The sequence below is a fragment of the Streptomyces sp. CA-106110 genome (genome assembly GCF_050936285.1).
GTDB lineage: Bacteria > Actinomycetota > Actinomycetes > Streptomycetales > Streptomycetaceae > Streptomyces.
In genome coordinates this window covers 5060787-5117597 of record NZ_JBNJNB010000001.1, presented here as the reverse complement: position 1 = coordinate 5117597, position 56811 = coordinate 5060787, and the positions used below count along the sequence as shown (strand labels likewise).

Sequence of the window (56811 nt, the reverse complement as noted above, 5' to 3'; positions counted from 1 at the left end):
CCGTCGTCGGCGCTGGAGGGGCGAACTGCTCGCCCAGAGCGGCCCGCAGCTGTCCCGCCCCGGGATACCCGGACACCTCTGCGTCGAGGGCAAGGCCTACCGGCAGCGCCAAGTCCGGCGAGCGCCCGGCCGCCCCATAAGAGAGGAGCAGCGCGGTGCGGCCGGACTCCGATCCGTACAGCCAGATCCGGCGTGTGGTGAGCCGGCCGTCCGAGGTGTCGTACTGCGCCAGGACCAGCCAGCGGTCGCGGGCGGGCGGACCGTCGGGCGAGCCCGGCAGCCCGACTCTCGAACGGACCGTCGCCGCGAGGCCGTCCGGCAGCCGCTCGCGGCGCAGCCAGCCCCGGTCCAGCAGGTGCAGCAGCGCGCACTCCTCCAGCAGCCGCACCGGCCAGCCCGGTCCCGACGACGGAAGCGCCCCCAACTCCCGTACGCGCGCGGCCAGTCCCGGAGCCTGGGCGTCGACCATCCGGGCGGCCGTCTCCTCCCACAGCCCGTAACCCGCCTGCTCGGCCGCGGCGATGCCACCCCGCAGCAGATCGGCCAGCCGCTGCTCCAGCTCCGCCGCCCCCGCCGTGATCCGCTCCGCCCGCTGCTCCGACCTGCGCCGCGCCGCCTGCGGATCAGCGGGCGCGGCCGCTTTCGACCCGGTCGTCGGCCGCTTCTCAAGCGCCCGCTGCCGACGCCCCTCGATCCACTGCTCCGCCCAGTCCGGCGCCTGCCCCCGGGGCATCGTCGCGTCGCCGCCCGCCCAGAGCAGCAGCAGTCCCAGCGCGTGCTTGCACGGGAACTTGCGGCTCGGGCAACTGCACTTGTAGGCCGGGCCGGCCGCGTCCGCGATGTCGACGACCGTCTGGTACGGCTTGCTGCCGCTGCCCTTGCACAGTCCCCACACCGTCCCCTCCTCGGAACTGCCCGCGTCCGACCACGGCCCGGCCGCGCCGAGTTTGCTTCCCGCTTTGCGTGACGCCGCGTCAGGTGCCAGTGCAAGCACCTGCTCCGCGGTCCAGCGCACCCCCTGCTGAGTCATGTCGTCGAAGGTAGGTCCCGGCACTGACAATCGATCACCGCGAAGGCGTTTACGCAGCTCACGACGCGTTGTCAGTGGTGTGGTGCACGGTTGGTGACAGATCCGAACCAGCCGACGCCGAGGGGGAAGTGGCCATGCGTGTGTCCGTTGATCCGATGTCCGTCCAGCCGGGCCCGAGCGAGTCCGCGCCCGCGAACGGGGGCGGGGGAGCGGGCCCGGACGGGCGGGCGTCCGCGCCCGTGCGCACACCCGCGCGACAGAGCGGGGAAGGGCAGGCGGACGGCGGGACGAGGGAAGCGGTGACGGCGCCGGCCGAGGCGTTGCGGCCGCACGCCGAGGCCGCCTTCGCGAGTGAACTCGCCGCGCTGGCCGAGCACGACGACCGGCCGCGCCCGGCCCGCTGGCGACTGTCGCCGTGGGCGGTGGCCACCTACCTCCTCGGTGGCACGCTGCCGGACGGCACGGTGATCACACCGAAGTACGTCGGTCCGCGCCGCATCGTCGAGGTCGCCGTCACCACGCTCGCCACCGACCGCGCCCTGCTCCTTCTCGGGGTGCCCGGCACGGCCAAGACCTGGGTGTCCGAGCACCTGGCGGCGGCCATCAGCGGCGACTCGACGCTGCTCGTCCAGGGCACGGCAGGGACCCCGGAGGAGGCGATCCGCTACGGCTGGAACTACGCGCAGCTGCTGGCGCACGGCCCGAGCCGCGAGGCGCTGGTGCCCGGCCCCGTCATGCGGGCCATGGGGGAGGGCATGATCGCGCGGGTCGAGGAGCTGACCCGTATCCCGGCCGACGTACAGGACACGCTGATCACCATCCTGTCCGAGAAGACCCTGCCGATACCGGAGTTGGGGCAGGAGGTGCAGGCCGTCCGCGGCTTCAACCTGATCGCGACGGCCAACGACCGCGACCGCGGGGTCAACGACCTGTCGAGCGCGCTGCGCCGCCGCTTCAACACGGTGGTGCTGCCCCTTCCGGAGAGCGCTGACGCCGAGGTCGACATCGTCTCCCGCCGGGTCGAGCAGATCGGCCGCTCGCTCGACCTGCCGGCCGTGCCCGACGGCATCGACGAGATCCGCCGCGTGGTCACGGTCTTCCGCGAGCTGCGGAGCGGCGTCACGGCGGACGGCCGCACGAAGCTCAAGTCGCCCAGCGGCACGCTGTCCACGGCCGAGGCGATCTCCGTCGTCACCGGGGGCCTCGCGCTGGCCGCCCATTTCGGCGACGGCGAACTACGGGCGAGCGACGTCGCCGCGGGCATTCTCGGCGCCGTCGTCCGCGATCCCGCCGCCGACCGGGTCATCTGGCAGGAGTACCTGGAGGCGGTGGTCCGCGAACGCGACGGCTGGACGGACTTCTACCGCGCGTGCCGGGAGGTGACCGCATGAGCCACTCCGAAGCCGAGCCCTCATGGAACTTCCCGACCGGGGAGGGCACGGCCGGGGCCATGGACACATGTGGCGGCGCGGGAGTGAGGCGGCAGGGCGGCCCGGGGCGGCGCCGCCGGGGAGGGGGACGGCGTGACAGGCGTTGACAAGCCGTCGGGCGGGCCGGCGGCCGGAGCAGCGGACGGGGGGCCGCTGCTGCTCGGGGTGCGGCACCACGGCCCGGGGTCCGCGCACGCCGTGCGGGCCGCGTTGGAGGCGGCTCGGCCCCGGGCCGTGCTGATCGAGGGGCCACCGGAGGCGGACGCCCTGATCCCGCTGGCCGCGGACGCCGGGATGCGGCCGCCGGTGGCGCTGCTCGCGCACGCCGTGGACGAGCCCGGACGGTTCGCGTTCTGGCCGCTGGCGGAGTTCTCCCCGGAGTGGGTGGCGATCCGCTGGGCCCTGGAACACGACGTTCCGGCCCGGTTCATCGATCTGCCGGCGACGCACACCTTGGCGTGGGACAGGGTGGAGGACCCGGCGTCGTCGGACGGCGACTCCAGTGCCGCCGCCCAGCCGGCGCCGGAGTCCGGCACGCCGGTGCCGCCTGGAGAGGCCCCCGCGCACCCGCAGCCGGGGGCACCGGGAGAGGGGTCCGGGGGCGCGGAGCTGCCGACGGAGGCGCAGCGGCCCGGGGAGTCGCCTGGTCCCGGTGAGGCCGTGCGCGTCGACCCTCTCGCCGTGCTGGCCGAGACCGCCGGATACGACGATCCGGAGCGGTGGTGGGAGGACGTCGTCGAGCACCGGGGCGCGGGCCGGGGCGACGCCCTCGCACCCTTCGCCGTGCTGGAGGAGGCCATGACCGCCCTGCGGGAGACGTACGGCACCGGAGGGCACGAGCGGGACCTCGTACGGGAGGCGTACATGCGTCTCCAAGTGCGAGCCGCGCAGCGCGAGTTCGATGGCGAGGTGGCCGTGGTGTGCGGGGCGTGGCACGTGCCCGCGCTCCGGGCGAGGGCGTCCGTCGCCGCGGACCGCGCCCTGCTGAAAGGGCTGCCCAAGGTGAAGACGGACATGACCTGGGTGCCCTGGACCCATCGGAGGCTGTCCCGGGCCGGCGGATACGGGGCGGGGATCGACTCCCCCGGCTGGTACGGGCATCTGTTCGGCGTGCCCGACCGGCCCGTCGAGCGGTGGCTGACCAAGGTCGCCCGGCTGCTCCGTGAGGAGGGCCGCATTGTGTCGTCCGCGCACGTCATCGAGGCGGTGCGGCTCGCCGGGACGCTCGCCGCGATGCGTGGGCGCCCGCTGCCGGGCCTGTCGGAGACGACCGACGCCGTGCGGGCCGTGATGTGCGACGGCTCGGACATACCGCTGGCGCTGGTGCACGACCGGCTCGTGGTCGGCGACGTGCTGGGGGAGGTGCCCGCCTCGGCGCCCGCCGTGCCGTTGCAGCGGGACCTGATCCGGCTCCAGAAGCGGCTCCGCCTCAAACCGGAGCCGTCGGAGCGCGAGGTGGAACTCGACCTGCGCAAGGAGACGGACGCGGGGCGCAGCCGGCTGCTCCACCGGCTCCGGCTGCTCGGGATCGGCTGGGGCGAGCCCGTGGCCTCGCGGGGCAGTACGGGGACGTTCCGGGAGACATGGCGGCTGCGCTGGGAGCCGGAGCTGGCGGTGCGGGTCGCCGAGGCCGGGGTGTGGGGCACGACCGTGCACGCCGCTGCGACCGCCAAGGCCGAGGCGGACGCGGTCGCCACACGGACGCTCGCCGAGGTCACCGCGCTCGCCGAGCGGTGCCTGCCCGCGGAGTTGCCGGACGCGCTGCCCGTGGTGATGCGGGTCCTCGCCGACCGCGCCGCTCTCGACGCCGACGTCCGGCGCCTCGCCCAGGCCCTGCCCGCACTGGTGCGGTCCCTGCGCTACGGGGACGTGCGCGGTACGGACACCCGGGTGCTGGCCGGCGTCGCGGCGGGCCTCGCCGAGCGTGTGTTCGTCGGGTTGCCACCGGCGTGCGCCGCGCTGGACGCGGACGCGGCGGAGGAGGTGCGGGGCTATGTGGACGCGGTGCACGGGGCGGTGGGCCTGCTCCAGGAGACGATCGCGTCGGCGGAGGGTGACATACGCGGGCGGTGGCGTTCCGTCCTGCGGGTGCTTGCCGGACGGGAGACCGTCGCCGGTGTCGTCCGCGGCCGTGCCGTGCGACTGCTGCTGGACGACGGAGAGCTGTCGCAGGACGAGGCGTCACGGCTCATGGGCCTCGTCCTCTCGCCGGGGACGGCGCCCGCGGACGCGGCCGCGTGGATCGAGGGCTTCGTCGGGGGCGGCTCCGGCGGCGGACTGCTGCTCGTGCACGACGAGCGTCTGCTCGGCCTGGTGGACACATGGCTGTCCGGAGTGCCGGCGGAGGCGTTCGCGGACGTGCTGCCGCTGCTGCGGCGCACGTTCTCGGCGTACGAGCCGGGAGTGCGACGCACGCTGGGGGAGTTGGTGCGGCGGGGACCGGGCGCGCGGGAGACCGGAGCGGCCACCGGTTCGGGTGTTTCCGGGTTCGACCCCGGCATCGACACCGGGCGGGCGGACGCGGTGGTTCCGGTGGTGCGTCTGCTGCTCGGTCTGGACGAGCCGGCCGACAGCGACGCCGACGACCTTGTGGGGGTGGTGTGATGAGCAGGCACATGACCGACCGAACGGAAGCCACGGGTGCGGGAGACCCGACGACCGCCGCCGAGGAACGGCTGCGGCGCTGGCGGCTGGTGCTCGGCCCGGACGCTGCGGACGGCACCGGCTACGGGCTCACCGGGCGGGACGCGGCGATGGACGGGGCGCTGACCGCGTTGTACGGAAAGGGGGACAAGGCCCGGCAGGGACGGGACCGTTCGGCGGGGCTCGGGGCGTCCGCGCCCTCCGTCGCGCGCTGGCTCGGGGACATCCGTACGTACTTCCCCTCGTCGGTCGTCCAGGTCATGCAACGCGACGCCATCGACCGGCTCGGGTTGTCCACACTGCTGCTCGAGCCCGAGATGCTCGAGGCCGTCGAGGCGGACGTGCATCTGGTCGGCACGCTGCTCTCGCTGGACAAAGCCATGCCCGAGGCCACCAAGGAGACGGCGCGCGCGGTGGTCCGCAAGGTCGTCGAGGACCTGGAGAAGCGGTTCGCCGCACGCACCCGGGCCACGCTCACCGGCGCTCTGGACCGCAGCGCCCGTGTCACCCGGCCCCGCCACCACGACATCGACTGGAACCGCACGATCGCCGCCAACCTCAAGCACTACCTGCCCGAACACCGCACCGTCGTGCCGGAACGGCTGATCGGCTACGGGCGGGCGTCCCGGTCCGTGAAGAAGGAAGTCGTCCTCTGTATCGACCAGTCGGGGTCGATGGCTGCATCGGTGGTGTACGCATCCGTGTTCGGGGCGGTCCTGGCCTCCATGCGGTCCATCGCCACGCGGCTCGTCGTCTTCGACACGGTCGTCGTGGACCTCACCGACCAGCTCGACGATCCCGTCGACGTCCTCTTCGGCACCCAGCTCGGCGGCGGCACGGACATCAACCGAGCGCTGGCGTACTGCCAGTCGCAGATAACCCGGCCCTCGGAGACGGTCGTGGTCCTGATCAGCGACCTGTACGAGGGAGGGATCCGGGACGAGATGCTCAAGCGGGTGGCGGCGATGAAGGCGTCGGGGGTGCAGTTCGTCGCGCTGCTCGCGCTCTCGGACGAAGGTGCACCCGCCTACGACCGTGAGCACGCGGCGGCCCTCGCGGCGCTGGGCGCACCGGCGTTCGCGTGTACGCCCGACCTGTTCCCGGAGGTGATGGCGGCGGCGATCGAGAAACGGCCCCTGCCGGTACCGGAGGCGACATGACGATGTGCCGATGTGACGACATGAGGGGCGCAACGGGTACTTGGCGAACCGGACACCGAGAACGACAGGCGACAAAACGGAAATGATTACCCATCGGTAACGGGGGACTTGCGCAACCTCGGGAGTCCCGTGCAAGGATCGACGGCGCTTCGCCATCGGGCGGTGCGCGTGTTCGCTCCGCACCGCCTCGTCCCGCCGCACGGAGGCTCTCCCCGTCTTGACCCTGCCAGCCGCACTGCCCTTCGCCGGTGCCGCACTGCGCGCGATGCGTACGGCGGCCGGTCGGCGTGCGGTGCATCTGGCCCTGGTGATGGGTGGGTTGTTCGCACTGGGGCTCCTGTGCGAGGGGCAGGCGCACGCGGCGGAGGGCACACCGGCAACTTCTGCGGCTCCGGTCGCGGCCGATGCCTCGGCTGATGCCCTCCGGCCGGTCACGAAGGCGGTGCGGCGGCTCGACGAGACCGTCAGCAGCACGCTGGGGCACACGGTGCAGGGTTCTCCCGCGCCCGACGCTCAGCGAGGACACCCCGCGCCGCCTCCGTCCGTGCGTACGCCGGACGGCAAGGACTCCGTGCCGCCCCTCGGCCGGCACACGGCGAGCCCCTCCGGCTCGCACACCGTCCGGCCGGGCACCGCACCCGTCACCCGCCCTGCCACGTCCACCGCGCTTCCCGCGCCCACCGCACCCGGTAAGCCCTCCGCACCCAGCACCGCTACGCCCGTCGCATCCGGTGCGCCCGCCGACGTCATCACCGCCGTGGCCAAGACGGTTCCCGCCGTCGGCGGCACCGTGCGGCAGGTGGTGCGGCCGGTCGGCGAGGCGGTCGTGCGGCCCGTCGGCGGGCTTGTGGAGACCGTGACCGACGGGCTGACGGAGGCTCCCGCGCCGTTGCCGTCGCTTCCGCCGTTGCCGTCGCTCCCCTCGGAGCCGTCGCTTCCGGGGGTTCCCGGCCTGCTGGGGCTGTCCGGTCCGCAGAGTCGGCCGGCACCGCCGGCAGGGGCCCTGCCCGCGCCGTCGGCAGCGCAGCAGGGCGGCGGTACGGATGACGGAAACGCGGTCGAGCAGCGGGAGACCGGCGCGTACGGACCGCGGGTCGTCCTGGCCGACACCACGGCGACGCCGTTCGCTCACCCCACCCCCCACCTCACCCGGTCCCCCTACACGCCCGCGCACCAGGCGCCCGACGGTGAGCCGACGGGCGCGTACGGCGATCGGCAGACCGCCGACGGCGGTGCGCCGTCGCACGGCGACGGGCACGCCGTCGCCTCCCACCACCGGGCACCGCTCACGCTGGTGCGCGGTGCCATCACGGTGGTGACCGCGCACGGGACCCGGGACCGGCACCGGGACATCCCCGAGTTCCCCGGCTAGGACGCCCCTTCCCTCCCCGCGAGACCTGCCGCGCGGGGGGCGGAAGCAGGTCTGCCCGCCGTCCGGACACCTCTCCGATCCCCGGGCGGCAGCCACCGGACCCCGAGCCATAGCGGCCGGAGCACATCCGTGGCCGCCGGTCTTTCCCCCGGACCGCCCACGGATCCGTCGGCTCCACGCCGGCACCGGCTTGCAGGCCTCGGCACCGGTACGTGAAGAACTCCAGAATTCCGGATTCCCGAAGGATCTGACGCACGCATGAACAAGAACATCCGCCGCTCCATCGTCATAGCCGCCGGTGTCACCGGCGCGTGGGCGCTCGGCTCCGCCGTCGCCAGCGCGGACGAACTGCCGGCATCGTCCGTCTCCACCTCTGACGTCGGTATCGACACCGCAGACACCGTCGGCGCGGTCACGGGCACCGTGGACGGCGTCGTCGCCGATGTGCAGAACACCGTGTCAGGCGTCACCCAGGGCGCGGCTGTGCACGGTGCCGCCTCGGCGGTGACGCACACCGCCGCCACGGCGCAGTCCACCGCGAAGGAGGCCACGAGCACCCCCTCCCGGGCCGGAACCCGGGCCGCCTCCCGGGTGGAGAAGGTCCACAAGGCCGCGCAGGCGGCACCCGTCGCCGACCGGGCACGCCGGTACGTCGACCACGAGGTGACCGCCGCGCACCTCCCGTCGCAGTCCAAGGGCGCCGTGCACGCCACCGCGTCCAGGGCCGGAGGAGCGGCCACGGCCGTCGTCACCGACGCGGCCGCCCCGCAGGACGAGATCGACTACCTCTTCGGCCCCCTCTCGGCCTTCGCCCCCGAACTGGAGCAGGCGCTCGCCGCCGCGCAGACCAAGCTCCAGGGCGTCCAGGGCGCCGTGCGCAGCCAGGCGGACGGCGTCGACGGTGTGATCCGCACGAAGGCGCAGAGCACGGGCGCGGGCGCGGGCCGGATCGCGGGCGGCACCAGCGGTGCCGCGCAGCAGGCGGTCACCGGGGCGGAGGGACGGGCCACGGGTGCGGTCGCCGCCGTGCAGGGCCAGGCCGACGAGGCCACGTCCGCCGCGGACGCGAGCGTCTCCGCCGTACCGGGCCACATCACCGGTGCGGTCACCGGTGTGAAGCAGCAGGTCGTCGGCACGGTCGCCGGGGTGCCCGGCACGGTCGCGCCGGTGGTCGCCGACACGGCCGGGGCCGTCCTCCCGCCGGTCGCCGGCACGGTCGTCGACGGGGTGACGCCGCTCGCGGCACACGCCGTCGGCAACGCGACCGGCCTCGCGCAGGGGGTCGTGGCGGACGTCCAGCCGCTCGCGCACGACGTGGCCGGCCATGCGTCCGCGCTGGTGTACGGCGTGGCCGCCGACGCCCAGCCGCCGGTCTACGGTCTGGCCGGTGGGGTGACCGGCGACGTGACCGGGTCCGTGCTGCCCCCGGTCGCGCAGACCGCGGTGCACGGGGTGGTGCCCGTCGCGGGGCAGTCCGTCGAGGACGTCACCCGATTGGCCTACGGCGTGACGGGTGATGTGCGGCCGTTCGCGGGCGGGGTCGCGGGTCAGGTCCCGCCGCTCGCCGGGGGCGTCACCGGAAGCACCACCCAGCTGGCGTACGGCGTGGCGGACGAGGTGCAGCCGTTCGCGTACGGCGTGGCGGGCACGGTGCATCCGGTCGTGCAGACGGTCGACGACACCGTGCGGCCCGTGGTGCACGGCACGGCGGGCAGCGCCACCGACCTGGCGTACGGCGTGAGGGGTGATGTGCGGCCGTTCGCGGGCGGCGTCGTGGGTGCGGCCGATCCGTTCGCGCAGGGAGTCGCGGGCCAGGTCGCGCCGTTCGCCGGTGGCCTGGCCGGGACGGTCCAGGAGTCCGGCGGCTCGCTGGGCGGCCACGCGGTGACCGGCGCCCGGGGTGTCGCCGAATCGGCCGTCCCGAGGCATCTGCGGCCGGGCCACTACGGCACCGACTCCATCTGATCCACGGGTGCCGTGTGGCGCACGTCGCACGGCACCCGGCACCGACTCCGCGGGGTTGAGGAACGGCGGCCGAATTCCGTCGGCCGGCCCGACCGAAGCCCCGCGGGCGGGACGGGTGGCCCCATTGGGGTGGGGTCGACCCGTCCTGCGCCCTCCGGGGCGGCACAAGGGGTCCCACCGGGCCAACCCCAACCCGGTGGGACCCTGCCGCCCTGCTCCGACCGGTCACCGGAGGGTCGCGACCGGTTCCGTCGCGGGGTCACACGTGTGACAGGTATCACCGCTCAGGTGTGATCTGCGATTTAGAGCCCCACCTCAAGCGGCGATAACCTGCGAGACGGACATGCCGCGCGCTCGGACACCGTGTGCGCCTCCCTTGTGACACAGCGGACGTCACGTTGCCCTTCGCGGCACGCCCACGCATCCAACGAACCGCGAGATCACTGATAGGGACGGAAGCGCGTGGACCTGTTCGAGTACCAGGCGAGGGACCTCTTCGCCAAGCACGGTGTACCGGTGCTGGCCGGTGAAGTCATCGAAACGCCTGAGGCGGCGCGCGAGATCACCGAGCGGCTGGGCGGCAAGTCGGTCGTCAAGGCGCAGGTGAAGGTCGGTGGCCGCGGAAAGGCCGGCGGCGTGAAGCTGGCGGCCACCCCGGACGAGGCGGTCGCCCGCGCCACGGACATCCTCGGCATGGACATCAAGGGCCACACGGTCCACAAGGTCATGATCGCCGAGACGGCTCCGGAGATCGTCGAGGAGTACTACGTCTCCTTCCTCCTCGACCGCGCCAACCGGACCTTCCTCTCTATCGCCTCCGTCGAGGGCGGCATGGAGATCGAGGAGGTCGCGGCCACCCGCCCCGACGCCGTCGCCAAGATCGCGATCGACGCCATCGACGGTGTGGACGAGGCCAAGGCCCAGGAGATCGTGGCCGCGGCCAAGTTCCCGGCCGAGGTCGCCGACAAGGTGGCCCACGTCCTGGTCACGCTGTGGGACACCTTCATCAAGTCGGACGCCCTTCTCGTCGAGGTCAACCCGCTGGCCAAGGTCGCCTCCGGTGACGTCATCGCCCTCGATGGCAAGGTCTCCCTGGACGACAACGCCGAGTTCCGCCACCCCGAGTTCGCGGAGTTGCACGACAAGGCGGCGGCCAACCCGCTCGAGGCCGCGGCCAAGGAGAAGAACCTCAACTACGTCAAGCTCGACGGCGAGGTCGGCATCATCGGCAACGGCGCCGGCCTGGTCATGTCGACCCTGGACGTCGTCGCCTACGCGGGCGAGGCCCACAAGGGCGTCAAGCCGGCCAACTTCCTCGACATCGGCGGTGGTGCCTCCGCCGAGGTCATGGCGAACGGCCTGGAGATCATCCTCGGTGACCCGGACGTCAAGTCCGTGTTCGTCAACGTCTTCGGCGGCATCACCGCCTGCGACGCGGTGGCCAACGGCATCGTGCAGGCCCTGGAGCTCCTCGAGTCCAAGGGCGAAGAGGTCAACAAGCCGCTGGTCGTGCGTCTCGACGGCAACAACGCCGAGCTGGGTCGCCAGATCCTGGACGACCGCAACCACCCGCTCGTACAGCGTGTGGACACCATGGACGGCGCGGCCGACAAGGCCGCCGAGCTGGCTGCTGCCGCGAAGTAAGGGACGAGGTCACAGACAACCATGGCTATCTTCCTCACCAAGGAATCCAAGGTCATCGTCCAGGGCATGACCGGCTCCGAGGGCCAGAAGCACACCAAGCGCATGCTGGCTTCGGGCACGAACATCGTCGGTGGCGTGAACCCGCGTAAGGCGGGCCAGGTCGTGGACTTCGACGGCACCGAGGTACCCGTCTTCGGCTCCGTCCAGGACGCCATCGAGAAGACCGGCGCCGACGTCACGGTCATCTTCGTCCCGGAGAAGTTCACCAAGGACGCGGTCATCGAGGCCATCGACGCCGAGATCCCGCTCGCGGTCGTCATCACCGAGGGCATCGCGGTCCACGACTCGGCCTCCTTCTGGGCGTACGCCGGCAAGAAGGGCAACAAGACCCGGATCATCGGTCCGAACTGCCCCGGCCTGATCACCCCCGGCCAGTCGAACGCCGGCATCATCCCGGCCGACATCACCAAGCCGGGCCGCATCGGCCTGGTGTCGAAGTCCGGCACGCTGACGTACCAGATGATGTACGAGCTGCGTGACATCGGCTTCTCGACCTGTGTCGGCATCGGCGGTGACCCGATCATCGGCACCACGCACATCGACGCCCTGAAGGCCTTCCAGGACGACCCCGACACCGACCTGATCGTCATGATCGGTGAGATCGGCGGCGACGCCGAGGAGCGGGCCGCGGCCTTCATCAAGGAGAACGTGACCAAGCCGGTCGTCGGCTACGTCGCGGGCTTCACCGCGCCCGAGGGCAAGACCATGGGTCACGCGGGCGCCATCGTCTCCGGTTCGTCGGGCACCGCCCAGGCGAAGAAGGAGGCGCTCGAGGCCGCCGGCGTCAAGGTCGGCAAGACCCCGACCGAGACGGCGAAGCTGGCGCGCGAGATCCTGGCCGGCTGAATCCTTCCCGGCCGGGGTGCTCCAGGTGAGCATTCCGGCTGAACGTCGGTGGGCCCGTACCCCGTGCAGGGGACGGGCCCACGGGCGTTTTTGGGGCGGTCGGATCAGCGCGCCTCCGGAATCAGGCGCTCCGGCCCCTGGTCGGCCTGCGCCTTCAGCACGTACCACAGCGCCTGTTGCCGGGCGGACAGCGGACCCTGGGCGGCCAGGGCGGGGATGTCTTCGATCGCGGTTCCCCGGGGCACCGGCCGTTCGTAGTGGTCCGCGGCCATCTGCATGGTCAGGGCGGTCGAGCCCGTGAAGGCGGCCGTGAGGACGACCGCCGCGGCGGACCAGCGGCGGACGCGGCGTTCGCCGCCGGAGCGCACCGCGGGCGGTCTGGCCGCGCGGAGGCGTTCCGCCGTGGCCAGCTCGGTCAGTCTGCGGCCCAGGACGTCCGGCGACGCCTGGTCCGGTACGAGCGCGGCGAGGCTCGTGCGTGCCCGCAGCAGCCGGGCGGCCGTGGCGGGAGTGCTGGCCTGCGTCTCGGCGGCGGTCTCCGGCAGACCGAGACCGACGCCGTCGTGCAGCAGCAGCGTGCGCCGCTGGACCGAAGGCAGCGTCAGGAAGGCCTGCAGCAGTTCCCGGTTGGCGGGGTCCGAGGGTGGCTCCTCGGCGCGACGATGGCGCGGGCGGAAGCGGTGCCAGGGGGAGAGCGCCCAGTCGTGCGATGCCGCCCGTACCCATCCCGGTGGGTACCGGTCCATGGCCACCTCCGGCCAGCGCTGCCAGGCCTGTTGGAAGGCGCGTTCGACCGATTCCCGGGCCAGCCCGCGCCGGCCGGTGAGCAGATACGCCTGCCGTACGAGGGCGGGCGTACAGAACCTGTAGAGCTCGTCGAACGCCTGATGGGGAGTCAGAGGAATGGGAAGGCGTTCATCTGGGCTCTCCTGGGCCCCTTCCTGCACCGCCCATTCGGCGAGCAGTCTCGCGTACGCTTTCCGCTTCCGGCCGCGCGGGCTGGTCAGGCCGGTCTCCCAGTCGCGCACCGTTTCGATGGACACATGCAAGTTGGCGGCCATCTGAGCCTGGGTCAGTGACTGGGTCCTGCGCAGGCGTCGGCATTCCTTGGGGTGCGGCAGCGGGACGGAAGGACTCTGCTTCACTGGACGGTCCTCCAATGCGGAAAAGTACATAAGCACATATTTAGCGACACATCGTGGCTTTATCGGTTGCACCGGATTAGCGCGTGTCGTTGGGACCATGGCGGCGTGACCCAATGGACCGACCGCCGAACCCCCATTCCGTCCCTCCTCACCGGGTTGCGGGAGCGCTCGCCCGGGCTGGGTGACGCACTGCTGGGCGGCGCCCTGGCCGCGGTTGCGGGGCTCGGCTCGTTCGCCCTGCTCGCGATCGTGCTGTGGATCAGCTCGCCGTACCCCGCCACCGGCGCGGGTGGTGCGCTGCGTGTGGCGGCCGCGCTGTGGCTGCTGGCCCACGGCGTCACCCTGATGCGCACCGAGACGCTCTCCGGACTGCCCGCGCCCGTCGGGGTGACACCGCTGCTGCTGGCCGTGCTTCCGATGTGGCTGGTGTACCGGGCGGGCCGCGACGCCACCGACCAGGAGAGCGCGGAGGCCGCCGGGGAGGACGCGCCGCCCGTCGGCGCGCGCACGGCGTGGACCGGCGCGGTGGCGGGTTACCTCGGTGTGGGGGCCGTGGCGGCGCTGTACGCCTCCGGAGGGACGCTGCGGCCGTCGTGGGCGGGGGCCGCGTGGTACGTGCCGCTCATGGTCGCCGGGGCGGCGGGTATGGGCGTGTGGACGGCGCACGGGCGCCCCTGTGGGCGCCTGTCACGGAGCGTGCGCCGGGCACTCGAGTGGCTGCCCGAGGGCGTACGGCAGGTGGTGACGCTCGGAGCGGTCGACCGTGACGGACGGCTACGGCTCGGGGACTCCCTCCGAGCGGCCCTGGCGGGGTCGACCGTGCTGGTGGGCGGTGGTGCGCTGCTGGTCGGGGTGTCACTGGTGCGGCACGGCGACACGGCCCAACTGACCTTTCTGCAGCTCGCTCAGGGATGGTCGGGGCGGTGGGCGGTGCTGCTCCTGGCGGCTGCGCTGGTGCCGAACGCCGCCGTGTGGGGCGCGGCGTACGGACTCGGGCCGGGGTTCATGCTGGGAGCGGGGCATGTGGTGGCACCGCTGTCGACCGTGCGGCCACCGGCGTTCCTGCCGCCGTTTCCGCTGCTGGCGGCGGTTCCGGAAGCGGGGGGCGGGCCGCTGCGGTGGGCGGTGGGAGCGGTGCCGGTCGCGGCGGGGGTGACCGTCGGGTGGTTCGTGGCACGCGCGGCGAGCGCGGACCGGGAGCACGGACGGGACGGCGCGTGGTCGGCAGGACGGACGGGGGGAGCGGTCTTGGTGGCGAGCGCGGTGTGCGGGATGGTGCTCGCGGGCCTCGCGGAGGCGGCGGGCGGCCCGCTCGGGGTGAACGCGCTGGCGCGCTTCGGGCCGGTGGGATGGCAGGTGGGCCTCGCGGCGGCAGGCTGGACGGCGGCGGTCGGGCTGCCGGTGGGATGGGCGGTACGGGCAGGGCGGCTGTGGGGGTGCGGGGAGCCGCGGCGGCAACCGAAGCCTCGGAGCGCGGCGCCCGCCGCCGCGGTCCCCCCGCCCGCGGTTGCGCGACCGCCTGTGCTTTCCCTCGGCCGGAGACCGTCGCTTCCCGCGGCTCCGAAACAGCACGATGCGTGGGAGGACCCCGACCTCAAGCCGTACGAGGCACTGCGAACGGAGGACCCGTTCGCGTCGGCCTCCAGGAAGTCCTTTCTGCCGGACCTCCCGAAGTCCGTCCTGCGGGACCCGCCGAAAGCCGCCCTGCCGAACCCTCCGAAGCCCGTCCCGTCGGAACCTTTGAAGGCCGCTGTGCCCGATCCCTCGAAGCCCGTTCCGTCGGATCCCTCGAAGCCCGTACTGTCGGAACCTCCGAAGCCCGTCCTGCCGGATCCCTCCAAGCCCGTCCCGCCGGACGGGTCCGAACCGCGTGCGTGAGGCCGGCCGCTGCCGGTCGGCATCTTCCCGCCGGATGGCGCCTTCCGTCCGAGCCCCGAGCTCAACCAGGGACCAGGCCGGACCGCTGTGACATCACTGGGTGCCGGCCGGCTCCACCTGCGCCGGTTCGCCTCGGCCGATGGTCACGGCCCAGCGAACGGCCGAAGGTGCCTCGACGGACACGGTGCCACTGCGCTCGACCCCATGCACCAGCACCTCGTTGCGGATGGTGTTCACCTCGCCGGGCCGGCACTCCAAGGGGAAGGACACACTGACCGGGCGCACCGCGACCTCGATCTTCCCGGTGCCCTGGCAGCGCACCGCGACGATCAGCGCCTTGCCCTTCTTCCCCGCGCCGAAGGCGAAACTGGCACTGCCGCGGGTCACCTTCTGCTGACCGGCGAGCGTTTCGTCACCGTCCAGTTTCGGCGGTTCCTGCAGGGAAGGGCGTGCCGTGACGTGAACGACGGTGGCCGGCCCGGTGGAGCGAGTGGCCCTGGTGGGCTGCCCGTCGCCGGCGTCGTCCGCGGTGCACGCGCTGACCGAAGCGAGTGCCAGGGCGCAGACGACGCCCACTCCTGCAAGGGATCTCAGCGCGCTCATGACACATCTCCCCCCGTGAATGGTGGGCACGGTGTGGTCAAGTGCCCCTGAAGCTGGCGAGATCATGTCAGCGCCGGTCGGCGGACGACGAGCTTCCACGAGGTTTCTGAGGAGAACATGAGCTTCCCTCAGATGCGCCGACGTCAGACCCGCGCGTCCCAGGGCTCGTCCCGCACCTGGCGTGAACGCCCGGCTCGCGCAGGACCAGCCCCCGGCTCAGCCGCGTGTACCCAGCACCCCTCGCAGATCCTGGGGCAGCAGGTCGTTGCAGGACTGCTTGGCGGAGGTCGTCAGGGCGTCGTTCAGGCAGGTGTAGTAGTCGCGGTACACCAACTGGGCCGCGAACGTGGCCGCCACCATCGCGATCGCCAGGGACGCCGTGACCAGGCCGCTGATCGCCGCGGAGGTCTGCGGGCGGGCCGTGGGGGCGGCGGTGTTCGGGTCGGGGTTGCGGGGCTTGGCACGCAGGGCGCTGGCGCCCCAGTACAGCGCCAGGGCGCCCAGCAGCAATGCGAGGTAGGGCCAGCTGAAGAGAGAGAAGAGGAAGGCCCACATGCCGGCCATCAGCGCGTAGCGAGCGCGGCGCTGGGCCGGGTCCGTGGGGTCCCAGCGCAGGCCTGTGCCGGGGCCGCCCTGACCGCCGGGGCCCTGGGGTCCGCCCTGACCGCCTTGACCGCCCTGGCTTCCGGGACGCTCGCCGAAGCGGCCGCCCGCGGAAGGACCGGGCTGACGATCGCTCCACTGGCTGCCCCACGAGGGACGTCCGCCCTCGTCGGAGCCTTCCGGCCGCCGGCCCTGTTTTTGTCCCTGGCTCTGCCCCGGTGCCGGATGGCGCGGCCGCCAGGGCTGGTCGGGCGTTCCCTCCGGCGGCGGCGCGAAGGGGTTGTCGTCCTCGGGCGCCTCCGGGCCCCGGCCACCGTCCGCGGAGCCGCCGCCCGTGGAGTCACCCCCGCTGTGGGGTGCCCCCTTGCTCTCCCGCGGAGGCACGGACGAAGGGCGCCGCTCGCGCAGCAGCAGCGGAGGGAGTCGGAGACTGCGGTCCGGCATCAGGTGTGCGTCTTCCCCTTGGTGGTTCCGGTGGGCGTCTTGTCCGGCTTGCCCCTGTGGCCAGCCGCGAAGCGGGCGCCCCGGACGGGGTTGTTCCCGTCCCGGGTCAACGTCCCACGCAGGTGCGGCGTTCCCCGCGTCGGCACCGCGTTTTCGGATGGCCCCTCCCCAGACGCTACCTTCCGGCCGCGCCCCCGTCCCCTGGGGGGCCGTCCGATGTGCCGGTATCGTTGCTGACGGCCGACCGCTTCGTAGACTTCCCCGTATCCGGGGGTGCGAAGCATTTGTACGACCATACAAACGCTCTGCCGAGCGATTGCGCCAACGCTTCCCCGAGAAAGGGCCCCGCCGTGGCCGAGTCCGTGGCCGAGACCGTCACCGAGTCCCCGGCCAAGCGCCTGGTCGTCCTGGTCTCCGGGTCCGGCACCAACCTGCAGGCGCTCCTCGACGCCGTCGCCGAGACCTCGGCCGCCGGCTACGGGGCCGAGGTCGTGGCCGTCGGCGCCGACCGCGACGGCATCGAGGGCCTGGCCCGCGCCGAGCGCGCCGGGCTGCCCACCTTCGTGTGCCGGGTCAAGGACTACGAGAGCCGGGAGGCCTGGGACGCCGCCCTCACCGAGGCCGTCGCCACCCACGAGCCCGACCTGGTCGTCTCCGCCGGGTTCATGAAGATCGTGGGGAAGGAGTTCCTCGCACGGTTCGGCGGGCGGTTCGTCAACACCCACCCCGCCCTGCTCCCCAGCTTTCCCGGAGCCCACGGTGTGCGCGACGCGCTCGCGTACGGCGCCAAGGTCACCGGATGCACCGTCCACTTCGTCGACGACGGCGTCGACACCGGGCCGATCATCGCTCAAGGCGTGGTGGAGGTCCGGGACGAGGACGACGAGAACGCTCTGCACGAACGCATCAAGGAAGTCGAGCGAAGGCTGCTCGTCGAGGTCGTGGGGCGGCTCGCCCGCAACGGCTATCGCATTGAGGGACGAAAGGTAGTTATCCAGTGACCGCCGAGAGCACCAAGCGGCCCATCCGGCGCGCGCTTGTCAGCGTCTACGACAAGACCGGGCTGGAAGAGCTCGCCCGTGGGCTGCACGAGGCCGGCGTCGAGCTCGTCTCCACCGGTTCCACCGCATCGAAGATCGCCGCCGCGGGCGTCCCCGTCACCAAGGTCGAGGAGCTGACCGGCTTCCCCGAGTGCCTGGACGGCCGGGTCAAGACCCTGCACCCCAAGGTCCACACGGGCATCCTCGCCGACCTGCGGCTCGACAGCCACCGCCGGCAGCTCGCCGAGCTGGGCGTCGAGCCGTTCGACCTCGTCGTCGTCAACCTCTACCCCTTCCGGGAGACCGTCGCCTCCGGGGCCTCGCCCGACGAGTGCGTCGAGCAGATCGACATCGGCGGCCCCTCCATGGTCCGCGCCGCCGCCAAGAACCACCCGTCCGTGGCCGTGGTGACCAGCCCGGACCGGTACGCCGACGTCCTCGCCGCGGTCCGCGACGGCGGCTTCGACCTCACTGCGCGCAAGCGCCTCGCCGCCGAGGCCTTCCAGCACACCGCCGCCTACGACGTCGCCGTCGCCCACTGGTTCGCGTCTTCGTACGCGCCCGTCGACGACTCGCCCTTCCCGGACTTCCTGGGCACCACCTACGAGCGCAAGAACACCCTGCGCTACGGCGAGAACCCGCACCAGCCCGCCGCCCTCTATGTCGGCGGAGGCCCGAGCGGCGGCCTCGCGGAGGCCGAGCAGCTGCACGGCAAGGAGATGTCGTACAACAACTACACGGACACGGACGCCGCGCGCCGTGCCGCGTACGACCACGACGAGCCCTGCGTCGCCATCATCAAGCACGCCAATCCGTGCGGTATCGCGGTCGGCTCGGACGTCGCCGAGGCGCACCGCAAGGCGCACGCCTGCGACCCGCTGTCCGCGTTCGGCGGTGTCATCGCCGTGAACCGGCCGGTGAGCAAGGAGATGGCCGAGCAGGTCGCGGAGATCTTCACCGAGGTCATCGTGGCGCCGGACTACGAGGACGGCGCGCTGGAGGCCCTCACCAAGAAGAAGAACATCCGGGTGCTGAAGGCCCCCAACGGCCCCTGCAACCGCGTGGAGGCCAGGCAGATCGACGGCGGTGTCCTCCTCCAGGTCACCGACCGCCTCCAGGCCGACGGCGACGACCCGGCCAACTGGACTTTGGCGTCGGGCGAGGCGCTCTCCTCCGAAGAGCTGACGGAGCTGGCCTTCGCCTGGAGGGCCTGCCGGGCCGTCAAGTCCAACGCCATTTTGCTCGCCAAGGACGGCGCCTCGGTCGGCGTCGGCATGGGCCAGGTCAACCGGGTGGACTCCTGCAAACTCGCCGTCGAGCGGGCCGGCGAGGAGCGGGCGCGCGGTGCGTACGCCGCCTCGGACGCCTTCTTCCCGTTCCCCGACGGGCCGGAGATCCTGATCGCCGCGGGCGTCAAGGCCATCGTGCAGCCCGGTGGATCGATCCGTGACGAGCAGGTCGTGGAGGCCGCGCAGAAGGCGGGCGTGACCATGTACTTCACGGGGACCCGCCACTTCTTCCACTGAGCACCGAACGGCGGGCCTGTCCGGCGCCACCGGACAGGCCCGCCGACACGCCACGGGCCGTGTCCCCCTCGTACGGAGGGGACACGGCCCGTGGCGTGTCGGCGGGCGGATGCGCCGCCCGGCGGGGTCAGTAGGCAGGCTGCCGCGGGCGGTTGAACCAGGCGGAGCCGGCGGAGTTGCCGACGAACACGGCGATCAGGATGGCGAGCACCGTGTGCAGTAGGCCCACGATGATGAACGGGTAGATGCCGAGGATCGCGGTGATGATCGCGAAGACGAGGGTCGTGATGCGGACCCCGTTGCCGCCGCTGTTGAACTTCACGGCCAGCACGATCGCGAACACCGCCCAGGCCACGGCGAAGGCCGCGACGGCCCAGAGCATGCCGGAGGAGTAGTCGGCGAGCTGCTGGAAGTTCGCGTTGTCCTTGAGCTTGTCGTCGTTCTTGGCGGCGTTGACGCCGGCCGCGCCGATCGCGAACAGGGCCACACCGACGACCTGCAGGCCGACGATGACCCACAGCAGTGCGCGAGCCGCGCTGACGGTGCCGGGCATGGTCGTCGGGAAGGGCTGCTGACCGTACCCGCCCTGCGGCACCGGCGGCGCCTGCGGGTAGCCGTAGCCGGGCTGCTGACCCTGCGGGTAGCCGTAGCCGGGCTGGTGGCCCTGGGGCGCGCCGTACGGGTTGTTCGAGTCTCCGAAACTCATGAGCGGTCTTTCCTCCGTCTGCCTCAAGTGCGGGGACGCGCGCGGCACGGTTCGGAGGAAAGTCCTGCAGATGCGGTCCGTCCCCCCGGATACTGCCCGCTGCACCGTGCTGTCATCGTTGTAAAGCACCCGTGCCTTGTCCAGCGGCATTTCGAAGGTGTTGTGCAAGTGCAACCTCGCTGATCATGGGTCGAAGCGGACAGGAGCGGCACGGTGGTGCCCGGATTGGAACCGGGAGCGGGTCATCCGCGAGGATGGGACCCATGACCGCCCAGATTCTCGATGGCAAGGCCACCGCAGCCGAGATCAAGTCCGAGCTGACCGCCCGTGTGGCGGCGCTGAAGGAGAAGGGCCTCACGCCCGGACTCGGCACGATCCTGGTCGGGGACGACCCCGGCAGCCGCAAGTACGTGGCGGGCAAGCACCGCGACTGCGCCGAGGTCGGCATCGCCTCGATCCAGCGCGAACTGCCCGCGACGGCGACGCAGGAGGAGATCGAGGCGCTCGTCCGCGAGCTGAACGAGGACCCGGCCTGCACCGGCTACATCGTCCAGCTGCCGCTGCCCAAGGGCATCGACGAGAACCGGATCCTGGAACTGATGGACCCGGAGAAGGACGCGGACGGCCTGCACCCGATGAACCTCGGCCGCCTGGTCCTGAACGAGCCGGCGCCGCTGCCCTGCACCCCGAACGGCGTGCTCACCCTGCTGCGCCGCCACGGCGTGGAGATCAAGGGCGCCGAGGTCGTGGTGGTCGGCCGGGGCGTGACGATCGGGCGGCCGATGCCGCTGCTGCTGACGCGGCGCAGCGAGAACGCCACGGTCACCCAGTGCCACACCGGCACCCGCGACCTCTCGGCCCACCTCAGGCGGGCGGACATCATCGTCGCCGCGGCCGGCTCCGCGCACCTGATCCGGGCCGAGGACGTGAAGCCGGGTGCCGCCGTCCTCGACGTCGGCGTCTCGCGCAGCGCCGAGGGCAAGATCGTCGGTGACGTCCACCCGGACGTGGCCGAGGTGGCCGGCTGGATCTCTCCGAACCCGGGCGGTGTGGGCCCGATGACCCGTGCCCAGCTGCTCGTCAACGTGGTCGAGGCGGCGGAGCGCAGTGTCGGCTGAAGAAAGGCCTGAGGGCACCAGTGAAGAGCAGCGGGCGGACGGTACCGAGCCCGTGGTGACGGACGCCGTCAGTGCCCCGGACGCCGACGGCACGCCGCGGCGGGTGACCCGGCGGTTCCCCCGGGTCACCCGGGACACCGCGCGACCCGAGGGCGGCGGCAGGGCCGCGCGCCGTGACGCGCCCGCGCCGGCCCGTCAGTGGCCGATCCTGGCCGTACTGTCGGTCATCGGCCTCGGGCTGCTGCTGACCGCGCTGGACATGTTCCGCGTCGGCACCATCCTGATCGGGGTCGCACTGCTGGGCGGTGCCGCGATGCGCTGGTTGCTGCCCGACGTGGGCATGCTCGCGGTGCGTTCCCGCTTCACGGACCTGGTCACCTACGGCGTGCTGGGCCTCGCCATCGTGCTGCTCGCCCTGATGGCCCAGCCGAAACCGTGGCTGGAGATACCTTTCCTGGACGACACCCTGCACTTCACGGTCCGCACCTGACCGCGCGTTCACGGACCGGCACATCGGCGGGCCGTCCCCCTTCGACGGGGGACGGCCCGCCGTCGTCGTAGGTGATCGCCGTCGAAGTCGTCCTGGCAGCGCTGCCTCAACGGCCGCCAGATCCCGCCGCGTTCGGCCCCGCGGTCGCCGGCCGAGGCGGCCGAGGCGGATCCGGCACGGCTTGCTCGCCCTGCGCGAGGCGGTACTCCGCTCGGGCCGGCTCCCTCCGGTGATGGAGAAAAGGCGCGGGCGCCCGGCCTCTCCCCCGTGGGAGGCCGGGCGCCCCGGGCGGTCCGGACCGCCCGGGAAATACCCTCATGTACGTGCGGGAGCTGTTCAACACCCAGCAGTCCGCTGTGGCACGGAAGTGACCGTTCCGCTACGGTGTCGGCGCCCCGCAACGGAACCGGTGCGCCCCCTGAAGCCGTCCATCGGACGGAGACAGACTCTTGGGCCGGGGAACGCGGAGGGGAGAGCGATGGGTGCGTGGCAGCCCCTGCCGGACGATCTTCCACCGGAGGTGCGCCACTTCGTGGAGCAACTGAGGCTCCTGAAGGACCGCACCGGGCTCAGCCTCGTCGCCCTCGGCGCGCGTACCGCGTACAGCAAGTCCTCCTGGCAGCGCTACCTCAACGCCACCCAGCCACCGCCCCGTCAGGCGGTCGCGGCGCTGTGCCGGGTGGCGGGGCTGGTGGACGAGGAGGCGGAGCGCTTCGGGGTGCGATGGGAACTGGCCGTGCACGCCTGGCCCCGTCCGCCGGCTCCGGCGCCCGCCCCGGCGGACGGCCCGGCGCCCGGGGAGTACGAGGACGATCCGACGGTGCCCTGGTGGGAGCGGCCGGAGCAGGAGACCCGGCCCCGATCTGCCGAGCGCCGTCTTCTGCTGGCCGCGCTCGTCGCCCTGTGCGCGCTGCTCGTCGTCGCCCTCGCGGGTGCCATGACGTTCGGGTGACCCGATCCGCCTGTGCCCTTCGAGGCCACCGCTGCGTCCCCGTGGTGTCGATGTGTTGACGAGTTCCCGACGGCCGACGGACCCGCGACGGCCGGCGACACGCCGCACGGGGGCGCGCGGGCAGATGTCGCACTCCGCTCGCCGAAAACAATCCCCGCACAGCACGCATGACCCACGCGCTGCGGGGCAGGCGCACCGTACCCCCACGGGAGTCCGGCAGTCCGGGAGGCCGAGAGACCCCCCGGCAGGACACCCCCACACGGCGGCCGCCTCGAGTCCCCCCTCTCCCGGACGGGCGGCCGCCGTCCGTTCTGTTGTGGGGCGGGCCACACGGGCCCGCGCATCCGGGATCCCGGATGCGCGATAGCCTGACGGCTGGATCTCTCTTGACGCCAAGATATCGATCGTCTGTACCCGTGATCGATCATCGTGGCGGGGCGCCGGTCACGAGCCGGCGGCCGGATCCCGCACCCCGGGCGACGAAGCCCTACCGCCAGCTGTCAAACGGAGAACGCCATGACCCGCACTCCCGTGAACGTCACCGTCACCGGCGCGGCCGGCCAGATCGGCTACGCACTGCTCTTCCGCATCGCCTCCGGCCAGCTGCTCGGCGCGGACGTGCCGGTCAAGCTGCGCCTCCTGGAGATCACCCCGGCACTGAAGGCCGCCGAGGGCACGGCCATGGAGCTCGACGACTGCGCGTTCCCGCTCCTGCAGGGCATCGAGATCAGCGACGACCCGAACGTCGCCTTCGACGGCGCCAACGTCGCCCTCCTCGTGGGTGCGCGTCCGCGCACCAAGGGCATGGAGCGCGGTGACCTCCTCGAGGCCAACGGCGGCATCTTCAAGCCGCAGGGCAAGGCCATCAACGACCACGCCGCGGACGACGTCAAGGTACTCGTCGTCGGCAACCCGGCGAACACCAACGCGCTGATCGCCCAGGCCGCCGCCCCGGACGTGCCGGCCGAGCGCTTCACCGCGATGACCCGCCTCGACCACAACCGCGCGCTGACCCAGCTGTCGAAGAAGACGGGCGTCCCGGTCTCCGAGATCCAGCGCCTGACGATCTGGGGCAACCACTCCGCCACCCAGTACCCGGACGTCTTCCACGCGACGGTCGCCGGCAAGAACGCCGCCGAGGTCGTGAACGACGAGAAGTGGCTCGCCGAGGACTTCATCCCCACCGTCGCCAAGCGCGGTGCCGCGATCATCGAGGCCCGCGGTGCCTCGTCGGCCGCCTCCGCCGCCAACGCCGCCATCGACCACATCCACACCTGGGTCAACGGCACCGTCGAGGGCAACTGGACCTCGATGGCCATCCCGTCGGACGGCTCCTACGGCGTCCCGGAGGGCCTCATCTCCTCCTTCCCGGTCACCACGAAGGACGGCAAGTACGAGATCGTCCAGGGCCTGGACATCAACGAGTTCTCCCGCGCCCGCATCGACGCGTCGGTCAAGGAGCTGGAGGAGGAGCGCGAGGCGGTCCGCTCCCTCGGCCTCATCTGATCGTTCGACGGACCATCCGTCCCCGCAGGCCCCGTTCCGGTATCGCCCGGACGGGGCCTGCCCCGTGCGGGCGGGCGCACGGGACCCGAGGGCGCGGTGGTCAGTGCGGACCGGGTTCCGGCAGCCGCTTCTCGAACCAGTGGGCCGCGTACACGTTCTCGTCGTAACGCGGGATCTCCGCGTACCCGCAGGCCCGGTACATCGCCTGGGCCTCCGTCAGAACGGCGTGGGTGTCCAGGCGTACGACGCCGAGGCCGCGCTCGACGGCCTGCTGCTCGAGGCCGTCGAGGAGGCGCCGGGCCAGACCGAGCCGCCGGGCATCGGGATGCACCCACACATGCCGGATCTCACCGACAGCGGGCTCCAGGGTCCGCAGGGCCCCGCACCCGACGGGCCGCCCCTCCTCGTAGGCGACCAGGAAGGCACCCGCGGTGCCGGACACCTCCTCGGGACGTACCAGGGCGGCGGGATCGAAGCCCTCGGGGAAGCGGGCGTCGATGTCGGCGGCGTAGGCGTCGAGGCAGGCCAGGGCGTCCCGGGAGCCGCCGTCGACGCGTTCGATCGTGATGGCGGCGAGGCGCAGCAGCCGCCGCGCGGTGCCGAGCGCGGCGCTCAACTCGCCCCGCTGAGCCTCGCTGAGGCCGCCGAGCAGACTCTCCGCGAGGGCGTTGGCACGGCGGTTCTGTTCCTTCACCTCGACGTGCCCGGCCGGGGTCAGTTCCGCCAGCCGCAGCCGGCTGTCGTCGGGGTGCACGCTCGTCCGTACGAGTCCCTGCGCCTGAAGCGTCCGTGCCATCCGGCTCAGATACCCGGCGTCGAGACCGAGCCGGCCGCGCAGCTCGCGCAGGGAGACCCCGTCCCCGATCTCGTACAGCAGCCGCGCCTGGCCAAGCGGCCGGTCCTGCCCGAGGTAGTGGTCGTCCAGGGCCCCGATCCGGCGGGTGAAGTAACGGTTGAACCGCCGGAGGGCCGTGATGTCCTCGCTCGATACTGACTCCATGTTCCTTTGACTTTAGTCAAAGGAATGACCGGAGTCACGCTTTCCCGGGCCTGGACGTCCCCCTATGCTGATGACTTGTCAAGTTGCTTGTGATCCAGGTCCCTTGGGGCCCGGTTCCATCATCGGGGGAGTGGCGTGAGCACCGCCTACGTGCCGCAGCAACCACAGCCGACACAGGCCGGTCCGCCATCGGCGCCGGCGCAGAAGCCACCGCACGCCAGCGAGGCCACCCGGCTGCTGTGCGCGGGCGCGTATCTGGATCCCGGCTACCGGGACCGGGTCATCGAGGAACTGCACCTCAACGAACAGCGGATCGCGGCGCCCTCGCTCGGCTACGACGCGGCACGGGTGCTCGCGCACGCGCTGCGGGCCCGGCGCCAGGAGCTGACGTGGGCCGGGGCCATCATCGGCCTGTGGCTGGTGGGCTCGGCGCTCTCCGGCGGTCTGCTGGCCTTCTTCCTGGGGCCCAGCCTGATGCTGACGATCGCGTCCTGGATCAGGGGCCGGGCCGCGGAGCCGCCCCTGTACCGGCGGGTGACGGCCTTCATCCTGCGCTGGTGGGGCCGTCTCGCGGTCGCGGGGTTCCTCGTCCTCACGATCATGCTGGCGTTCGGCGGCTCCGACGACGCCTCGCCGTACCGGTCGTCCTCCTCCGGCTCCCTGGACCCCTACGGACTGAACTCCTCCGACGCGCCGAGCGTGTCCGACCTGCTGCTGCCGGGCAGCAGCAGGTCGGGCAAGCCCTGGCAGGCGTGGTTCGCCCTCGGCGTCCTCGTGCTCATCGCGGTGTGCCTCGCTCAGCAGCGCCGGCAGTTCGCCCACGTCATGGCCGCCGAACTGTCCTCGCAGCGCTTCGCCGATGCCGCCGGCGACCCCGCGGAGCAGGCACCGGGACCGCGCTTCGAGCGGATGCGGCAGCGTATCCGGCTCGAACAGCACGCCCCGTTGATCATGTACCACGAGGCACGGCCGTTCTGCGGCGCCGGCTGGGCCTACGACCCCTGGGTCCTCGCCGTGGAGCTCGCACCCGACCCGCTGAAGAAGCAGCAGCCGCTCAGCAACCGGGCCGTCCTGGAGAAGGTGCGCCCCCTGCTCGACCGGCTGCGCGTGCCCGCCGAGTACGCCGGCCCCGGCGTCCGCGACCGGCTGCGCTGGCTGGAGATCGACGAGTGCGTGTTCCTGCCCGCGGAGGGGCTGCTGCGCCGTGAGGACGCGCCGTACCACCCGCAGGCGTTCGAGGAGCACCGGGCGCGGGCGGTCGAGGAGGGCGGCGAGAAGCGGCGGCACTTCCTGCGCATCCGGGTCGGCGGATGGGAGGAGGAGCTGGTCGTCACCGTGTTCGTGCGCATCCACACCCAGGGGCGCATGCTCATGCTGGAGATCGCCCCGCATGTGCTGACCCCGGTGCGCGAGGACTTCAAGGACGCCGACCGGACGGCGCACCGCTTCCGCCACAACAACCTGCTCGGCCAGGCCGCGTGGTCCCTCGCCCGGGTGCCGGGCTCCCCGGCCCGGGCCCTGATCACCCTCGGCAGGGCCGTGGTGTACGGGTGGCGGATGCTGACCGGCGGCTACGCGGGCGCGCTGCCGGACGGTCCCGCTCTGTCGGTGCGGGAGCTGGGCTCGGCGCCCGACCGGTCGCTCTTCCAGGACATGGACGTCGACCGCTACCTGAAGGCCGTGCAGGACCGCATCGCGCACGGGGTGCGGGCGGCGCTCGCCGAATCCGGCTACGAGACCGGCGAGTTCGTGCAGAAGATCGTGAACATCAGCAACGGCGGCGTACACATCGGCCGGGTGGAGGGCAGCACCTTCGCGGTCGGCGAGCACGCCCGCGCCTCCGCCACGACCAACGGCCCCACACCGCAGAAGGGATCCGACACCGATGGCCACGGATGAGCCGAACGTCAGCATCGGCGACGTCTCGCACAGCACCTTCGCCATCGGCAGCCACGCGCAGGCCGTGAGCCATCAGGGCACGGCCGGGCAGCGCGACGAGGCCGCCGAGGAACTGCTGAAGGCAGTGCGCGAGTTGCGCGCCGACCTGGCGCGGGTGCGCGGCAGCGAGCAGACGGCCGCGCTCGACGCGGCGCTCGCCCAGACAGAGGACGAGATCACCCGTACCGGCCAGGCGGCCCCGTCGCGCCGGGAGCGGCTGCGCGAGCTGCTCAGCGACTCGCAGGCCCTGCTGAGCGTGCTCGCGTCCGCCGGCGCCGTGGCCGGCCTGCTCGGAATGTGAGAGGAAGACGATGAGTGGGGGCGGCCGGTACTGGAACGAGGACACCCAGCGCTGGGAGGACGGCGACGCGGCGGGCAACCCGCCTCCGGCCACCCCGCCGCCACCGGCGCGCCCGCAGCATGCGCCGGATGCGGGGTCCGGGGGAGCGGGTGGCGCGGGAACGCCGGCGCCGGATGCGCCCGGCCCCGGGGGAGCGGGCGGAGGGCCGGCGGCGGACCCGGGCGCCTCCACCGCGGACGCTGCCTGGTGGCCCACTCAGGTGACCGAGGGCGGGGCGCAGCCGGCCCCGCAGTGGTGGGCCGGGGACGGCGGCGCTTCGCCGTTCCCGCCGTGGCCGGCCGACAACAGCGCCTGGCCCACCCCCGAGACGTTACCCCAGCCGTCGGCGCCCGCCGCACCAGGCGGGCCGAGCCGCCGGCTCGTGTGGTCCGTGGTGGCCGGGGCGGCGGCGGTCGGAGTCGCCGTGAGCCTGGTGCTGACGCTGGTGGTCGACTCCGGGAACGACGGCAAGAACGACCGGGGCGCCGCCGCGAGCCCTTCCACGTCCACCGTGCCCACCCAGCACTCGGACACCCCCGCACCGCCCTCGCCCACCGACGCGTCGCTGTCGCCGTCCGCCTCGCCGAGCGCACTCCCGGCGGGCTACCGGTCCTACGCCGACGGCGCGGGTTTCCGGATCGCCCTCCCCGAGGACTGGAAGCGTTCCACGGTGAAGTCCTCGTACGGCATACCGGTGGTCAACTACCGCAGCCCCGACCGCAGGCACCGGCTGCAGGTGTACCAGGTGGCGGAGCCGTCCCCGGACGCGTCCTTCCAGCTGTACCTGTCCCCGGACACCGCGAAGCCCGCCGGCTTCCGGGAGCTGGCCCTCGAACAGCTCGACGCCGGCGAGTTCACCGGGTCGCGACTGGAGTACCTGGCCGACACCATCAGGGGCGAACCCGACGTGGGTACCTGGCATGTCTTCGACGAGCGGTTCGTCGCCGTGGACGGCAAGATCTACGCCATCGCCGTGTACGGTCCCGACGCGGACGGCCGCGACGACGAACTGAAGCTGCTCACCACGGCCCTGGCCTGGTTCTGCCCGCCCGGCGCCACCTGCGACGCGTCCGGCGACTGACGGGCTCGGTGCGCACTGCTCCGGACGGGTGAATCGAGCCGGCGGGCAGCAGGGAACGGCCGTCCGGGTGAGCCCGTGGCCGTTCCCTGTCCCGGCTGACGGGATTCAGGCGGTCGGCAGGCCCTGGACCTGCGAGATCTCCACCGACTCGCCGGCCGGCGGCGCCTTCGTCAGGACCGGCTTGTTGTAGTCCGTGAAGGTGAGGGACAGGTCCGTGTCCGGGCCCTTCTGCGCCGCGCGGTACAGGCGGTGGTCCTTGCCCGTCGTGATGTACAGCGTGGACGTCAGGCCGTTCACCTTGAAGGACAGCGGGACCACCCGGGTGCCGTTCAGGGTCGTCGCGAGCCCCTCCGTCAGGGACGAGGGCGCGGAGACCATGGCGGCCTTCTGTAGGGACTCGAGGTCGCAGGCGTTCGCGACGCCGCTCAGCAGCGAGTCGGACGTCGAGCCGTGGATGTAGCGGCCCATGAACTCCTTGCTCGCGGTGACGCCCCGCTGGCCGGGGAGCTCGGCCTTCCAGAACGTCTGGTCCGGCTTGAGCCACACCTCGGTGCCCCGCTTGATGATCTCGACGGAACCGCCGTGCCCGCCCAGGGTCAGGGTGCCCGCGCAGTTTCCGCTCCGGTCGATCGAGAGCTGCATCGACGTCGGCAGGCGAGTGCTCGTCGTCGCCGTCGTACTCCGGTCGAGGTAGGCGAGGCGCACCGATGTCGCCGTCCGCAGCCCCTCCTGTGCCTGTGCGAGCAGCCGCTGTGGGTCCTGGTTGCCGCCGGTGTCGTCCGACGAGGCGCCGGCCGTGCCGGTGCAGAGCATCAGACCCGCTGCCGCGGCTGTCGCCGCGCAGGTCGCAATGGTGAAGCCACGGGGCGTGGGCATCGCGTCACCTCCATGAGTGCTTGATCGGCAGCGTACTTTTCACCCTTTCCGACCGCATTCTCAGTGACGCGGCGCACTTTCGGACACGGAGTGCGCATGCACGTGCGGCGCGGGGGCAGGTGCCCCGGCCTCCGGGAGTCACACCTGTGTGACTCAGGGGCGCGGAACAGGAACGGAAGGCAGTACCGAATCATGGCCGGACAGCAGGCGCGGCAGGCAGAGCAGACGGTTCACGTGGCCGGCGAGTGGCGCGCGGCGCTCTCCGGAGCGACGCGCGAGATCATCGACCCCGCGGACGCCGACCCCTTCGCCGTGGTTGCGGAGGGTGACGAAAGGGACGTCGACGCAGCCGTCGCAGCCGCCCGCCACGCCTTCGACGAAGGTCCCTGGCCGTGCACCCCCGCCGCCGAGCGTGCCGCGCTCCTGCGTCGCGTTGCCGATCTGCTCGTACGCGATCGCGAAGAGCTCGGTCTCCTGGAGAGCCGGGACGCGGGCAAGACCGTCGAAGAGGGCCGGGTCGACATCGACTGCGTCGCCGACGCCTTCCGCTACTTCGCCGACCTCGTCGCCGCCGAGAGCGCCGGCCGGGTCGTCGACGCCGGCTCGCCCGATGTGCACAGCGTCGTCTGCTACGAGCCCGTCGGTGTCTGCGCCCTGATCACTCCCTGGAACTACCCGCTCCTCCAGGCGAGTTGGAAGATCGCTCCGGCCCTCGCCGCCGGCAACACCTTCGTCGTGAAGCCGAGCGAGATCACCCCGATGAGCACGATCGCGCTGATCGAACTGCTCATCGAGGCCGGACTGCCCACCGGAGTGGCGGGCCTTGTCACCGGACCCGGCCACTCGGTCGGCGCCCGGCTCGCCGAGCACCCGGACGTGGATCTCGTCTCCTTCACCGGCGGACTCGTCAGCGGTACGAAGGTCGCGCAGGCCGCCGCGGTGGGCGTCAAGAAGGTCGCCCTCGAACTCGGCGGCAAGAACCCCAACGTCGTGTTCGCCGACGCCTGCGCCACCGACGACGGCTTCGACACCGCCGTCGACCAGGCCCTCAACGCCGCCTTCATCCACAGCGGTCAGGTCTGTTCGGCGGGTTCCCGGCTCATCGTCGAGGAGTCCGTCCGCGAGCGCTTCGTCGCCGAGCTCGCCCGCCGGGCAAGCCGGATCCGCCTCGGCCGCGGTACCGAGAAGGACGTCGAGTGCGGCCCGCTGGTCTCCGCGGAGCAGCGCGCCAAGACGGAGGCATACGTTGCCTCCGCGCTCGCCGAGGGCGCGGTGCTGCGCTGCGGCGGCAGGCGCCCCGAGCCGTCCGGGACCAGGCCCGCGACCGGCTACTTCTACGAGCCGACCGTGCTGGACCAGTGCCATCGGGAGATGAAGGTCGTACGGGAGGAGGTCTTCGGGCCCGTTCTGACCGTGGAGACCTTCCGTACGGAGGACGAGGCGGTCACGCTCGCCAACGACACCGAGTACGGCCTCGCCGGCGCCGTCTGGACCGCCGACCCGGGCCGCGCCCGCCGTGTCGCCGGCCGGCTGCGCCACGGCACCGTCTGGATCAACGACTTCCACCCCTATCTCCCGCAGGCGGAGTGGGGCGGCTTCGGCAAGAGCGGCGTCGGCCGCGAACTCGGCCCCGCTGGCCTCGCCGAATACCGCGAGGCCAAGCACGTCTACCAGAACCTCGCGCCGCGCCCGGTCCGCTGGTTCGCCGGCTGACCTTCCGTCCCCCATCCCCCACCCGGGTCTCCCCCCGGCGCGCGCAGCACCTTCCTCCAACCCCCATCGAGGAGCAGCACCCCATGTCCGAGCAGCACACCTACGACTACGTCGTCATCGGCGGCGGCACGGCGGGCTCCGTCATCGCCTCTCGCCTCACCGAGGACCCGGATGTCACCGTCGCCGTCATCGAGGGCGGCCCGAGCGACGTCGGCCGCGACGACGTCCTCACCCTGCGCCGCTGGATGGGCCTGCTCGGCGGCGAACTCGACTACGACTACCCCACCACCGAGCAGCCGCGCGGCAACTCGCACATCCGGCACAGCCGCGCCCGGGTGCTCGGCGGCTGCTCCTCGCACAACACGCTGATCGCGTTCAAGCCGCTGCCCTCCGACTGGGACGAGTGGGAGGCGGCTGGCGCCCAGGGCTGGGGCGCCGTCCCGATGGAGGCCTACTACGCGCGGCTCCAGAACAACGTCGTCCCCGTCGACGAGAAGGACCGGAACGCGATCGCCCGCGACTTCGTGGACGCGGCGCAGACGGCGCTCGGCGTCCCGCGCGTCGAGGGCTTCAACAAGAAGCCGTTCACCGAGGGCGTCGGCTTCTTCGACCTCGCCTACCACCCCGAGGACAACAAGCGCTCCAGCGCGTCGGTGGCGTATCTGCACCCGGTGATGGACGAGCGCCCCAACCTGACGATCCTGCTGGAGACCTGGGCGTACCGGCTGGAGTTGGAGGGCACGCGCGCGCAGGGCGTGCACGTGCGCACCAAGGACGGCGAGGAGATCCTCGTACGGGCCCGGCGCGAGGTCGTGCTGTGCGCCGGTGCCGTCGACTCGCCCCGACTGCTGCTGCACTCCGGCATCGGCCCGAAGGAGGATCTGGAGAAGCTCGGCATACCCGTCGTGCAGGATCTGCCGGGTGTCGGTGAGAACCTGCTCGACCACCCCGAGTCGGTGATCGTGTGGGAGACGCACGGCCCGATTCCGGAGAACTCCGCGATGGACAGCGACGCGGGCCTCTTCGTGCGCCGTGACCCCGGCAGCGCGGGCCCCGACCTGATGTTCCACTTCTACCAGATCCCGTTCACGGACAATCCGGAGCGACTGGGCTACGAGCGGCCGCAGTTCGGCGTCTCGATGACGCCGAACATCCCCAAACCGAGGAGCCGCGGCCGCCTCTGGCTGAAGAGCGCCGACCCGGACGAGAAGCCCGCGCTGGACTTCCGGTACTTCACCGACGAGGACGACCACGACGGCCGCACCCTCGTGGACGGCATCAAGATCGCCCGTGAGATCGCGAAGGCCGAGCCCCTGGCCGGCTGGCTCAAACGGGAGGTCTGCCCCGGCCCGGACATCACGGGCGACGAGGAGCTGAGCGCGTACGCGCGCAAGGTCGCGCACACCGTGTACCACCCGGCGGGCACCTGCCGTATGGGTGCCGAGACCGACGAACTGGCCGTCGTCGACCCGGAGCTGCGGATCCGCGGACTCGACGGCATCCGGATCGCCGACGCATCCGTCTTCCCGACCATCTCCGCCGTGAACCCGATGATCGGGGTGCTCATGGTCGGGGAGAAGGCCGCCGAGCTGATCGGAGGCGAGGCCTGATGGTCGCCACCGTCCCCACCCGCAAGCCGCCCACCGACGCCGGGGCGCAGAGCCCCGTCTTCCGTGTCGAGAACCTGTGGAAGGTCTTCGGCCCCAAGGCGGACCGCGTCCCCGCCGACCCGGAACTCGGCACGCTGGACCCCGCCGCGCTGCGTGAGCGCACCGACTGCACCGCCGCGGTGCGCGATGTGAGCTTCGACGTCCGCAAGGGCGAGGTGTTCGTCGTGATGGGCCTGTCGGGCTCCGGCAAGTCCACCCTCGTGCGTTGTCTGACCCGGCTGATCGAACCGACCGCCGGCACCATCGCCATCGACGGTGAGGACGTCCGCGCCATGGACCGCACCCGGCTGCGCGAACTGCGCCGGCACCGTGCGGCGATGGTCTTCCAGCACTTCGGACTGCTGCCGCACCGCACGGTCCTCGACAACGTGGCCTACGGCCTGGAGATCCAGGGCGTCGGAAAGGCCGAACGTCGGAAGCGGGCCGCCGGCTTCGTGACCAAGGTGGGCCTGGAGGGCATGGAGCAGCGGCGCCCCGCCCAGCTCTCGGGTGGCCAGCGGCAGCGCGTCGGCCTGGCCCGCGCGCTCGCGGTCGACCCCGAAGTACTCCTGTTCGACGAGCCGTTCAGCGCCCTCGACCCGCTGATCCGGCGCGACATGCAGGAGGAGGTGGTCCGGCTGCACCGCGAGGAGGGCCGCACGATGGTCTTCATCACGCACGACCTGAGCGAGGCGCTCAAGCTCGGCGACCGCATCGCCCTGATGCGTGACGGCCGGATCGTGCAGCTGGGCACTCCGGAGGAGATCGTGGGTGCTCCCGCCGACGACTACGTCCGCGAGTTCGTCCGGGACGTGCCCCGCGAGCAGGTCATCACGGTCCGCTCGGCCATGCGCACCGCGTCCCCCATGGAGACCGAAGGAGGCCCCGCGGTGTCCCCGGACGCCACGGTCTCCGAGGCGATCGAGGCGGTGGCCCGTACGGGTTCCCCGGCCCGGGTCATGGACGGCGGCCGCTGCCTCGGCGTGGTCGACCATGAGCGACTGCTCGGCGTCGTGGCCGGGACGGAGCACAGCAAGGAGGCGGTGTGATGGCGACTCTCACCGCACCCGCCGCTCCCCGTCTCTTCCGCTCCGGTCTCCTCCAGCACCGTGCCCTCGGCAAGCTCCTGGTGCTGGCCGTCGTCGCGGCGGTCCTCGTCCCCCTCGCCGACGCCCGCTGGGCGAGCGGCAGCTGGCCGCACGCGCTCACGGTCGACCTGTCCAAGCCGCTGACCGGCGCCAGCGACTGGATCATCGACAACCGGGACAGCCACCCCCTCTTCCTCTACTTCTTCGGCTATGTCAGCAACGCCGTCGTGCTGTCCGTGCGCGCCGTCTACCTCGTCCTGCTCGCCGCGGGCTGGGCGGGCGTGACGGCGGCCGGGGCGCTGCTCGCGTGGCGCGTCGCCGGTGTGCGCCTGGCACTCGGCACAGCGGCCGCCCTCCTCGCCTGCGGTCTGCTCGGCATGTGGGTGCCCACCATGCAGACGCTCGCCCTCATGGTGATCGCGGTGCTCGTGTCCGTCGTGCTCGGAGCGCTGCTCGGTCTCGCCGCGGGCCTGTCCGACCGCACCTTCCGCGCCCTGCGCCCCGTACTCGACACCATGCAGGTGCTCCCGGCGTTCGCGTATCTGCTGCCCGTCGTCCTCGTCTTCGGCATCGGTGTTCCGGCCGCCGTCCTCGCCACCGTCGTCTACGCGGCCCCGCCGATGGCCCGGCTCACCGCGCTGGGTCTGCGGGGCGCTGACAAGGAGGTCCTCGAAGCGGTCGACTCGCTCGGTGCCACCGTGCGCCAGCGTCTGCTCACCGCCCGCCTCCCGCTGGCCCGCAAGGAGTTGCTCCTCGGCCTCAACCAGACGATCATGATGGCGCTGTCCATGGCCGTCATCGCCTCCGTGATCGGCGCCGGCGGCCTCGGAGACCGCGTCTACCAGGCTCTGGCCTCGGTGGACGTGGGCGCCGCGCTCGCCGCCGGCATCCCGATCGTGCTGCTCGCGGTCGTCCTCGACCGCGTCACCGGCGCGGCGGGCGAGGGCCTGCCGTCCACCGGCCGGGCGGGCTGGGTGTACGCAGCCGCGGCCACCGTGGCCGTGGCCGTCGCCGCACGCCTGGCCGGTCTCCTGGACTGGCCGCTGTCCTGGACCGTGCGCATCGCCGAGCCGGTCAACCGTGCCGTCGACTTGATGACCGCGCACCTGTACTCGGGCGTCCCCTATGTGGGCGGCACCGCCGACTGGGCGGGCCACTACACCACCTGGATCCTGGACCCGCTGCGCACCGGACTGCAGTGGCTGCCCTGGTGGTCGGTGCTGCTCGTGGTCGCCGCGCTGGCCTGGCTGATCGGCACCTGGCGCACCGCGCTCACCGCCGTCCTCGCGATGTCGGCGACCGGCGTGCTCGGCGTGTGGAAGCCGTCCCTGGACACGCTGTCGCAGGTGCTCGCGGCCGTCGCCGTCACCCTGGTCCTCGGTCTCGCGACCGGGATCGCCGCGGCGCGCAGCGACCGGTTCGAACGGCTGCTGCGCCCGGTGCTCGACGTCTTCCAGACGATGCCGCAGTTCGTCTACCTGATCCCGGTGGTCGCGCTGTTCGGCGTCGGCCGCGCGCCCGCCGCCGTTGCGGCGATCGTCTACGCCCTCCCGGCCGTCGTCCGCATCACCACCCAGGGCCTGCGTCAGGTCGACCAGGCCGCCCTGGAGTCGGCGCGCTCGCTCGGCGCGTCGAGCGTCCAGCAACTGCGCCAGGTGCAGCTCCCGCTGGCCCGTCCGGCCCTGCTGCTCGCCGTCAACCAGGGCGTCGTCCTGGTCCTCGCCGTCGTCATCATCGGCGGTCTGGTCGGCGGCGGCGCGCTCGGCTACGACGTCGTCTTCGGCCTCGCCCAGGGCGACCTGGCGACCGGTCTGGTGGCCGGTGCCGCGATCGTCTGCCTCGGTCTGACGCTCGACCGGGTGACGCAGCCCACCGAGCGCCGCGCGAAGAAGGGAGCGTGAGATGCCCCGTACCCGTACGACGATCACCACGGCCCTGGCCGTGCTGACGCTGACCACCGGCTGCGGTGCCGCCGACATGACCAAGCAGGCCTCGCCGTTCGCGGCTGCGCGCGGCTCGAAGACGGTGACCCTGTCCGTGCAGTCGTGGGTGGGCGCGCAGGCGAACGTCGCCGTGGCCCAGTACCTCCTCGAGCACGAGCTCGGCTACCGCGTGGACACCGTCCAGGTCGACGAGATCCCTGCCTGGGACGCCCTCAGCCAGGGCCGGGTCGACGCGATCCTGGAGGACTGGGGCCACCCCGACCAGGAGACGCGGTACGTCGAGGACAAGAAGACGATCGTGCACGGCGGCGGCCTCGGGGTCACCGGCCACATCGGCTGGTACGTCCCGACCTACCTCGCCGAGCAGCACCCGGACATCACCGACTGGAAGAACCTCGACAAGTACGCGAGCCTCTTCCGCACCGCGGAGAGCGGCGGCAAGGGCCAGCTGATGGACGGCTCGCCGTCCTACGTCACCAACGACAAGGCGCTGGTGAAGAACCTGAAGCTGGACTACCAGGTGATCTTCGCGGGCTCGGAGGCGGCGCAGATCACGCAGATCAGGCAGTTCGCCAAGGAGAAGAAGCCCTTCCTGACGTACTGGTACGCGCCGCAGTGGCTGTTCAAGAAGGTCCCGATGACCGAGGTGAAGCTGCCGCCGTACAAGGAGGGCTGCGACGCGGACGCGGCGAAGGTCGCCTGCGCCTATCCGCACACGCCGCTGCAGAAGTACCTGAACGCGGACTTCGCCGGGAGCGGCGGCAGGGCGGCCGACTTCCTGAAGAAGTTCAACTGGACGACCGAGGACCAGAACGAGGTCGCCCTGATGATCGCCGACCGGAAGCTGACCCCGGAGCAGGCGGCCAAGGAATGGGTGGACGGCCACACCTCCACATGGAAGGCGTGGCTGTCCCACTAGCATGACGCCGGGTGCCTCGCCGTGAGGCACCCGGCGGCTCAAGCCCCGGTGCGGAGGCCCGCGGTATGCGTCGTGCGCTCCGTCAGCTGTACTGGCCCGGCGTGTAGTGGCCCGGCACCGCGCGGGTCGTCACACCGAACCGGTTCCACGCGTTGATCACCGTGATCGAGGCGATCAGGTGGGCCAGCTCCGCCTCGTCGAAGTGCTTGGCGGCGCGCTCGTAGACCTCGTCCGGCACGAACCCGTCCGTCAGCACCGTGACGGCGTCGGTCAGCTCCAGCGCCGCGGCCTCCTTCTCCGTGTAGAAGTGCCGCGACTCCTCCCACGCGCTGAGCTGGACGATCCGCTCGACGCTCTCGCCCGCCGCGAGCGCGTCCTTGGTGTGCATGTCCAGGCAGAAGGCGCAGTGGTTGAGCTGAGACGTGCGGATCTTGACCAGCTCGCGCAGCGTGGGGTCCAGACCCTGCCCGGCGGCCGCGTCGAGCCGGACCATCGCCCGGTAGACCTCGGGGGCGTGCTTGGCCCAGTTCATGCGGGGGGTGTGTTCGGCGGCGTAGTCGTTCGTCGTCATATCTCCGACCTTAGGAGCGGAGCAGCCCAGGAGTATGGTCCATTTCCATGGGGAAACCTTGGGCCACTCTGGGGTTCGATCTGCATGTCGAGCCGACCGGGCCGGGTCTGCGCAAGGGGCTGACGAAGGCGCTGCGGGAGGCGGTCCGTTCCGGGCGGCTGGCGCCCGGCACCCGGCTGCCCTCCTCCCGCTCGCTCGCCGCCGACCTGGGGATCGCGCGCAACACGGTCGCCGACGCGTACGCCGACCTGGTGGCCGAGGGCTGGCTCACCGCACGCCAGGGCTCGGGCACCCTGGTGGCCGAGCGCACCTCGCCCGGGCCCGGGACCGCACCCGCCGCGACCCGTCCCCGCGCAGTCCGGAGTCCGGCCCACGATCTGCAGCCCGGCAGGCCGGACGTCGCCTCGTTCCCGCGCGCCGAGTGGCTCAGGGCCGCCCGCCGCGCCCTGACGGCGGCGCCGAACCGGGCCCTCGGTTACGGCGACCCGCGCGGCCTCGCCGAACTGCGCACCGCGCTCGCGGAGTACCTGTCCCGGGCGCGCGGTGTGCGCGCCGACCCCGACCGCATCCTGGTGTGCGCGGGCTTCGGGCAGGGGCTGCAGATCCTCGGCGCGGTGCTCAGGGCGCGCGGCGTCCGTACGGTCGCCGTCGAGTCGTACGGACTCGACGTCCACTGGGAGTTGCTGGCGGCCGCCGGGCTGCACAGCCGGCCCCTGCCGTTCGACGGGCTCGGCACGAGCGTGGAGGGGCTGGCGGACGCGGGCGCCGTGCTGCTCACTCCCGCCCACCAGTTCCCGATGGGTGTGCCGCTGCACCCCGAGCGGCGGGCGGCCGTCGTGGACTGGGCGCGCCGCACCGGGGGGCTGATCCTGGAGGACGACTACGACGGCGAGTTCCGCTACGACCGCCGGCCGGGCGGGGCGCTGCAGGGCCTGGACCCCGACCATGTGGTGTATCTGGGCACCACCAGCAAGTCCCTCGCTCCCGGGCTGCGCCTGGGCTGGATGGTGCTGCCGCCGGCGCTCGCGGAGGAGGCCTGCGCGGCGAAGGGCCCCACCGACACCTGCGGCGTGCTGGACCAGCTGACCCTGGCGGAGTTCATCGTGTCGGGTGCCTACGACCGGCATGTACGCGCCGCCCGGCTGCGCTACCGCCGCCGCCGCGACGCGCTGGTCCGGGCCGTCGCGGCCCACGCCCCCGATGTGCGCGTCACGGGCATCGCGGCGGGTCTGCACGCGGTCCTGCGGCTTCCGCCAGGCACCGAGCAGAGCGTGGTCCATGCGGCGGCGTGGCAGGGCCTGGCGGTGCAAGGCCTGCACCGCTTCCGCCACGAAGGAGCCAGTGCCGAGCCGCCCGACGCCCTGGTCGTCGGCTACGGGACACCGCCCGACCACGGGTGGGCGGAGGCGCTGAACGCGTTGTGCAGGGTGCTGCCGTAGGCCGTCCGGACCGGGCGTCCGGTCCGGACGGGTGCCCGGCTGCTCACCCCTCCGCGACCGGGGCCTCCCCGAACCGCGCCAGCGCCAGTGCCCCCGCGACCGCCACCACGAATCCCAGCACCGCCAGCCAGGTCAGCCCCTCGCGGGTGCGGTCGCCCAGCCACACCACCCCGATCGCGGCGGGCCCCACGGTCTCGCCCACGACCATGCCCGCGGTCGCCACCGTCACCGAACCCCGCTCCAGCGCCGTCGTCAGCAGCAGGAAGGCCGCCCCGCCGCCCAGCAGCAGCGCGTACGTCGCCGGATTCGTGAGCAGCGATCCGGGCGCCAGCGAACCGATCAGCCGAACGGCCACCTCGACCACCCCGAACCCGAACCCGGCGCCGAGGCCCAGCACCAGCGCCCGTCCCCGCCCCGGCAGACGCCCTCCGGCGAGTCCGAGCAGCAGCACGGCCACCGCCGTCGCCAGCATCGCGTACTTCAGGTCCGTGGATCCGTCCTGGCCGCCTTCCGCCCCGGACGCCAGGCCGAGCATCGCAAGGCCCGCGCACACCACGGCGACCGCCGCCCACTCGCTCGAGGTCAGTCGCACCCGCAGCAGCCGGGCCGCGACCACCGCCGTCACCGCGAGGCTGGACGCGAGGGCCGCGCCCACCGCGTAGATCGGAAGGGACCGCAGCGCGGCGATCTGCAGCAGGAAGCCGATCCCGTCCAGCGCGAGCCCCGCCAGATACCGCCACTGCTTGAGGGCCCGCAGCAGCAGCGCCGCGTCCCCGCCCCCACCGGTGCCTGCCGTTCGTGCCGCGACCGCCTGCAGCACGGTCGCCGTACCGAAGCAGACCGCCGCACCGAGCGCGCACACCATTCCAAAGAACACAAAGTGACTGTAGGGGACGGTGTCACGGCCGGGGCGCGCTCGAACACCAGATTGACGCTCTCTAGTCTGTTGCCCGAAAACCTCTCACCGACGTCTCAACGAAGTCTCACCCGACGGGGGAACACGAAATGGCGGACACACGCCGGCAACTGCGCTCGGGCACGGTCGTCCTCGGCGGCATGGGACTTCTCGCCGCCGCCCTCACCGCCTGCTCCTCGGCCCCGGACAAGCGTTGCGTCGACCGCGACAGCTACACCCTCGGCAAGGGCTACAAGGTCGTGTCCGACAAGAACTGCACGTCCGTCAAGACGTCCGGGCACGGTTCCTGGTACTACGGCGGCAAGAAGAAGAGCGGCTTCGTCAACGGCGGTTCCTTCACCAAGCCCGGCAAGGGCTCCGGTGGCTCCAGCGGCGGCAGCCACGGCGGCGTCGACCGCGGCGGCTTCGGCAGCCACGGCAAGAGCGGCGGCTGAGCGGACCGTGGAGCGCCGTACCATCGAGCCCCGCCCCGGCTGGCAGCAGACCGTCGAGGCGCAGGGACTCATCTACCCGCTCACCCGCTACCCGGACGACTCGCTTCGTCCGTACTGGGACGAGAGCGCGTACTACGTCTTCACCCTTCCCGAGGCGGAGGCGCTGGAGGAGGTCGTCGAGGAGCTGCACGACATGTGCCTGGCCGCCGCCGGACACATCGTCGCCGCGGACCGTTTCGCCGACCTCGGCATCACCGATCCGCGCGTCGCCCGTGCGGTCGCCGAGGCCTGGCACCGCCGGGCCGAACTGCCGTCCGTGTACGGCCGGTTCGACCTGCGCTACGACGGCACGGGTCCGGCGAAGCTGCTGGAGTATAACGCCGACACGCCCACGTCGCTGGTCGAGGCCGCCTCGCCCCAGTGGTTCTGGATGGAGGAGCGGTTCCCGGACGGCGACCAGTGGAACTCCCTGCACGAGCGGCTGATCGCCGCCTGGAAGAAGCAGGCCGCCCTCCTCCCGCCCGGCAGCCCGCTCTACTTCGCCCACTCCGCCGCCGACGAACTCGGCGAGGACCTGATGACGGTGGCGTACCTGAAGGAGACCGCCGAACAGGCCGGGCTCGGCACCGAATGGATCTCCATGGAGGAGATCGGCTGGGACCCGCTGTCGGAGCGCTTCGTCGACAACCAGCTCCGCTTCATCCGCAGCTGCTTCAAGCTGTATCCCTGGGAGTGGCTCACCACGGACCGCTTCGCGGGACACGTCCTGGACAGCCTCGACAACGGCGGCGGCACGGGCAGCACGCTGTGGATCGAGCCCGCCTGGAAGATGCTGCTCAGCAACAAGGCGCTCCTCGCGATCCTCTGGGAGCTGTATCCGGGCCACCCGAACCTGCTTCCCGCCTACCTCGACGGGCCGCGGGAGCTGGCGCACACCACGGGCTACGTCGCCAAGCCGCTCCTCGGCCGCGAGGGGGAGGGGGTGACGGTTCACGAGCCGGGTGCTCCGGTCCCCGTGCGCGAGGACGCCTGCTGCTACCAGGAGCTGGCACCCCTGCCGTCCTTCGACGGCAACCGTGTCGTCCTCGGCGCCTGGGTCGTCGAGGACGAGTCGGCGGGGCTCGGCATCCGGGAGTCCTCCGGCCTGGTCACGGACGAGTACGCGCGCTTCCTGCCGCACGTGATCCTGTGAGGGCCGGCCTCAGACGTCCAGGACCTCCCGCAACCGGCCGAGCCCCCAGTCAAGGTCCTCCTCGGTGATGACGAGGGGCGGGGCGATCCGGATCGTGGACTGATGGGTGTCCTTCACCAGGACACCCCGGTCCATCAGCTTCTCGCAGACCTCGCGTGCCGTGCCGCAGTCCGGGTGGATGTCCACGCCCGCCCACAACCCCCGCCCACGGACCCCGGTGACCCGGCCCGAGGCGGTCAGCGTGCCCAGCTCGCGGTGCAGATGCACGCCCAGCTCCGCCGCCCGCGCCTGGTACTCGCCGGACCGCAGCATCGCCATCACCTCGAGGGCCACCGCGCAGGCCAGCGGGTTGCCGCCGAAGGTCGAGCCGTGCTCGCCCGGCCGGAACACCCCGAGCACCTCGGCGCTGGACACCACCGCCGACACCGGCACGATCCCCCCGCCGAGGGCCTTCCCGAGCACGTACACATCCGGTACGACGCCTTCGTGCTCGCACGCGAACGTCCGTCCGGTCCGGCCGAGCCCCGACTGGATCTCGTCGGCGACGAAGAGCACGTTCCGTTCCCGGGTCAGCTCGCGCACCGCCGGCAGATACCCGGCCGGCGGTACCAGCACCCCCGCCTCTCCCTGGATGGGCTCCAGCAGCACCGCCACGGTGTTCTCCGTCACCGCCGCGCGCATCGCGGTCATGTCCCCGTACGGCACGATCTCGAAGCCCGGTGTGTACGGGCCGAAGTCCGCGCGTGCCTGCGGGTCGGTGGAGAAACTGATGACCGTCGTCGTACGGCCGTGGAAGTTGTTGCCCGCGACCACGATCTTCGCCATCCCGGCGGGCACGCCCTTGACCCGGTAACCCCACTTGCGGGCCGTCTTGACGGCCGTCTCCACCGCCTCGGCGCCCGTGTTCATCGGCAGCACCATCTCCATGCCGCACAGCTCGGCCAGCTGCTCGCAGAACGCCCCGAACCGGTCGTGGTGGAACGCCCGCGAGGTCAGCGTCACCCGCTCCAGCTGCGCCCTGGCCGCGTCGATCAGCCGCCGGTTGCAGTGGCCGAAGTTCAGCGCCGAATAGCCGGCGAGCAGATCCAGATAGCGGCGTCCCTCGACATCCGTCATCCAGGCACCCTCCGCCGTCGCCACCACGACCGGGAGAGGATGGTAGATGTGCGCGGTGTGCGCCTCGGCCGCGGCGACCATGGCTTCTGTCGTGCTCACGGTGGCTCCCCTTCCGGCCGTACGGGGCTGTGTGCTGCCTCTCCTATCGTCGCTCGCATGGTGGACGCGGGAACCGGGCCGTGGCACATGCCCGGTAGGCTGACCGCGGGCCGTGACTGGCGCGCTGGGATGGGACCGACCATCGGGGAGCGGCCCGGATGCAAGCGAGTGCCGTGCGCCTGGGCCGACCGTGAACCGTGAACGCTTGTAGCCACGCCGCACCGGAGGCCGACATGCCAGAGCAGCCTTTGACCACCGAGTCCACCGCCTTCCGCTCCGCCCTCGACGTGATCCGTGCCGTCGAGCCGCGGGTCGCCGACGCCATCGGCCAGGAAGTCGCCGACCAGCGCGAGATGCTCAAGCTGATCGCCTCCGAGAACTACGCCTCTCCGGCCACGCTGCTGGCGATGGGCAACTGGTTCAGCGACAAGTACGCCGAGGGCACCATCGGCCGCCGCTTCTACGCCGGCTGCCGCAACGTCGACACCGTCGAGTCGCTCGCCGCCGAGCACGCCAAGGAGCTCTTCGGCGCCCGCCACGCCTACGTACAGCCGCACTCCGGCATCGACGCCAACCTGGTCGCCTTCTGGGCCGTCCTCGCCCAGCGTGTCGAGATGCCCGCCCTGGAGAAGGCGGGCGTCCGCCAGGTCAACGAGCTCTCCGAGGAGGACTGGGCCGAACTGCGCCGCGCCTTCGGCAATCAGCGCATGCTCGGTATGTCCCTGGACGCGGGCGGCCACCTCACCCACGGCTTCCGCCCGAACATCTCCGGCAAGATGTTCGACCAGCGCTCCTACGGCACCGACCCGGCCACCGGCCTGATCGACTACGAGGCGCTGCGCGCGTCGGCGCGCGAGTTCAAGCCGCTGATCATCGTGGCGGGCTACTCGGCCTACCCCCGGCTGATCGACTTCCGGATCATGCGTGAGATCGCCGACGAGGTCGGCGCGACGCTCATGGTCGACATGGCGCACTTCGCGGGCCTGGTCGCGGGCAAGGTCCTGACCGGCGACTTCGACCCGATCCCGCACGCCCAGATCGTGACGACCACCACCCACAAGTCGCTGCGCGGCCCGCGCGGCGGCATGGTCCTGTGCGACGACTCCCTCCGGGACCAGGTCGACCGCGGCTGCCCGATGGTGCTGGGCGGTCCGCTCCCGCACGTGATGGCCGCGAAGGCCGTCGCCCTGGCGGAGGCCCGCCAGGAGTCCTTCCGCGACTACGCCCAGCGGATCGTCGACAACTCCCGCGCCCTGGCCGAAGGCCTGACGCGCCGCGGCGCCACGCTCGTGACCGGCGGCACGGACAACCACCTGAACCTGATCGACGTGGCCTCGTCCTACGGCCTCACCGGCCGCCAGGCGGAAGCGGCCCTGCTGGAGTCGGGCATCGTCACCAACCGCAACGCCATCCCGGCCGACCCGAACGGCGCCTGGTACACCTCCGGCATTCGCGTCGGCACGCCCGCGCTCACCACCCGCGGTCTGGGAACGGCGGAGATGGACGAGATCGCCGCCCTGATCGACCGTGTCCTGACGACCGCCGTCCCCGGTACCACGGGCAAGGGCACCCCGTCGAAGGCCCAGCACGTCCTGGACCTGAAGATCGCGGACGAGGTGGCGCACCGCGCGAGCGACCTGCTGACGGACTTCCCGCTGTACCCGGAGATCGACCTCGGCTGACCGGACGCCGGCCGGCGGCGCGGGGACCCGCGCCGCCGGCCACGGACGGCCCGCGGCCTACCTGACGGCGTCGGTCACCGGAGCTCGCCGAGATCGATGAGCTCGTGCCGCGGCGGCCCGGCCTCCCGCCGGGCCGCCGTACGCCGTACCGCGACGAGCGTGGCGACGGACCCCAGCGCCAGTCCCGCTCCGAGCCCCGCGCCCGCCCAGCGCAGGTCTGCCGAGGAGCCGTCCCCGGCGGCGGTCCTGGACGGCTCCAGCAGCCCGGCTTTCTCCAGCCGGTCGAAGACCGACCGCGGCGCCCGGTGCCATCTGATGTCGTCGTCGGCGACGTCGGGGGCCGGATCCGACCGCACCCACGCCGTCCCGTCCTCGGCGAGGAACACCTGGTCCTGCCGCTCGACGGCCACGTCGCCCCCGGGCGCCCGGGTGGTGTACGGCCACCCCCCGATCCCGGTCAGCGCCCACGTCACGGTGGCCCGCACCCGCGGGTAGCTCCCCTGGGCCCATGCGTCCGGTACCCGCTCGGTCCTGGTCTCCGTCGGGGCCAGGAGCTGCCACAGCAGCACGAAGTCCCGGTCCCCCGAGCGCAGTGTGGTCATACGGCCGGTGCCGTTCGCCACGACGAGCGCCAGATCGGGGATGTCCTTGCTCACGGCCCGCGCCGGTGCGGCGGCTCCCGTCAGTGCCGTGACCGCCACCGCGAGCGCCGCCACCAGCCTGCCGAGCCCCTGCACGCGGACCCCCTCCATCGTCATGACTCCTTTTACACCGCCGGGGTTACACCGCAGGGACGCACCGGGGGCACACCTGTTGCCCACCAGTTCCGGACCGGCCCCCCGAACCTGAGAGAATGGTGGGCATGGCCTCTGACAGCCCGCACGGCTCCCACCACAACCCGCAGGGGAACGGCTCCGCCATGCAGCGTCCTCGCGTGCTCTCCGGAATCCAGCCCACCGCCGGCTCGTTCCACCTCGGCAACTACCTCGGCGCCGTCCGCCAGTGGGTGGCCCTGCAGGAGAGCCACGACGCGTTCTACATGGTCGTCGACCTGCACGCGATCACCGTCCCGCAGGACCCGAAGGAGCTGCGCGCCAACACCCGCCTGGCGGCCGCCCAGCTGCTGGCGGCGGGGCTCGACCCGGAGCGCTGCACGCTCTTCGTCCAGAGCCATGTCCCCGAGCACGCCCAGCTCGCCTGGGTCATGAACTGCCTCACCGGTTTCGGCGAGGCCAGCCGTATGACGCAGTTCAAGGACAAGTCCGCCAAGCAGGGCGCCGACCGGACCAGCGTCGGCCTGTTCACGTACCCCGTGCTGCAGGTCGCCGACATCCTGCTGTACCAGGCCAACGAGGTCCCGGTCGGCGAGGACCAGCGCCAGCACATCGAGCTGACCCGCGACCTGGCCGAGCGCTTCAACGGCCGCTTCGGCGAGACCTTCACCGTCCCGCGGCCGTACATCCTCAAGGAGACGGCGAAGATCTACGACCTGCAGGACCCGTCGATCAAGATGAGCAAGTCGGCGTCCACGCCGAAGGGGCTCGTCAACCTGCTGGACGATCCGAAGACGACCGCCAAGAAGGTCAAGAGCGCGGTCACCGACACGGACACGGTGATCCGGTACGACACGCAGGAGAAGCCCGGTGTCAGCAACCTGCTGACCATCTACTCCACCCTCACCGGAACCGGGATCGAGGAGCTGGAGCAGAGGTACGAGGGCAAGGGCTACGGCGCCCTCAAGACGGACCTCGCCGAGGTCATGGTCGACTTCGTGACGCCGTTCCGGGACCGCACCCAGCAGTACCTGGACGACCCCGAGACGCTGGACTCGATCCTGGCCAAGGGCGCGGAGAAGGCACGCGCCGTCGCCGCGGAGACCCTCTCCCAGGCGTACGAGAGGGTGGGCTTCCTGCCCGCGAAGCACTGACCGCCACCGCCGCGACCCGTGCCGGGCCCCGGCGCGCCCTGGAGGTGCTGCACTCCACTCCGTCCGCGCCTGCCCGACGGCATGGTCGTGGCCGTACAGTCGGAGGGGGCGGACACCGCAGCGGCAGCTCGTCCCGCACACCGACACGACGACAGGAGACGACGTGGGGACCGTAACGATCGGTGTGTCGATCGCGGTCCCGGAGCCTCAGGGCAGCCACCTCCAGGAGCTGCGCGCGGGCTTCGGCGACGCCGCGGCTCACGGCATCCCCACACACGTCACCCTGCTGCCGCCCACGGAGGTCGACGCCTCCGAGGTGCCCGCGATCGAGGACCACCTCCTCGAGGTCGCCGCCGCCGCACGCCCCTTCCGCATGCGGCTGTGCGGCACGGGCACGTTCCGGCCCCTGTCCCCCGTGGTCTACGTCCGGGTCGTCGAGGGCTCCGAGGCGTGCACATGGCTGCAGAAGCAGGTCCGCGACGCCTCCGGGCCGGTGGCGCGCGAGCTGCTCTTCCCGTACCACCCGCACGTCACGGTGGCGCACGGCATCGACGAGGCGGCGATGGACCGGGCGTACGAGGAGCTCGTCGGCTACGAGGCCGGCTGGCCGTGCACGGGCTTCGCGCTGTACGAGCAGGGCCCGGACGGTGTCTGGCGCAAGCTGAGGGAGTTCGCCTTCGGGGGCGCGACGGTGCCACCGCAGGCGGGCGCACCGACGCAGGACGCCACCCTGCCGCTTCCCTAGGCCCGGTCGTCGCCCTTCGGGCGGACGACGCGAGCCGAACACACGACCCGGGCGCTCCCGGGTCCCGCGTTACTGAATCGGCAGCCGCCTGAACAGCGTCCGCGGCACGAGCCGCAGCGCCGACATCACCAGCCGCAGCGTCCCCGGCACCCACACCACCTCCGACCGCCGGCGCAGCCCCAGCTCGATCGCCGCGGCCACCTCCTCCGGCGTCGTGGCCAAAGGTCCCGCGTCCCGGGCCCGTGTGCCGCGCCGGTGGACGGAACCGGGGCGCACGACCATGACGTGCACACCGGTGCCGTACAGCGCGTCGCCCAGGCCCTGGGTGAACGTGTCCAGCCCCGCCTTGCTGGAGCCGTAGATGAAGTCCGTGCGGCGGGCGCGCTCGGCGGCGACCGACGACAGCACGACCAGCGAGCCGCGGCCCTGCTCCTGGAGGGCGCGGGCGCACACCAGGCCCGCCGAGACCGCGCCCGTGTAGTTGGTCTGCGCGACGCGGGCCGCGGCCACCGGGTCGCGCTCGTCGGTGGCCTGGTCGCCGAGCACGCCGAACGCGAGGAGGACCATGTCGACGTGGTCCTCGGTGAACACCTTGCCGAGAGCGGCCTCGTGCCCCTCCGGGTCGAGGGCGTCGAAGGCGACGGTACGGGTGTCGGCACCGAGCTCCCGCAGGTGCTCGGCGGCCCGGTCGAGCTCGGGGGAGGGGCGTCCGGCCAGCCAGACGGTGCGGGCGCGCCGGGCGATGAGGCGGCGTGCGGTGGCCAAAGCGATCCCGGACGTGCCGCCGAGGATCAGCAGGGACTTCGGGGAGCTGAAGGCGTCCTTGTGGGAAGGCATGACCGTGACCGTATCGCCGTAAAAGGGGCACGGCGGTACGGATGTCTCCACTCGGTGTGGCTCCTCACCGAGTGGATGACCAGCCGTGGCGGACCGGGGATGCCGTATCCGCGGCTGAGGGGGTACTCGAGGACTGGTAGAGGGGGACGAGGGGAGAGTCAGATCGTGGACTGGCTGAAGAAGCTCCCCGGTATCGGGCCGATCGTGACGCGGCTCATGACCACGCACGCCTGGCGTTGCTATGAACGCCTCGACCGGGTGAAGTGGAGCCGTCTCGCCGCGGCGATGACGTTCGTCAGCTTCGTGGCACTCTTCCCGCTGCTCACCGTCGCCGCCGCGATCAGCGCCGCGACGCTCAGCGTGGCCCAGCAGAACAAGCTGCAGAGCAAGATCGCCGAGCAGGTCCCCGGGATCTCCGACCAGCTCGACATCCACGCTCTGGTCGCGAACGCCGGCACCGTCGGGTTCATCGCCGGTGCCACGCTGTTCTTCATCGGCATCGGCTGGGTCGGCCAGGTGCGGGACTGCCTGCGGGCGGTGTGGGAGCTGCCCGAGGGCGCGGAGAACCCGGTGCTGGCCAAGGTCAAGGACGCGGTGGTGCTCGTCGGCCTGGGCGGCGCGATCCTGGTCACCATCGCCACGTCCACCGTCGCCTCCGCGCTGGTCGACTGGATCGCCGGGCAGATGGGCCTCGACAAGGGCGGCTGGGGCAGCCTCCTGCTGCGGATCGCCGCCTTCCTCGTCGCCGTCCTCGCCGACTTCCTGGTCCTCCTCTACGTCCTCACCCTGCTGCCCGGCGTGGAACCGCCGCGCCACCGGCTGCTGACCGCCGCCCTGATCGGCTCGGTCGGCTTCGAGTTGCTCAAGCTGCTGCTCAGCGGCTACATCCAGGGCGTGGCCTCGAAGAGCATGTACGGCGCCTTCGGGGTGCCGGTCGCGCTCCTGCTGTGGATCAACTTCACCTCGAAACTCGTGCTGTTCTGCGCCGCCTGGACGGCGACGCAGCACAACGGGGCCGAGGAGGTCAGGGACGCGCCCGGCGACGCACCAGATCAGGCAGCGGCCAGCGGCGGTTGACCAGGTACACGCCCGCCGCGAGCAGCACCAGGACGCCGCCGGTGATGGCGAGCGCGGTCCCGACGCCGCTGGAGCCGTTCGGCGTCACCGTGGCGGCCACCGGTTTGGTCGATTCCCCGTCCGCGGGGGTGGCCGACGGAGTGGTGCCGGGCCTCGACTGCACCTGCGCGTCCTTCGGGGCGACGAGCTCACCCACCGGTGTCACCTTGCCGGCCGCGGCGAATCCCCAGTCGAAGAGCTGGGCGGTCTCCTTGTAGACCTCGTTGTGGTCCTTCTTCTCCGGGTTCATGACCGTGACGAGGAGCACCCTGCCGCCTCGTTCGGCGACGCCCGTGAATGTCGCGCCCGCGTTGGTGGTGTTGCCGTTCTTCACGCCCGCGATGCCGCGGTAGGGCGTCATGTCGCTGTCCCCGGACATCAGCCGGTTGGTGTTCTGGATCTCGAAGGACCCACGGGTCTTCTTGTGGCCCTTCGTGGTCGTCTCGCCGGGGAACTTCGCCCGCACCGTCGAGCAGTACTCCCTGAAGTCCTTCTTCTGCAGCCCCGAGCGGGCGAACAGCGTGAGGTCGTAGGCGGACGAGACCTGTCCCGGGGCGTCGTAGCCGTCCGGGCTGACCACGTGGGTGTCGAGGGCCTGGAGTTCCTCGGCGTGGGCCTGCATGTCCTCGACAGTCCGGGCGACACCGTGGTTCATCGCGGCCAGCACGTGCACCGCGTCGTTGCCGGAGCGAAGGAAGACGCCGAGCCACAGGTCGTGGACCGTATAGGTCTCGCCCTCCTTTATCCCGACCATGCTGGAGCCGGCGCCCATGCCGGCCAGGTCCGTGGGGGCCACCTTGTGTGTCTCGTTCCGGGGGAACCTGGGCAGCACGGTGTCGGCGAACAGCATCTTCAGGGTGCTCGCCGGAGGGAGCCGCCAGTGCGCGTTGTGGGCGGCCAGGACCTCACCGGACTCGGCGTCGGCGACGATCCAGGAGCGCCCGGTCAGGTCCTTCGGGAGCACCGGGGCACCGCCGCCGAGGTTCACCTGCGTTCCGGGCTTGGCGAGCGACGCGCCGCCGACGGCCGACATCACGGCCGGGGGTGTGACGGACGCCGACGGGCTCTGTGTGGCCGCGACGGCGGTCGCGGGTGCGGTGAGCGAGAAGGACAACACGGCTGCGGAGGCGAGCGCCGCGCGGCGCCCGGCGATCTTCTTCAAGGCGAACACGATCGCGAAAGTACCGGGTGCGGGACGGGAAGTCCCGCCCGGTCCCGGCCGAAGCCGCCCACCCCCGAGCGAGCGCCGGGCCAAGAGCGGCGATACTGGACGTATGAAGCTCAGCCGCCCCATTTCCTGGTTCCTGCTCGCCTTCGGGGTGTGGAGCTGGGTCATCTGGATCACTTTCGTCAAGAACCTGTGGAAGGACGGCAGTGGACTCGCGTTCGACGACGCGGGGAACCCGACGGCGTACTTCTGGGTGCACTTGACGCTCGCCGTCGTCTCCTTTGTCTTGGGGACTGTCGTCGGGGTCATCGGGTTGCGCGGACTGCGCGCGTTGCGGCGAACGTCATAGCGCGGGACGCGAACACGGTGGCCGTCTTCGTCTTCGTGCTCATCGCCCTGACCGTCCTCACCGCGTTCGCGGCGCTGCACTGGTACGCGTGGCGCCGGCTGGTCCGCGACACGACACGAGGCCCGGGCCCGGCCCGGCGCCTCGGCACCGCGGTGCTCGTCGCCGGGCCGGTACTGGCCGTCGCGGCCCTGGTCACCGAGCGCGCGGGCGCTCCCTTCTGGCTCCAGCGTGCCCTGGGATGGCCGGGTTTCCTGTGGCTGGCCCTGTCGCTCTACCTGCTGCTCGCGCTGCTCGCGGGCGAACTCGTACGACCGCTGTTGGTGCGCGCGTTCGCGCACCGGCGGGTGCCGACGCGGGAGACGGCCCCGACGCCCGTACCGGTATCCGCGGGGACGGCGGCGACGGACCACGAACCGGAGGCCACCTCTTCGCCCGTTCCCGCCGTCGTCTCGCGCCGCCTCCTCGTCTCCCGGGTGGTCGGCGGCGCGGTGGCCGCCGCCGCGGTGAGCACGGTGGGCTACGGCACCTACGGGGTCCTCCGCGGCCCCGCTGTGAAACGCGTCACCATTCCGCTGGCCAAACTCCCGCGCGCCGCCCACGGTTTCCGCATCGCCGTCGTGAGCGACATCCACCTCGGCCCGGTCCTGGGCCGGGGCTTCGCGCAGCGTGTGGTGGACACGATCAACTCGACCCAGCCGGACCTGATCGCGGTCGTCGGCGACCTGGTCGACGGCAGCGTGAAGGACCTGGGCCCGGCGGCGGCGCCGCTGTCCGGGCTGAAGGCGCGCCACGGCAGCTACTTCGTCACCGGGAACCACGAGTACTTCTCCGGCGCGGACGCGTGGCTGGAGGAGGTACGCCGGCTCGGCCTGCATCCGCTGGAGAACGCGCGCACGGAACTGCCCGCGTTCGACCTGGCCGGGGTGAACGACCTGGCGGGTGAGAGCGAGGGCGAGGGCCCCGACTTCACCAAGGCGCTCGGCGGCCGCGACACCTCACGCGCCGTGGTGCTCCTCGCCCATCAGCCGGTCCAGATCCACGAGGCCGTGAAACACCAGGTGGACCTCCAGCTCTCCGGCCACACCCATGGCGGCCAGCTCTGGCCGGGCAACTTCGTCGCGGCCGCAGCCAACCCGACCCTCGCGGGCCTGGACCGCTACGGCGACACGCAGTTGTACGTGTCCCGGGGAGCGGGCGCCTGGGGGCCGCCGACACGGGTGGGCGCGCCCTCGGACATCACGATCGTGGAACTGGCCTCGAAGCAGGCGTGACGGACGTGATCGCGCGGCCCTTCCCACGACCGGGAAGGGGCCGTGCCGCGGTCCCCTTGGCCTTACCGGTCTTGGCGATTGCGCCCGCTATCAACGGCAGGATGAATTCGACGCCGAATGGAGAAACGTTTCCACCGGGCTGAAAGTCGCCCCCCTGGGAAGATGTGCCAGGATGCCGAGATCGCGATTTCGTATGCGGCGTTGCTCGGGCAACGCACCTGGTGCCACCGGGCCCGTGCCCGCCGGGTGGCGCTGTGGGCTTCCGGGGCCAATCCAGCTGGAGAATGCGTGAACCGTGGCCGAAACCTGATGGAAGCAACCGCCCGTCAAGTTCTTTTGCATCTCGACGGATCTCCCTTCCCTCACGTGAAACACCTGTGATTAGGTAATCCGCGCCACCGGGGAGTGGCATGCGCTGAGGGCCTGGGGAGGGGCGCCGATGCGATCGGTTCGCATGCGGATTCTCGCGACTGTGCTGGTACTGGCGGGCGTGGGAGTGGGCGGGTGGCAGCTGCTGCCGGCCAAGGAGAACACCAACAGGACGATTACGGTCGGGACGACGGACGCCGTCACCTCGCTCGATCCTGCGGGGGCCTACGACGCCGGGTCCTGGGCTTTGTTCAGTGGTGTCTTCCAGTCACTGCTGACTTTCGAGTCCGACGGTGTGGAACCCGTGCCGGACGCCGCCGAGAGCTGCTCCTTCATGGGGACGGACCTGACGACGTACCGCTGCACGCTCCGCAAGGGACTGACGTTCCCGAGCGGCCGCACCATGACGGCCGAGGACGTCAAGTACTCCTTCGACCGGGTCAAGCGCATCAACTCGGACGTCGGCCCCGCGACCCTGCTCGACACCCTCGGCTCGGTCGACGCGCAGGGCCTCAACGTCACCTTCCATCTGTCGTCGCCGGACGCGACGTTCCCGTTCAAGGTGGCCACCGGAGCCGGTTCGATCGTCGACAGCACGAAGTACCCGAAGAACGCGCTGCGCACCGATACCGGGGCCGACGGGACCGGGCCGTACACCCTCACGCAGTACACGAAGGACAAGTCGGCCACCCTCACGCCGAACCTGCACTACCGGGGCGACATCAACGGCACGGGCAAGCCCATCCTGATGCGCTACTACCCCGATCCGGCCGCCCTGCTGACGGCATGGAAGGCGAAGGAGGTCGACGTGGCCACCCGCCAGCTGCCGCCCTCCATGCTCGCCGGCCTCTCGCCGAGCGACCCCGACCAGCGCGTCAGCGAGGCCGACAGCGCCGAGATCCGCAATCTGGTCCTGAACACCGGAGCCCACTCGCCGCTGCACGACGTCCGCGTCCGCCAGGCCATCGCCATGGTGATCAACCGCGAGGAACTGGTCGGCAAGGTGTACGACGGCACCACCGACCCGCTGTACTCGCTCATTCCGGCCGGTATCACCGGGCACACCACCTCGTTCTTCGACGCCTACGCCGAGCGCGACATCAGCAAGGCCCGCGCCCTGCTCACCGCTGCGGGCGCGCACGTGCCCGTCCACTTCACGTACGGGTACGGCAAGGGCCGCGGCGCCGCCGCCGAGGAGGCCGCCGAGCTCAAGAAGCAGCTGGAGGCGACCGGGCTGTTCGCGGTGGACCTCCACGGTTATGAGTGGACCGACTTCCAGAAGCGGTACGCGAACGGCGAGCTCGACGCCTACGCGGTCGGCTGGGTCGCCGACTTCCCCGACCCGGACACCTTCACCACTCCGCTCATCGGTACCGGCAACAGCATGAAGAACGGCTACAGCAGCCAGGCCGTCGACGACCTGATCCTGGACAGCCAGCGGTACTCGGACCGCAGCCGGGCCGCCGACGACTTCAAGCAGATCCAGAAGATCGTGGCGCAGGACGTCCCCCTGATCCCGCTGTGGCAGCGCAAGGAGTACGTGGTCACCAGCGAGGACGTCGGCGGCGGACAGTACCTGTCGGACGGCACCGGGGTCTTCCGCCTCTGGCGGCTCGGCTGGATCTGACGCACGGCGGCCGGACCGGAGCCGTCGGCCGGCGCGGTCCCGCGGAGGCGAATCCGCGGGAGTGACAGCGGGCGCCCACCCTCACCCACCACCATGTGTTGACGAGGGGTGGGCGGGGTGAGGAGCGGATGTGGTCAGACGCAACTCCTTCCGGCTGCCCCGCCACCCGGCGTCCGTCGGCCTCGCCCGGCGCCGGGTGCGCGACCACCTGGCCGACTGGGGACACGTACCGGGGGATCTGGCCCTGGACGCGGCGCTGCTGCTGGTCTCCGAGCTGGCCACGAACGTCGTGCGCCACGGACCGCATCACGAGCAGGAGTTCGAGGTGGCGGTCACCGCCCTTGCCGACGGCTCCTGCTTCATAGAGGTGTCGGACGAGGGCCGGACCGGACCCCGCCTGAGGGTCGCCGACGACCTGGCCGAGACCGGCCGCGGCCTGCACCTCGTGGAGCACATCGCGGCGGCCTGGGGCGTATGGAGCCGGGGGCGCCACGGGAAGACGGTGTGGGCGCTGGTGGTCCGGGACGGGTGAGCCGCCGCGGTGCACCGAGGGGTCCGGGCGCTCACCCGTGACCATGGTCGGATGCCCGCGCCGGGAGAGTCACCGTCACCGCCAGGCCCTCGCCCGGCGCCGTGCGCACCGACACCTCGCCGTGGTGCGCCGCCACGACGCCCTGCACGATCGCCATGCCGAGCCCGCTGCCCGCGCCCCGGCCCGCGCGGAAGAAGCGGTCGAAGATCCGCGCCGCGTCCTCCTCCGCCAGCCCGGGTCCCTTGTCCGCCACACACAGCCGCACCACACCGTCCTCCCGCTCCAGACCGAGCCGTACCGGCACGTCGGCGGGCGTGTGGACGCGGACGTTGGCCACCAGGTTGCCGAGCACCTGCCGCAGCCCCGATTCGTCGGCCCGCACCAGCAGCGCGCCCTCCGCGTCCACGGTCACCGGACGGTCCGGCTGCTGGGCCCGCAGGTCCTCCGCCGCGTCCCGCACCAGGCGGTTCACGTCGACGTTCCGGAAGCGGAGTTCGGGCCGCTGGTCGAGGCGTGCCAGGGTGAGGAGCTCGTCCACGAGGCGGCCCATGCGGTCCGCCTCGGCCATCATCCGCTCCCACGACCGCTTGCGCTCCTGCGGATCGGTCAGCATGCCCTTGTCGTACAGCTGGAGATAGCCGCGTATCGCCGACAGCGGGGTGCGCAGCTCGTGGGAGGCGTCCGCGACGAAGCGGCGCAGCTGGGCTGCGCTCCGCTCACGCGTCCGGTACGCCGACTCCACCTGGTGGAGCATGGAGTTGAGGGCGGTGCGCAGTTGTTCGACCTCCAGGGACGTCTCCCTGCTGGAGGGCACGCGCCGGGTCAGATCGCCCTCCGCGATCGCCGACGACGTCTCCACCATGTCCTCCAGCGGCCGCATCCGTCGGCTCACACTGATCATCGTTAGCGCGGCGAGCAGGGCGAGCAGCAGGGTCCCGACGGCGAGATCGAGCTTGAGCGCCTTGGCGATGCCCGTGTGCAGGACACCGGTCGACCGGGCGAGCAGGACGTATGTGCCGTCGGCGAGCCGTGCTCCGGTCACCCGGTACGGGTCGCCGCCGAGCTGGATGTCGCGCGGCTGCGGCTCCTTGGTGAGGGAGGCCGGGTCGTGGACGGCGGAGGCCAGCGCCTCCTGGGCGGCGGTCGGCTTCAGACCGGCGACGCCGAGCACCGCGCCGTGCCGGTCGACGGCCGCGAAGACGGTGTCCGGGTTCGGGGAGTCGCCGCGGCTGTGCGGCAGCAGCCGGTCGCGGACGACCGCCACCGCGCTGAGCGAGTCGATCTCCCGCAGCGTCAGGTGCGAACGGGTGAGCGAGTCACGGGACTTGGTCAGTTCGGTGTCGATCTGCCCGAGCACGTAGTGCCGCATGCCCATCAGGCTGATGGCCGTCGCGGCGACGATGCCGAGCGCAAGGAGGCCCACGTTCGCCCGCGTCAGCTTGCCCCGCAGGGAGCGGACGCCTCGGGGCCGAGGCGCCGGGAGCAGCGTGCGCAGCCTCATGCCAGTCCGTATCCGACACCGCGGCGCGTGGTGATCACCGGCGGGCCGAGCACCTCGAGTTTGCGGCGCAGATAGCTGATGTAGGTCTCGACGACCGTCGACTCCGGCGGCGTGTGCTCGTACTGCCACACATGCCGCAGCAACTGCTCCTTGGGCACGATCCGCCCGCCGTTGCGCACCAGGAAGCGCAGCAGCGCGTACTCGGTGGGGGTCAGCTCGACCGTGCGGCCCGCCCGGTGCACCGAGTACGTCGTCTCGTCCAGCTCCAGGTCGCCGTAGCGCAGCGGCGGGCGCTGCGGCAGGACGTCGGCGGGGCGGGTTCGGCGCAGCACGGCCCGTACCCGGGCGATCACCTCGTCTATGTTGAACGGTTTGGTGATGTAGTCGTCGCCGAAGCCGAGGGCGCCGACGATCTCCGCGGGCGCGTCGCGCGCGGAGACGAAGACCAGCGCGAGATCCGGCCGCCGGGCGCGCAGTTCGCGGCCGAGCGCACGGCCGTCGCCGTCCGGCAGCATCACGTCCAGCAGGGCCGCGTCGGGCCGGGTGCGCTCGGCGAGCGCCAGCGCCTCGCGGACGGTGCCCGCGGTCATCACCTGGAAGCGGTGGTAGCGCAAGGCGATGGCGAGGACGTCCGCGATGCTCTCCTCGTCCTCGACGACGAGGACCGTGGCCCCCTCGTGCGCTGCCTCGTTGACGGTCATGTCCACCAGTATCCGCGGCGGCACCGGCGGCGGGTCCGTGGGCGCTTTGGAGTTCCTTGAGAGTCATGGCGCGGAACGCCCGTCCGCGCCCGCCACTGCGGATGCTGGAGCTCCAGGACTCGGGGGACCTGATGAAGGAGCGTAGAGAGTGACGACATTGGCGCGGTGGTGCTATCGACACCGGCTGCTGGTCCTGTTGCTGTGGGTGGTGGCGCTGCTCGGGGTGGGCGCGACCGCGTCCGCCAGGGGTACGGACTACGCGAACGTCTTCTCCCTGCCGAACACGGACTCCAAGACCGCGTACGACCTCATGGCGAAGGCCTTCCCGAAGGCGTCGGGCGACACCGACACGGTGGTGTGGAAGGTCGACGAGGGGTCGGTCAGGGACGAGGCGGTCCGGGCGCGGATCGAACCCGCGCTGGCGAAGATCGCGCGGATGCCGGGGATCGGCGCCGTCGGCAGCCCGTACGCGGGCGCCCATGGCGCGGCGCAGATCAGCGGGGACGGAAAG

49 protein-coding genes and 1 riboswitch (2 of these 50 running past the window's edge) are annotated in these 56811 nt (G+C 72.0%); of the genes, 34 read left to right on the top strand and 15 right to left on the bottom strand.

Features of this window, described 5'->3' with window-relative positions:
- A protein-coding gene (locus tag ACQEXA_RS23450) for an SWIM zinc finger family protein (protein WP_433130923.1) crosses the window boundary here: on the bottom strand, window positions 1–1030 show its 5' portion. 323 nt of this gene lie to the left of the window's left edge; the window shows 1030 of its 1353 coding nt (coding positions 1–1030); its start codon is at window positions 1028–1030; the stop codon falls past the left edge of the window.
- Between the two features lie 134 nt (window positions 1031–1164).
- Here ACQEXA_RS23450 and ACQEXA_RS23445 point away from each other — a divergent pair, with 134 nt between their 5' ends.
- From ACQEXA_RS23445 to sucD, 7 genes are all read left to right on the top strand, one after another.
- Window positions 1165–2421, top strand: coding sequence for an ATP-binding protein (locus tag ACQEXA_RS23445; protein ID WP_433130921.1), 1257 nt, complete (start codon window positions 1165–1167; stop codon window positions 2419–2421).
- Between the two features lie 132 nt (window positions 2422–2553).
- A complete protein-coding gene (locus tag ACQEXA_RS23440) occupies window positions 2554–5064 on the top strand; it encodes a DUF5682 family protein (protein WP_433130919.1) in 2511 nt (836 codons plus the stop codon).
- Window positions 5065–5075: 11 nt separating this feature from the next.
- On the top strand, window positions 5076–6263 hold the full coding sequence (locus ACQEXA_RS23435) for a VWA domain-containing protein (RefSeq protein WP_432931622.1): 1188 nt from the start codon (window positions 5076–5078) through the stop codon (window positions 6261–6263).
- 217 nt (window positions 6264–6480) lie between these two features.
- A complete protein-coding gene (locus ACQEXA_RS23430; RefSeq protein ID WP_433130917.1) occupies window positions 6481–7635 on the top strand; it encodes a hypothetical protein in 1155 nt (384 codons plus the stop codon).
- A 258-nt stretch (window positions 7636–7893) separates the two neighbouring features.
- Window positions 7894–9600 carry a hypothetical protein gene (locus tag ACQEXA_RS23425; protein ID WP_432931626.1) on the top strand — a complete coding sequence of 569 codons (1707 nt, stop codon included), beginning with the start codon at window positions 7894–7896 and terminating at the stop codon, window positions 9598–9600.
- Between the two features lie 462 nt (window positions 9601–10062).
- Window positions 10063–11244, top strand: coding sequence for an ADP-forming succinate--CoA ligase subunit beta (gene sucC, locus ACQEXA_RS23420; RefSeq protein WP_359398018.1), 1182 nt, complete (start codon window positions 10063–10065; stop codon window positions 11242–11244).
- A 21-nt stretch (window positions 11245–11265) separates the two neighbouring features.
- Window positions 11266–12150, top strand: coding sequence for a succinate--CoA ligase subunit alpha (gene sucD / locus ACQEXA_RS23415; RefSeq protein WP_432931628.1), 885 nt, complete (start codon window positions 11266–11268; stop codon window positions 12148–12150).
- 104 nt (window positions 12151–12254) lie between these two features.
- Here the strand turns inward: sucD and ACQEXA_RS23410 are convergent, their stop codons facing one another.
- The gene (locus tag ACQEXA_RS23410) at window positions 12255–13295 is read right to left on the bottom strand and encodes a helix-turn-helix domain-containing protein (protein ID WP_433130915.1); all 1041 of its coding nucleotides are present in this window, start codon (window positions 13293–13295) and stop codon (window positions 12255–12257) included.
- Window positions 13296–13400: 105 nt separating this feature from the next.
- Here ACQEXA_RS23410 and ACQEXA_RS23405 point away from each other — a divergent pair, with 105 nt between their 5' ends.
- Complete coding sequence (locus ACQEXA_RS23405) at window positions 13401–15173, top strand: cell division protein PerM (RefSeq protein ID WP_433130913.1); 1773 nt, start codon at window positions 13401–13403, stop codon at window positions 15171–15173.
- Window positions 15174–15266: 93 nt separating this feature from the next.
- On the opposite strand, the gene ACQEXA_RS23400 is transcribed toward ACQEXA_RS23405, so the two are convergent.
- Window positions 15267–15776, bottom strand: a complete 510-nt coding sequence (locus tag ACQEXA_RS23400; RefSeq protein ID WP_432931634.1) for a hypothetical protein — start codon at window positions 15774–15776, stop codon at window positions 15267–15269.
- Between the two features lie 216 nt (window positions 15777–15992).
- Window positions 15993–16823, bottom strand: a complete 831-nt coding sequence (locus tag ACQEXA_RS23395; protein ID WP_433130910.1) for a hypothetical protein — start codon at window positions 16821–16823, stop codon at window positions 15993–15995.
- A gap of 350 nt (window positions 16824–17173) precedes the next feature.
- On the opposite strand from ACQEXA_RS23395, the gene purN reads away from it, so the two are divergent.
- Both purN and purH read left to right on the top strand, forming a co-directional pair.
- Window positions 17174–17824: a phosphoribosylglycinamide formyltransferase gene (purN, locus tag ACQEXA_RS23390; protein WP_432931638.1), complete on the top strand. Its 651-nt coding sequence runs from the start codon at window positions 17174–17176 to the stop codon at window positions 17822–17824.
- On the top strand, window positions 17821–19389 hold the full coding sequence (gene purH, locus ACQEXA_RS23385; protein WP_433130908.1) for a bifunctional phosphoribosylaminoimidazolecarboxamide formyltransferase/IMP cyclohydrolase: 1569 nt from the start codon (window positions 17821–17823) through the stop codon (window positions 19387–19389). The genes purN and purH overlap by 4 nt, the downstream gene beginning before the upstream one ends.
- A gap of 127 nt (window positions 19390–19516) precedes the next feature.
- Here the strand turns inward: purH and ACQEXA_RS23380 are convergent, their stop codons facing one another.
- Window positions 19517–20095: a hypothetical protein gene (locus ACQEXA_RS23380; RefSeq protein ID WP_432931642.1), complete on the bottom strand. Its 579-nt coding sequence runs from the start codon at window positions 20093–20095 to the stop codon at window positions 19517–19519.
- A 263-nt stretch (window positions 20096–20358) separates the two neighbouring features.
- Here ACQEXA_RS23380 and ACQEXA_RS23375 point away from each other — a divergent pair, with 263 nt between their 5' ends.
- From ACQEXA_RS23375 to ACQEXA_RS23360, 4 genes are all read left to right on the top strand, one after another.
- Entirely contained in the window at window positions 20359–21213 is an 855-nt protein-coding gene (locus ACQEXA_RS23375; RefSeq protein ID WP_433130906.1) for a bifunctional methylenetetrahydrofolate dehydrogenase/methenyltetrahydrofolate cyclohydrolase, read from the top strand.
- 52 nt (window positions 21214–21265) lie between these two features.
- Window positions 21266–21703 (top strand): DUF3017 domain-containing protein, encoded by a 438-nt coding sequence (locus tag ACQEXA_RS23370; RefSeq protein ID WP_432939462.1) that lies wholly within the window; start codon window positions 21266–21268, stop codon window positions 21701–21703.
- A gap of 478 nt (window positions 21704–22181) precedes the next feature.
- Complete coding sequence (locus ACQEXA_RS23365; protein WP_432931646.1) at window positions 22182–22655, top strand: helix-turn-helix domain-containing protein; 474 nt, start codon at window positions 22182–22184, stop codon at window positions 22653–22655.
- 516 nt (window positions 22656–23171) lie between these two features.
- Complete coding sequence (locus ACQEXA_RS23360) at window positions 23172–24161, top strand: malate dehydrogenase (RefSeq protein WP_432931649.1); 990 nt, start codon at window positions 23172–23174, stop codon at window positions 24159–24161.
- 100 nt (window positions 24162–24261) lie between these two features.
- Here ACQEXA_RS23360 and ACQEXA_RS23355 read toward each other — a convergent pair whose 3' ends face one another.
- Entirely contained in the window at window positions 24262–25161 is a 900-nt protein-coding gene (locus ACQEXA_RS23355; RefSeq protein ID WP_433130904.1) for a GNAT family N-acetyltransferase, read from the bottom strand.
- A 135-nt stretch (window positions 25162–25296) separates the two neighbouring features.
- Between ACQEXA_RS23355 and ACQEXA_RS23350 the strand changes: the two genes are divergently transcribed.
- Genes ACQEXA_RS23350 through ACQEXA_RS23340 form a run of 3 tightly spaced genes read left to right on the top strand, consistent with a single transcriptional unit; the run spans window position 25297 to window position 28520 of the window.
- Entirely contained in the window at window positions 25297–27060 is a 1764-nt protein-coding gene (locus ACQEXA_RS23350) for a hypothetical protein (RefSeq protein WP_432931653.1), read from the top strand.
- Window positions 27047–27400 carry a hypothetical protein gene (locus ACQEXA_RS23345; RefSeq protein WP_359393902.1) on the top strand — a complete coding sequence of 118 codons (354 nt, stop codon included), beginning with the start codon at window positions 27047–27049 and terminating at the stop codon, window positions 27398–27400. Before ACQEXA_RS23350 ends, ACQEXA_RS23345 begins: the two co-directional genes overlap by 14 nt.
- A 10-nt stretch (window positions 27401–27410) precedes the next feature.
- Window positions 27411–28520 (top strand): hypothetical protein, encoded by a 1110-nt coding sequence (locus ACQEXA_RS23340; protein ID WP_433130902.1) that lies wholly within the window; start codon window positions 27411–27413, stop codon window positions 28518–28520.
- A 105-nt stretch (window positions 28521–28625) separates the two neighbouring features.
- Here the strand turns inward: ACQEXA_RS23340 and ACQEXA_RS23335 are convergent, their stop codons facing one another.
- Complete coding sequence (locus ACQEXA_RS23335; protein WP_432931657.1) at window positions 28626–29396, bottom strand: hypothetical protein; 771 nt, start codon at window positions 29394–29396, stop codon at window positions 28626–28628.
- Between the two features lie 192 nt (window positions 29397–29588).
- Between ACQEXA_RS23335 and ACQEXA_RS23330 the strand changes: the two genes are divergently transcribed.
- The 5 genes from ACQEXA_RS23330 (at window position 29589) to ACQEXA_RS23310 (ending at window position 36708) form a co-directional block, all read left to right on the top strand.
- Entirely contained in the window at window positions 29589–31109 is a 1521-nt protein-coding gene (locus ACQEXA_RS23330) for an aldehyde dehydrogenase family protein (protein WP_433130900.1), read from the top strand.
- Between the two features lie 83 nt (window positions 31110–31192).
- Window positions 31193–32719, top strand: coding sequence for a GMC family oxidoreductase (locus tag ACQEXA_RS23325; RefSeq protein WP_433130898.1), 1527 nt, complete (start codon window positions 31193–31195; stop codon window positions 32717–32719).
- The gene (locus tag ACQEXA_RS23320; protein WP_432931663.1) at window positions 32719–33807 is read left to right on the top strand and encodes a quaternary amine ABC transporter ATP-binding protein; all 1089 of its coding nucleotides are present in this window, start codon (window positions 32719–32721) and stop codon (window positions 33805–33807) included. The genes ACQEXA_RS23325 and ACQEXA_RS23320 overlap by 1 nt, the downstream gene beginning before the upstream one ends.
- Entirely contained in the window at window positions 33807–35747 is a 1941-nt protein-coding gene (locus ACQEXA_RS23315) for an ABC transporter permease (RefSeq protein ID WP_432931665.1), read from the top strand. Before ACQEXA_RS23320 ends, ACQEXA_RS23315 begins: the two co-directional genes overlap by 1 nt.
- 1 nt (window position 35748) lies before the next feature.
- On the top strand, window positions 35749–36708 hold the full coding sequence (locus ACQEXA_RS23310; RefSeq protein WP_432931667.1) for an ABC transporter substrate-binding protein: 960 nt from the start codon (window positions 35749–35751) through the stop codon (window positions 36706–36708).
- A gap of 82 nt (window positions 36709–36790) precedes the next feature.
- On the opposite strand, the gene ACQEXA_RS23305 is transcribed toward ACQEXA_RS23310, so the two are convergent.
- The gene (locus ACQEXA_RS23305; protein ID WP_432931669.1) at window positions 36791–37279 is read right to left on the bottom strand and encodes a carboxymuconolactone decarboxylase family protein; all 489 of its coding nucleotides are present in this window, start codon (window positions 37277–37279) and stop codon (window positions 36791–36793) included.
- A gap of 47 nt (window positions 37280–37326) precedes the next feature.
- On the opposite strand from ACQEXA_RS23305, the gene ACQEXA_RS23300 reads away from it, so the two are divergent.
- Window positions 37327–38718: a PLP-dependent aminotransferase family protein gene (locus ACQEXA_RS23300; RefSeq protein ID WP_433130896.1), complete on the top strand. Its 1392-nt coding sequence runs from the start codon at window positions 37327–37329 to the stop codon at window positions 38716–38718.
- Window positions 38719–38761: 43 nt separating this feature from the next.
- Here ACQEXA_RS23300 and ACQEXA_RS23295 read toward each other — a convergent pair whose 3' ends face one another.
- The gene (locus ACQEXA_RS23295; RefSeq protein ID WP_432939465.1) at window positions 38762–39583 is read right to left on the bottom strand and encodes a hypothetical protein; all 822 of its coding nucleotides are present in this window, start codon (window positions 39581–39583) and stop codon (window positions 38762–38764) included.
- Window positions 39584–39723: 140 nt separating this feature from the next.
- Between ACQEXA_RS23295 and ACQEXA_RS23290 the strand changes: the two genes are divergently transcribed.
- Window positions 39724–40068, top strand: coding sequence for a hypothetical protein (locus ACQEXA_RS23290; RefSeq protein WP_359393882.1), 345 nt, complete (start codon window positions 39724–39726; stop codon window positions 40066–40068).
- A gap of 7 nt (window positions 40069–40075) precedes the next feature.
- The gene (locus ACQEXA_RS23285) at window positions 40076–41260 is read left to right on the top strand and encodes a glutathionylspermidine synthase family protein (RefSeq protein ID WP_432931673.1); all 1185 of its coding nucleotides are present in this window, start codon (window positions 40076–40078) and stop codon (window positions 41258–41260) included.
- A 9-nt stretch (window positions 41261–41269) separates the two neighbouring features.
- On the opposite strand, the gene rocD is transcribed toward ACQEXA_RS23285, so the two are convergent.
- Entirely contained in the window at window positions 41270–42475 is a 1206-nt protein-coding gene (gene rocD / locus ACQEXA_RS23280; protein ID WP_432931675.1) for an ornithine--oxo-acid transaminase, read from the bottom strand.
- Window positions 42476–42577: 102 nt separating this feature from the next.
- A riboswitch (ZMP/ZTP riboswitch) is annotated at window positions 42578–42667 on the top strand.
- Window positions 42668–42708: 41 nt separating this feature from the next.
- On the opposite strand from rocD, the gene ACQEXA_RS23275 reads away from it, so the two are divergent.
- Window positions 42709–44157 (top strand): glycine hydroxymethyltransferase, encoded by a 1449-nt coding sequence (locus tag ACQEXA_RS23275; RefSeq protein ID WP_432931677.1) that lies wholly within the window; start codon window positions 42709–42711, stop codon window positions 44155–44157.
- A gap of 74 nt (window positions 44158–44231) precedes the next feature.
- Here ACQEXA_RS23275 and ACQEXA_RS23270 read toward each other — a convergent pair whose 3' ends face one another.
- Entirely contained in the window at window positions 44232–44909 is a 678-nt protein-coding gene (locus tag ACQEXA_RS23270; protein WP_432939467.1) for a hypothetical protein, read from the bottom strand.
- Window positions 44910–45076: 167 nt separating this feature from the next.
- On the opposite strand from ACQEXA_RS23270, the gene trpS reads away from it, so the two are divergent.
- Entirely contained in the window at window positions 45077–46084 is a 1008-nt protein-coding gene (gene trpS, locus ACQEXA_RS23265) for a tryptophan--tRNA ligase (RefSeq protein ID WP_432939469.1), read from the top strand.
- 163 nt (window positions 46085–46247) lie between these two features.
- Window positions 46248–46829, top strand: a complete 582-nt coding sequence (locus ACQEXA_RS23260; RefSeq protein ID WP_433130894.1) for a 2'-5' RNA ligase family protein — start codon at window positions 46248–46250, stop codon at window positions 46827–46829.
- Between the two features lie 69 nt (window positions 46830–46898).
- Here ACQEXA_RS23260 and ACQEXA_RS23255 read toward each other — a convergent pair whose 3' ends face one another.
- Window positions 46899–47666, bottom strand: coding sequence for an SDR family NAD(P)-dependent oxidoreductase (locus ACQEXA_RS23255; protein WP_432931681.1), 768 nt, complete (start codon window positions 47664–47666; stop codon window positions 46899–46901).
- Window positions 47667–47831: 165 nt separating this feature from the next.
- Between ACQEXA_RS23255 and ACQEXA_RS23250 the strand changes: the two genes are divergently transcribed.
- A complete protein-coding gene (locus tag ACQEXA_RS23250) occupies window positions 47832–48743 on the top strand; it encodes a YihY/virulence factor BrkB family protein (RefSeq protein ID WP_360998131.1) in 912 nt (303 codons plus the stop codon).
- Here the strand turns inward: ACQEXA_RS23250 and ACQEXA_RS23245 are convergent.
- Window positions 48691–49953 (bottom strand): D-alanyl-D-alanine carboxypeptidase family protein, encoded by a 1263-nt coding sequence (locus tag ACQEXA_RS23245; RefSeq protein WP_432931683.1) that lies wholly within the window; start codon window positions 49951–49953, stop codon window positions 48691–48693. The two genes, ACQEXA_RS23250 and ACQEXA_RS23245, sit on opposite strands and share 53 nt — an antisense overlap.
- A 103-nt stretch (window positions 49954–50056) precedes the next feature.
- Here ACQEXA_RS23245 and ACQEXA_RS23240 point away from each other — a divergent pair, with 103 nt between their 5' ends.
- The 4 genes from ACQEXA_RS23240 to ACQEXA_RS23225 all read left to right on the top strand — a co-directional run bounded on the left by ACQEXA_RS23240 (window position 50057) and on the right by ACQEXA_RS23225 (window position 54098).
- Window positions 50057–50299 carry an SCO4848 family membrane protein gene (locus tag ACQEXA_RS23240; RefSeq protein WP_432931685.1) on the top strand — a complete coding sequence of 81 codons (243 nt, stop codon included), beginning with the start codon at window positions 50057–50059 and terminating at the stop codon, window positions 50297–50299.
- Between the two features lie 17 nt (window positions 50300–50316).
- Window positions 50317–51570 (top strand): metallophosphoesterase, encoded by a 1254-nt coding sequence (locus ACQEXA_RS23235; RefSeq protein WP_433130892.1) that lies wholly within the window; start codon window positions 50317–50319, stop codon window positions 51568–51570.
- 439 nt (window positions 51571–52009) lie between these two features.
- A complete protein-coding gene (locus ACQEXA_RS23230) occupies window positions 52010–53566 on the top strand; it encodes an ABC transporter substrate-binding protein (RefSeq protein ID WP_432931687.1) in 1557 nt (518 codons plus the stop codon).
- A gap of 130 nt (window positions 53567–53696) precedes the next feature.
- Window positions 53697–54098, top strand: coding sequence for an ATP-binding protein (locus tag ACQEXA_RS23225; protein ID WP_432931689.1), 402 nt, complete (start codon window positions 53697–53699; stop codon window positions 54096–54098).
- A 31-nt stretch (window positions 54099–54129) separates the two neighbouring features.
- On the opposite strand, the gene ACQEXA_RS23220 is transcribed toward ACQEXA_RS23225, so the two are convergent.
- Both ACQEXA_RS23220 and ACQEXA_RS23215 read right to left on the bottom strand, forming a co-directional pair.
- Window positions 54130–55599, bottom strand: a complete 1470-nt coding sequence (locus ACQEXA_RS23220; RefSeq protein WP_432931691.1) for an ATP-binding protein — start codon at window positions 55597–55599, stop codon at window positions 54130–54132.
- Window positions 55596–56300 (bottom strand): response regulator transcription factor, encoded by a 705-nt coding sequence (locus ACQEXA_RS23215; RefSeq protein ID WP_432931693.1) that lies wholly within the window; start codon window positions 56298–56300, stop codon window positions 55596–55598. Before ACQEXA_RS23215 ends, ACQEXA_RS23220 begins: the two co-directional genes overlap by 4 nt.
- 157 nt (window positions 56301–56457) lie before the next feature.
- Between ACQEXA_RS23215 and ACQEXA_RS23210 the strand changes: the two genes are divergently transcribed.
- Window positions 56458–56811, top strand: partial view of an MMPL family transporter gene (locus ACQEXA_RS23210; protein ID WP_433134598.1) — the beginning only. It continues 2055 nt past the right edge of the window; the window shows 354 of its 2409 coding nt (coding positions 1–354); its start codon is at window positions 56458–56460; its stop codon lies off the right edge, out of view.

What these genes read in the sequence shown, in the direction of transcription:
- ACQEXA_RS23290 (WP_359393882.1), top strand. Translation starts at nt 39,724, where the DNA reads ATGGCGGACACACGCCGGCAACTGCGCTCGGGCACGGTCGTCCTCGGC.
- ACQEXA_RS23275 (WP_432931677.1), top strand. Translation starts at nt 42,709, where the DNA reads ATGCCAGAGCAGCCTTTGACCACCGAGTCCACCGCCTTCCGCTCCGCC.
- ACQEXA_RS23230 (WP_432931687.1), top strand. Translation starts at nt 52,010, where the DNA reads ATGCGATCGGTTCGCATGCGGATTCTCGCGACTGTGCTGGTACTGGCG.
- ACQEXA_RS23400 (WP_432931634.1), bottom strand. Translation starts at nt 15,776, where the DNA reads ATGAGCGCGCTGAGATCCCTTGCAGGAGTGGGCGTCGTCTGCGCCCTG.
- ACQEXA_RS23435 (WP_432931622.1), top strand. Translation starts at nt 5,076, where the DNA reads ATGACCGACCGAACGGAAGCCACGGGTGCGGGAGACCCGACGACCGCC.
- ACQEXA_RS23270 (WP_432939467.1), bottom strand. Translation starts at nt 44,909, where the DNA reads ATGGAGGGGGTCCGCGTGCAGGGGCTCGGCAGGCTGGTGGCGGCGCTC.
- ACQEXA_RS23365 (WP_432931646.1), top strand. Translation starts at nt 22,182, where the DNA reads ATGGGTGCGTGGCAGCCCCTGCCGGACGATCTTCCACCGGAGGTGCGC.
- ACQEXA_RS23335 (WP_432931657.1), bottom strand. Translation starts at nt 29,396, where the DNA reads ATGCCCACGCCCCGTGGCTTCACCATTGCGACCTGCGCGGCGACAGCC.
- ACQEXA_RS23300 (WP_433130896.1), top strand. Translation starts at nt 37,327, where the DNA reads ATGGGGAAACCTTGGGCCACTCTGGGGTTCGATCTGCATGTCGAGCCG.
- ACQEXA_RS23360 (WP_432931649.1), top strand. Translation starts at nt 23,172, where the DNA reads ATGACCCGCACTCCCGTGAACGTCACCGTCACCGGCGCGGCCGGCCAG.
- ACQEXA_RS23380 (WP_432931642.1), bottom strand. Translation starts at nt 20,095, where the DNA reads ATGAGTTTCGGAGACTCGAACAACCCGTACGGCGCGCCCCAGGGCCAC.
- ACQEXA_RS23355 (WP_433130904.1), bottom strand. Translation starts at nt 25,161, where the DNA reads ATGGAGTCAGTATCGAGCGAGGACATCACGGCCCTCCGGCGGTTCAAC.
- ACQEXA_RS23345 (WP_359393902.1), top strand. Translation starts at nt 27,047, where the DNA reads ATGGCCACGGATGAGCCGAACGTCAGCATCGGCGACGTCTCGCACAGC.
- ACQEXA_RS23325 (WP_433130898.1), top strand. Translation starts at nt 31,193, where the DNA reads ATGTCCGAGCAGCACACCTACGACTACGTCGTCATCGGCGGCGGCACG.
- ACQEXA_RS23220 (WP_432931691.1), bottom strand. Translation starts at nt 55,599, where the DNA reads ATGAGGCTGCGCACGCTGCTCCCGGCGCCTCGGCCCCGAGGCGTCCGC.
- ACQEXA_RS23395 (WP_433130910.1), bottom strand. Translation starts at nt 16,823, where the DNA reads ATGCCGGACCGCAGTCTCCGACTCCCTCCGCTGCTGCTGCGCGAGCGG.
- ACQEXA_RS23315 (WP_432931665.1), top strand. Translation starts at nt 33,807, where the DNA reads ATGGCGACTCTCACCGCACCCGCCGCTCCCCGTCTCTTCCGCTCCGGT.
- ACQEXA_RS23255 (WP_432931681.1), bottom strand. Translation starts at nt 47,666, where the DNA reads ATGCCTTCCCACAAGGACGCCTTCAGCTCCCCGAAGTCCCTGCTGATC.
- ACQEXA_RS23330 (WP_433130900.1), top strand. Translation starts at nt 29,589, where the DNA reads ATGGCCGGACAGCAGGCGCGGCAGGCAGAGCAGACGGTTCACGTGGCC.
- trpS (WP_432939469.1), top strand. Translation starts at nt 45,077, where the DNA reads ATGCAGCGTCCTCGCGTGCTCTCCGGAATCCAGCCCACCGCCGGCTCG.
- ACQEXA_RS23320 (WP_432931663.1), top strand. Translation starts at nt 32,719, where the DNA reads ATGGTCGCCACCGTCCCCACCCGCAAGCCGCCCACCGACGCCGGGGCG.
- ACQEXA_RS23295 (WP_432939465.1), bottom strand. Translation starts at nt 39,583, where the DNA reads ATGGTGTGCGCGCTCGGTGCGGCGGTCTGCTTCGGTACGGCGACCGTG.
- ACQEXA_RS23310 (WP_432931667.1), top strand. Translation starts at nt 35,749, where the DNA reads ATGCCCCGTACCCGTACGACGATCACCACGGCCCTGGCCGTGCTGACG.
- ACQEXA_RS23375 (WP_433130906.1), top strand. Translation starts at nt 20,359, where the DNA reads ATGACCGCCCAGATTCTCGATGGCAAGGCCACCGCAGCCGAGATCAAG.
- ACQEXA_RS23240 (WP_432931685.1), top strand. Translation starts at nt 50,057, where the DNA reads ATGAAGCTCAGCCGCCCCATTTCCTGGTTCCTGCTCGCCTTCGGGGTG.
- ACQEXA_RS23425 (WP_432931626.1), top strand. Translation starts at nt 7,894, where the DNA reads ATGAACAAGAACATCCGCCGCTCCATCGTCATAGCCGCCGGTGTCACC.
- ACQEXA_RS23340 (WP_433130902.1), top strand. Translation starts at nt 27,411, where the DNA reads ATGAGTGGGGGCGGCCGGTACTGGAACGAGGACACCCAGCGCTGGGAG.
- ACQEXA_RS23445 (WP_433130921.1), top strand. Translation starts at nt 1,165, where the DNA reads ATGCGTGTGTCCGTTGATCCGATGTCCGTCCAGCCGGGCCCGAGCGAG.
- ACQEXA_RS23305 (WP_432931669.1), bottom strand. Translation starts at nt 37,279, where the DNA reads ATGACGACGAACGACTACGCCGCCGAACACACCCCCCGCATGAACTGG.
- sucD (WP_432931628.1), top strand. Translation starts at nt 11,266, where the DNA reads ATGGCTATCTTCCTCACCAAGGAATCCAAGGTCATCGTCCAGGGCATG.
- ACQEXA_RS23215 (WP_432931693.1), bottom strand. Translation starts at nt 56,300, where the DNA reads ATGACCGTCAACGAGGCAGCGCACGAGGGGGCCACGGTCCTCGTCGTC.